Annotated in this window: 44 protein-coding genes and 1 rRNA gene; 26 read left to right on the forward strand and 19 right to left on the reverse strand. The window is 66.6% G+C overall.

Annotation, left to right across the window (positions count from 1 at the left end):
• Window positions 1-91: ribosomal RNA gene (gene rrf, locus M2299_RS17600) — 5S ribosomal RNA — on the forward strand; the annotation flags it as partial.
• Between the two features lie 214 nt (window positions 92-305).
• Here rrf and M2299_RS17605 read toward each other — a convergent pair.
• Together M2299_RS17605 and M2299_RS17610 are read right to left on the reverse strand one after the other, a co-directional pair.
• Entirely contained in the window at window positions 306-2,021 is a 1,716-nt protein-coding gene (locus M2299_RS17605) for a M28 family metallopeptidase (protein WP_033830160.1), read from the reverse strand.
• 78 nt (window positions 2,022-2,099) lie between these two features.
• On the reverse strand, window positions 2,100-2,762 hold the full coding sequence (locus tag M2299_RS17610) for a hypothetical protein (protein ID WP_032975637.1): 663 nt from the start codon (window positions 2,760-2,762) through the stop codon (window positions 2,100-2,102).
• Between the two features lie 169 nt (window positions 2,763-2,931).
• Here M2299_RS17610 and M2299_RS17615 point away from each other — a divergent pair, with 169 nt between their 5' ends.
• Both M2299_RS17615 and M2299_RS17620 read left to right on the forward strand, forming a co-directional pair.
• Window positions 2,932-4,161: a peptidoglycan DD-metalloendopeptidase family protein gene (locus M2299_RS17615; RefSeq protein ID WP_223483365.1), complete on the forward strand. Its 1,230-nt coding sequence runs from the start codon at window positions 2,932-2,934 to the stop codon at window positions 4,159-4,161.
• 107 nt (window positions 4,162-4,268) lie between these two features.
• Entirely contained in the window at window positions 4,269-5,738 is a 1,470-nt protein-coding gene (locus tag M2299_RS17620) for a S41 family peptidase (protein WP_280884753.1), read from the forward strand.
• 86 nt (window positions 5,739-5,824) lie between these two features.
• Here M2299_RS17620 and M2299_RS17625 read toward each other — a convergent pair whose 3' ends face one another.
• On the reverse strand, window positions 5,825-6,517 hold the full coding sequence (locus tag M2299_RS17625; RefSeq protein WP_025878304.1) for a rhomboid family intramembrane serine protease: 693 nt from the start codon (window positions 6,515-6,517) through the stop codon (window positions 5,825-5,827).
• A 226-nt stretch (window positions 6,518-6,743) separates the two neighbouring features.
• Between M2299_RS17625 and M2299_RS17630 the strand changes: the two genes are divergently transcribed.
• From M2299_RS17630 to M2299_RS17640, 3 genes are all read left to right on the forward strand, one after another.
• Complete coding sequence (locus M2299_RS17630) at window positions 6,744-8,171, forward strand: outer membrane protein transport protein (RefSeq protein ID WP_025878303.1); 1,428 nt, start codon at window positions 6,744-6,746, stop codon at window positions 8,169-8,171.
• Between the two features lie 136 nt (window positions 8,172-8,307).
• The gene (pnuC, locus tag M2299_RS17635) at window positions 8,308-8,916 is read left to right on the forward strand and encodes a nicotinamide riboside transporter PnuC (RefSeq protein WP_025878300.1); all 609 of its coding nucleotides are present in this window, start codon (window positions 8,308-8,310) and stop codon (window positions 8,914-8,916) included.
• The gene (locus tag M2299_RS17640; RefSeq protein ID WP_223484470.1) at window positions 8,903-9,973 is read left to right on the forward strand and encodes an AAA family ATPase; all 1,071 of its coding nucleotides are present in this window, start codon (window positions 8,903-8,905) and stop codon (window positions 9,971-9,973) included. The genes pnuC and M2299_RS17640 overlap by 14 nt, the downstream gene beginning before the upstream one ends.
• 88 nt (window positions 9,974-10,061) lie before the next feature.
• On the opposite strand, the gene putA is transcribed toward M2299_RS17640, so the two are convergent.
• Window positions 10,062-13,280 (reverse strand): bifunctional proline dehydrogenase/L-glutamate gamma-semialdehyde dehydrogenase PutA, encoded by a 3,219-nt coding sequence (gene putA / locus M2299_RS17645; protein WP_223484471.1) that lies wholly within the window; start codon window positions 13,278-13,280, stop codon window positions 10,062-10,064.
• A gap of 273 nt (window positions 13,281-13,553) precedes the next feature.
• Here putA and M2299_RS17650 point away from each other — a divergent pair, with 273 nt between their 5' ends.
• The 6 genes from M2299_RS17650 to M2299_RS17675 all read left to right on the forward strand — a co-directional run bounded on the left by M2299_RS17650 (window position 13,554) and on the right by M2299_RS17675 (window position 18,350).
• Window positions 13,554-14,030, forward strand: coding sequence for a DUF2244 domain-containing protein (locus tag M2299_RS17650; protein WP_025878297.1), 477 nt, complete (start codon window positions 13,554-13,556; stop codon window positions 14,028-14,030).
• Window positions 14,031-14,041: 11 nt separating this feature from the next.
• Window positions 14,042-14,998: a cytochrome c oxidase subunit II gene (gene coxB, locus M2299_RS17655; protein ID WP_025878296.1), complete on the forward strand. Its 957-nt coding sequence runs from the start codon at window positions 14,042-14,044 to the stop codon at window positions 14,996-14,998.
• A 61-nt stretch (window positions 14,999-15,059) separates the two neighbouring features.
• Complete coding sequence (gene ctaD / locus M2299_RS17660) at window positions 15,060-16,667, forward strand: cytochrome c oxidase subunit I (RefSeq protein ID WP_025878294.1); 1,608 nt, start codon at window positions 15,060-15,062, stop codon at window positions 16,665-16,667.
• Between the two features lie 8 nt (window positions 16,668-16,675).
• Window positions 16,676-16,873 carry a hypothetical protein gene (locus M2299_RS17665; RefSeq protein ID WP_099782535.1) on the forward strand — a complete coding sequence of 66 codons (198 nt, stop codon included), beginning with the start codon at window positions 16,676-16,678 and terminating at the stop codon, window positions 16,871-16,873.
• The gene (locus M2299_RS17670) at window positions 16,870-17,460 is read left to right on the forward strand and encodes a cytochrome c oxidase assembly protein (protein WP_025878292.1); all 591 of its coding nucleotides are present in this window, start codon (window positions 16,870-16,872) and stop codon (window positions 17,458-17,460) included. The genes M2299_RS17665 and M2299_RS17670 overlap by 4 nt, the downstream gene beginning before the upstream one ends.
• 14 nt (window positions 17,461-17,474) lie before the next feature.
• Window positions 17,475-18,350 (forward strand): cytochrome c oxidase subunit 3, encoded by an 876-nt coding sequence (locus M2299_RS17675; RefSeq protein ID WP_025878291.1) that lies wholly within the window; start codon window positions 17,475-17,477, stop codon window positions 18,348-18,350.
• A gap of 53 nt (window positions 18,351-18,403) precedes the next feature.
• Here the strand turns inward: M2299_RS17675 and M2299_RS17680 are convergent, their stop codons facing one another.
• Window positions 18,404-18,622: a twin transmembrane helix small protein gene (locus tag M2299_RS17680; RefSeq protein ID WP_010484233.1), complete on the reverse strand. Its 219-nt coding sequence runs from the start codon at window positions 18,620-18,622 to the stop codon at window positions 18,404-18,406.
• Between the two features lie 57 nt (window positions 18,623-18,679).
• On the opposite strand from M2299_RS17680, the gene M2299_RS17685 reads away from it, so the two are divergent.
• From M2299_RS17685 to cyoE, 4 genes are read left to right on the forward strand one after another with little or no spacing between them, the layout of a single operon-like run.
• Window positions 18,680-19,396 (forward strand): SURF1 family protein, encoded by a 717-nt coding sequence (locus M2299_RS17685; RefSeq protein ID WP_280884754.1) that lies wholly within the window; start codon window positions 18,680-18,682, stop codon window positions 19,394-19,396.
• 50 nt (window positions 19,397-19,446) lie between these two features.
• Window positions 19,447-20,016, forward strand: coding sequence for a hypothetical protein (locus tag M2299_RS17690; RefSeq protein ID WP_223484477.1), 570 nt, complete (start codon window positions 19,447-19,449; stop codon window positions 20,014-20,016).
• A gap of 10 nt (window positions 20,017-20,026) precedes the next feature.
• Window positions 20,027-21,190, forward strand: a complete 1,164-nt coding sequence (locus M2299_RS17695) for a COX15/CtaA family protein (RefSeq protein ID WP_025878285.1) — start codon at window positions 20,027-20,029, stop codon at window positions 21,188-21,190.
• Between the two features lie 4 nt (window positions 21,191-21,194).
• The gene (gene cyoE, locus M2299_RS17700) at window positions 21,195-22,088 is read left to right on the forward strand and encodes a heme o synthase (RefSeq protein ID WP_033830169.1); all 894 of its coding nucleotides are present in this window, start codon (window positions 21,195-21,197) and stop codon (window positions 22,086-22,088) included.
• A gap of 80 nt (window positions 22,089-22,168) precedes the next feature.
• Here the strand turns inward: cyoE and M2299_RS17705 are convergent, their stop codons facing one another.
• The 6 genes from M2299_RS17705 to rpsU all read right to left on the reverse strand — a co-directional run bounded on the left by M2299_RS17705 (window position 22,169) and on the right by rpsU (window position 27,364).
• Complete coding sequence (locus M2299_RS17705; RefSeq protein ID WP_025878282.1) at window positions 22,169-23,140, reverse strand: bile acid:sodium symporter family protein; 972 nt, start codon at window positions 23,138-23,140, stop codon at window positions 22,169-22,171.
• 40 nt (window positions 23,141-23,180) lie between these two features.
• Window positions 23,181-23,681 carry a protein tyrosine phosphatase family protein gene (locus tag M2299_RS17710; RefSeq protein ID WP_025878280.1) on the reverse strand — a complete coding sequence of 167 codons (501 nt, stop codon included), beginning with the start codon at window positions 23,679-23,681 and terminating at the stop codon, window positions 23,181-23,183.
• Between the two features lie 26 nt (window positions 23,682-23,707).
• Window positions 23,708-25,447 carry a DNA primase gene (dnaG, locus tag M2299_RS17715; RefSeq protein WP_280884755.1) on the reverse strand — a complete coding sequence of 580 codons (1,740 nt, stop codon included), beginning with the start codon at window positions 25,445-25,447 and terminating at the stop codon, window positions 23,708-23,710.
• 59 nt (window positions 25,448-25,506) lie between these two features.
• Entirely contained in the window at window positions 25,507-26,466 is a 960-nt protein-coding gene (locus tag M2299_RS17720; protein ID WP_051501539.1) for a YihY/virulence factor BrkB family protein, read from the reverse strand.
• 105 nt (window positions 26,467-26,571) lie between these two features.
• Entirely contained in the window at window positions 26,572-27,015 is a 444-nt protein-coding gene (locus tag M2299_RS17725) for a GatB/YqeY domain-containing protein (RefSeq protein WP_032975623.1), read from the reverse strand.
• 133 nt (window positions 27,016-27,148) lie between these two features.
• Window positions 27,149-27,364, reverse strand: coding sequence for a 30S ribosomal protein S21 (gene rpsU / locus M2299_RS17730; protein ID WP_002808376.1), 216 nt, complete (start codon window positions 27,362-27,364; stop codon window positions 27,149-27,151).
• A 166-nt stretch (window positions 27,365-27,530) separates the two neighbouring features.
• Between rpsU and tsaD the strand changes: the two genes are divergently transcribed.
• The gene (gene tsaD, locus M2299_RS17735; RefSeq protein ID WP_049468546.1) at window positions 27,531-28,556 is read left to right on the forward strand and encodes a tRNA (adenosine(37)-N6)-threonylcarbamoyltransferase complex transferase subunit TsaD; all 1,026 of its coding nucleotides are present in this window, start codon (window positions 27,531-27,533) and stop codon (window positions 28,554-28,556) included.
• Window positions 28,557-28,598: 42 nt separating this feature from the next.
• Here the strand turns inward: tsaD and M2299_RS17740 are convergent, their stop codons facing one another.
• Window positions 28,599-29,258, reverse strand: a complete 660-nt coding sequence (locus M2299_RS17740) for a hypothetical protein (RefSeq protein ID WP_080150741.1) — start codon at window positions 29,256-29,258, stop codon at window positions 28,599-28,601.
• A 365-nt stretch (window positions 29,259-29,623) separates the two neighbouring features.
• On the opposite strand from M2299_RS17740, the gene folB reads away from it, so the two are divergent.
• From folB to M2299_RS17760, 4 genes are all read left to right on the forward strand, one after another.
• Window positions 29,624-29,977 (forward strand): dihydroneopterin aldolase, encoded by a 354-nt coding sequence (folB, locus tag M2299_RS17745; RefSeq protein WP_025878255.1) that lies wholly within the window; start codon window positions 29,624-29,626, stop codon window positions 29,975-29,977.
• A gap of 91 nt (window positions 29,978-30,068) precedes the next feature.
• Window positions 30,069-31,340: a mechanosensitive ion channel domain-containing protein gene (locus M2299_RS17750; protein WP_280884756.1), complete on the forward strand. Its 1,272-nt coding sequence runs from the start codon at window positions 30,069-30,071 to the stop codon at window positions 31,338-31,340.
• 128 nt (window positions 31,341-31,468) lie between these two features.
• Entirely contained in the window at window positions 31,469-33,643 is a 2,175-nt protein-coding gene (locus M2299_RS17755; RefSeq protein ID WP_280884757.1) for a glycoside hydrolase family 3 N-terminal domain-containing protein, read from the forward strand.
• A 137-nt stretch (window positions 33,644-33,780) separates the two neighbouring features.
• Entirely contained in the window at window positions 33,781-34,374 is a 594-nt protein-coding gene (locus tag M2299_RS17760; protein ID WP_280884758.1) for a hypothetical protein, read from the forward strand.
• 105 nt (window positions 34,375-34,479) lie between these two features.
• On the opposite strand, the gene M2299_RS17765 is transcribed toward M2299_RS17760, so the two are convergent.
• Window positions 34,480-35,646 (reverse strand): PQQ-dependent sugar dehydrogenase, encoded by a 1,167-nt coding sequence (locus tag M2299_RS17765; protein WP_280884759.1) that lies wholly within the window; start codon window positions 35,644-35,646, stop codon window positions 34,480-34,482.
• 172 nt (window positions 35,647-35,818) lie between these two features.
• Between M2299_RS17765 and yiaA the strand changes: the two genes are divergently transcribed.
• Window positions 35,819-36,271: an inner membrane protein YiaA gene (gene yiaA / locus M2299_RS17770; RefSeq protein ID WP_025878247.1), complete on the forward strand. Its 453-nt coding sequence runs from the start codon at window positions 35,819-35,821 to the stop codon at window positions 36,269-36,271.
• A gap of 107 nt (window positions 36,272-36,378) precedes the next feature.
• On the opposite strand, the gene M2299_RS17775 is transcribed toward yiaA, so the two are convergent.
• From M2299_RS17775 to M2299_RS17800, 6 genes are all read right to left on the reverse strand, one after another.
• Window positions 36,379-36,726, reverse strand: coding sequence for a hypothetical protein (locus tag M2299_RS17775; RefSeq protein ID WP_025878246.1), 348 nt, complete (start codon window positions 36,724-36,726; stop codon window positions 36,379-36,381).
• Window positions 36,727-36,808: 82 nt separating this feature from the next.
• On the reverse strand, window positions 36,809-38,110 hold the full coding sequence (locus tag M2299_RS17780) for an amino acid permease (protein WP_033830177.1): 1,302 nt from the start codon (window positions 38,108-38,110) through the stop codon (window positions 36,809-36,811).
• A complete protein-coding gene (locus M2299_RS17785) occupies window positions 38,107-38,871 on the reverse strand; it encodes a L,D-transpeptidase family protein (RefSeq protein ID WP_280884760.1) in 765 nt (254 codons plus the stop codon). The genes M2299_RS17780 and M2299_RS17785 overlap by 4 nt, the downstream gene beginning before the upstream one ends.
• Before the next feature lie 12 nt (window positions 38,872-38,883).
• A complete protein-coding gene (locus tag M2299_RS17790; protein WP_180831641.1) occupies window positions 38,884-39,732 on the reverse strand; it encodes a MurR/RpiR family transcriptional regulator in 849 nt (282 codons plus the stop codon).
• Between the two features lie 415 nt (window positions 39,733-40,147).
• Window positions 40,148-41,242 (reverse strand): dipeptide epimerase, encoded by a 1,095-nt coding sequence (locus M2299_RS17795; protein ID WP_025878242.1) that lies wholly within the window; start codon window positions 41,240-41,242, stop codon window positions 40,148-40,150.
• Window positions 41,243-42,688, reverse strand: coding sequence for an SH3 domain-containing protein (locus tag M2299_RS17800; protein WP_280884761.1), 1,446 nt, complete (start codon window positions 42,686-42,688; stop codon window positions 41,243-41,245).
• A gap of 132 nt (window positions 42,689-42,820) precedes the next feature.
• On the opposite strand from M2299_RS17800, the gene M2299_RS17805 reads away from it, so the two are divergent.
• The 4 genes from M2299_RS17805 to M2299_RS17820 all read left to right on the forward strand — a co-directional run bounded on the left by M2299_RS17805 (window position 42,821) and on the right by M2299_RS17820 (window position 49,629).
• Complete coding sequence (locus M2299_RS17805; RefSeq protein WP_280884762.1) at window positions 42,821-44,293, forward strand: transglutaminase domain-containing protein; 1,473 nt, start codon at window positions 42,821-42,823, stop codon at window positions 44,291-44,293.
• Window positions 44,294-44,343: 50 nt separating this feature from the next.
• The gene (locus M2299_RS17810) at window positions 44,344-47,343 is read left to right on the forward strand and encodes a TonB-dependent receptor (RefSeq protein WP_280884763.1); all 3,000 of its coding nucleotides are present in this window, start codon (window positions 44,344-44,346) and stop codon (window positions 47,341-47,343) included.
• 83 nt (window positions 47,344-47,426) lie between these two features.
• Window positions 47,427-48,983, forward strand: coding sequence for a serine hydrolase domain-containing protein (locus M2299_RS17815; protein ID WP_280884764.1), 1,557 nt, complete (start codon window positions 47,427-47,429; stop codon window positions 48,981-48,983).
• Complete coding sequence (locus M2299_RS17820; protein ID WP_033830184.1) at window positions 48,916-49,629, forward strand: M15 family metallopeptidase; 714 nt, start codon at window positions 48,916-48,918, stop codon at window positions 49,627-49,629. Before M2299_RS17815 ends, M2299_RS17820 begins: the two co-directional genes overlap by 68 nt.
• The last annotated feature ends 165 nt before the right edge of the window (window positions 49,630-49,794 follow it).

The following is a 49,794-nucleotide window of genomic DNA, read 5'->3' on the forward strand; positions in this document are numbered from 1 at the left end:
CCACCCGATCCCATCCCGAACTCGGAAGTGAAACGTAGCTGCGCCGATGGTAGTGTGGCCTAAGCCATGCGAGAGTAGGTCATCGCCAGGGTTTACATCCAAAAACCCCGCTGCTCACGCAGCGGGGTTTTTCTTTGCGCGCGAGAAACCGAAGGTAGTGCCGGCCGGTGGCCGCAACCTCATGAAGGTCACCCGGCTGCACGTGCCAGCCGGCCAGCGGCCGGCACTACCCGCGCCCAGCACTCACGCACAAAAAAGCGGCGCCCAAGGGCGCCGCTTTCTTTGGAACTCAACGGCTGGGGGACTTACTTCGCCGCAGCGGCCGGTGCCTTGGCCTTCATCATCGTGTCGCGGGCAGCCTTGAACGGATTGCCTTCGTACCAGTTGGGCCAACGATCGCCGCCGGCCAGTTCCTTGCCGACGCCATACATCAGCTGCAGGTCCTCGACCGTGCCATCCAGCTTCCAAGTGGCCGGGTCATACTCGTCCTTCGGGCCGTGGTAACGGTTGGAACCGTAGTCGGCGGCCGCCTTGCGGCCAGCCTCGACACCGCCGTCGCGCAGGTCCTCACCGCCGTCGGCGTACAGCGCCGGCACACCCGCCTTGGCGAAGTTGAAGTGATCCGAACGGAAGTAGAAGCCGCTCTGCACCGAGGTCTCGCCGTGCAGGGTGCGATCCTGGGCTGCAGCCAGCGGCTTGAGGATGTCTTCCAGCTCCGAACTGCCGAAGCCGGTCACCGTCACGTCCTTGGCACGACCGGCCACCGACATCGCATCGATGTTGATGACACCAGCGATCTTGTCCAGCGGGAAGGTCGGGTGGGCGACGTAGTACTTCGAACCCAGCAGGCCGGATTCTTCCAGGGTCACCGCCAGGAACACCACCGAACGTTCCGGCTTCGGTTCCTGATGGGCCATCGCTTCGGCCACCTCAAGGATGCCGGCCACGCCGGTCGCGTTGTCGACGGCACCGTTGTAGATGTTGTCGCCCTGTTCGCCCTCGTGCTTGCCGAGGTGGTCCCAGTGCGCCATGTACAGCACGGCCTCGTCGGCGCGCTTGCTGCCAGGCAGTACACCCACCACGTTGCGCGATTGCTTCTGCGCAACCTTGCTCTTCAGGTCCACCGAAGCGGTTGCCTTCAGCGGAACCGGCTTGAAGCCTGGCTTGCTGGCGTCCTTGTAGGCCTGGTCCAGATCCAGCCCGGCGCCGGCGAACAGGGCCTTGGCCGCGTCGGCGCTCAACCAGCCCTGTACCGGCAGGCGCGGCTCTGCATCGTCCTTGGCCGGCAGGTCGTACTGCGGGCCGGCCCAGGAGTTCTTCACCACGTCCCAACCGTACGAAGCGCCCGCGGTGTCATGCACGATCAGCGCGGCAGCGGCTCCCTTGCGCGCAGCTTCCTCGAACTTGTAGGTCCAGCGGCCGTAGTAGGTCATGCGCTTGCCGTCGAACAATTTCTCGTCATCGACATGGAAGCCCGGGTCGTTGACGAACATGACCACCGTCTTGCCCTTCCAGTCCTGGCCGGCGTAATCGTTCCACTTCTGCTCCGGCGCATCCACGCCGTAGCCGACGAAGACGAGGTCGCTGGCATCGACCTTCACTTCTGTCTGGCCGGTACGGGTGCCCACCACCATGTCGGTACCGAACTTCAGTTCGCGGGTCTTGCCGCCCTGGGTGAGGGTGAGCACGGTCGATTCATCGGCCGTGGTCTCGGTCATCGGCACGTCCTGGAACCAGCTGTCGCCGTTGCCGGGCTGCAGGCCGATGCGCTGCATCTGGTCGCGGATGTAGTTGACCGTCAGTTCTTCGCCCTTGCTGCCGGGCGAGCGGCCTTCGAACTCGTCAGAGGCCAGGGTCTTCACCATCTCGGCGAAGTCGGCGGCGTTGATCGCCGCTGAGAAGGTGTGCGTGGCCGGCTTGGCGGCGCTGTCGACGCTGGGCGCCGGAGCCGGGGTGTCTTCGCCTTTGCAGGCGCTGAGCGCGGCCGCGGCGGCCAGGCACAGGAGGAGTTTGCGGGGCATCATCGGTTCCTGGAAACACAAGGGACGGCCGCGCAGCACGCGCGACCGGTAGCGGGGAGTATCGCCCAAGCCGCAGGCTCAGTCGGCCGGGGCGGTATCGGTATCGAAGGGGATCGGATCGGCGCCGGTGACCGGGCCGATGCGCGCACTGCGGTGGACGTACAGCACCACCTCGCGCTCGAACAGCAGGCTGCCGTTGACCACGGCATTCGGCCCGATGATGACCCGCGGCTTGCGACTGGCCGTCAGCGAGACGCTGAAGTTCGGCTTGCGCACATGCACGCCACCGCCGACCTGTGAGCCGATGCCGACGGTGATGTCGCCGTTGACGGTCTCCACGTCCTTGCGCACGCGGCTGCCGACCAGGCCGATGCCACCGTTGACGGTTTCCACGCCGCCTTCGATCTGGCTGCCCTGGTCGCTGAAGATGCTGCCGTTGACCGTGCTGACATCGCCGTGGGCCGTCACTTCGCGACCCAGCCGGATGCCGCCGTTGACGGTCTCGATGCTGCCCGTGCGCGCACGATCGGCGACCTTGACGCCGCCGTTGACGGTGTCGATGCTGCCGGTTTCCACGCCTTCGCCGACACGGATGCCACCATTGACGGTGTCCAGCTTGCCGTAGCGCTGGCCCGGATCGGCGCTGATGCTGCCGTTGACCTTGCTCACGTCTGCCTGGGCCCAGGCCGGGCCACTGGCCAGCGCAATGCCCAACAGCAGCGGAATGGAGAGAGCTTTCATGGGAACCTCGTTGTTGTGCGGCTGGCAGGCCGCGTGCGGAGATGTCACCATTCCCTGCACGTCTCCGCATCTGCCTGAAGTCACTGGAAAGCCCTTGCGCAACAACGTCTTCCCCTCACGCCGGCATCACATCGCCACCCTGCGCGGTGGACGTTGCCTGTTGCTGGGTATGGCGCTGGCCCTGGCGCTGCCATTGCCGGGTGCGGCGCAGACCTCTTCGGCCCGCGAGGCCGAGCGCAAGCTGCAGAAGCTGCGCACCGAACTGAAGGGCGTGGCGCAGGAGCGCCGGCAGATCGAGGGCCAGCGCGGACAGGCGTCGCAGCAGCTGCGCGAGGCCGATGAAAAGGTGGCACGCAGTGGTCGTGCGCTGGCCCAGACCGAATCGGCGCTGCGCGAGCAGACCCAGGCGCTGGCCCAGGCCGAACAGCGGCGCAATGCACTGCAGTCCAACCTGGAAAAGCAGAATCGCGAACTGGCCGGACTGCTGCGTGCGGCCTACCAGCTTGGCAACCACGCGCCGTTGAAGCTGCTGCTTTCGCAGGACACGGTGGCCGATGCCAACCGTGCGCTGGCCTATCACCGCTACCTGCAGCGCGAGCGCGCGCAGCGTATCACCACGCTGACGGCCGACCTTAAGGAACTGGAGACGCTGCAGGCACAGATCGCCCAGCGCCAACAGCAGTTGCAGGGCACTCACCGCGACCAGAAGCAGCAGGTCGCCACGCTCGCGTCGGACCGTCGCGAGCGTGCGCAGACCGTCGCTTCGCTGGAAGAGCGCTTCAAGGACAAGCGCGAGAAGGAACAGGCACTGGGCCAGGACGCCAAGGCGCTGGAAACCCTGCTGGCCAACCTGCGCGCTGCCGCGGCCCGTGCCGAGGCCGAGCGCCGTGCCGCCGCCCGCAAGGCCGCTGCGGAGAAGGCCGCTGCCGAAAAGGCCGCACGCCAGGCCAAGGCCGAAGGCCGTCCGGCACCGGCAACCAAGATCCCGCCGGCCGTGGCGTCGGCACCAGCGCCCAAGGTGGGTGGCCTGGGCTGGCCACTGTCGGGCAATCTGCTGGCCCGCTATGGCGGCAAGCTGCCGGATGGCCGTACCAGCAGTGGCGTGTTGATCGGCGCCCCCGCCGGAAGCACCGTCACCGCCGTGGCCGACGGTACGGTGGTGTTCTCCGATTGGATGACCGGCTACGGCATGATCCTGATCGTCGACCATGGCAACGGCTACATGAGCCTGTACGCGCACAACGACACCCTGCTGAAGGATGCCGGTGCGCGGGTCAGCCGTGGCGATGCAGTGGCCAAGGTCGGCAACTCCGGTGGCCAGGGCGTGACGGCGCTGTACTTCGAACTGCGCCGCGGCGGGCAACCGGTCAATCCGGACAGCTGGCTGCAGCGGCGCTGAATTCCGCCTGGCCGCAGCAGGGCGGATTCAACGGGAATTTAGCCACGCTTCGCGCATAATCGGTGCATGTGCCTTGGGCACGATGCCATCGTCGACAGGAGTGATCCATGCGCGCAGCCCGTACCGCCACCCTCTTGCTGGCTCTGTTGCCGGCCCTGTCCTGGGCACAGCAGACCGCCCCAGTCCCGTTGAAGGAAACTCCCGGGAAGGCGGCCAGCAGCGAGGAGGCGGTGACCTCGAAGGTGCCGCTGGACGACATCCGGCGCTTCGTGGCCGTCTACAACGCGGTGCGCGCGGCCTACGTCGATCCGGTCGATGACAACAAGCTGATGCAGTCGGCTGTGCGTGGCCTGCTGCTCGACCTCGATCCGCACAGCACCTACTTCAACAAGGAGGATGCCGAGGCGTTCGACGAACAGGCCAATGGCGCCTATGAAGGCATCGGCGTGGAGCTGCAGCAGCAGCCGGACAACGCCAGCATGAAGGTGATCTCGCCGATCGACGACACGCCGGCGGCCAAGGCCGGCATCCTCGCCGGCGACCTGATCATCGCCATCGATGGCAAGCCGATCAGCGCGATAGATGCCAGCGAACCACTGCGCGGCCCGGCGGGCAGCAAGGTGGTGCTGACCATCGTCCGCGACGGCAAGCCCAAGCCCTTCGACGTCGGCCTGACCCGGCAGACGATCCGCGTGACCAGCGTGCGCAGCCGCCTGCTGGAACCGGGTTATGGCTACATCCGCCTGAGCACGTTCCAGGCCGACACCGGCTCTGATTTCCAGAAGCACCTGCAGCAGCTGCAGAAGCAGTCCGGCGGCAACCTCAAGGGGCTGGTGCTGGATCTGCGCAGCAATCCGGGTGGTCTGCTGACCGCTGCGGTGCAGGTGGCCGATGATCTGCTCGACAAGGGCAACATCGTCAGCACCCGCGGCCGCATCAGCATCAGCGATGCACGCTTCGACGCAACACCGGGCGACCTGCTGAAGGGCGCGCCGGTGATGGTGCTGGTCGATGCCGGTTCGGCCAGTGCATCGGAAGTGCTGGCCGGCGCACTGCGGGACAACAAGCGCGCACGCGTGATCGGCAGCCGCACCTTCGGCAAGGGGTCGGTGCAGACCGTGCTGCCGCTGGACAACGGCGATTCGGTGAAACTGACCACGGCGCGCTACTACACACCCAGCGGTAAATCGATCCAGGCCACCGGTATCGTGCCGGAAGTGGAACTGAAGGCAGCACCGCGTCCGGAAGACGAGGCATTGCCGGCCAGCCTGAGTGACTACAGTGAAGCGACGCTGCCGGGCCACCTGCGCGGTGACGAGGAAGGTACCGAGGGCTACCACGCAGGCGCCGTGTTGCCGGGCGATGGCCCGATCAACGATGCACTGGCCGAATTGAAGAACCCGGGTTCGGTTGCGGCGCGCTTGAAGGCAGAAGCTGCGAAGGCCGAAGCGGACAGGGCAGCAAAGGCCGCCGCCAAGCCTGCACCGAAGGCGGAGGCCAAAGCTGAAGCAAAGCCGGAAGCGAAGCCCGAAGCCAAGCCCGAAGCGAAGCCTGCAGAGATCCCGGCCAAGCCTTGATTGCGTAGCGTCGAGCCATGCTCGACTGATGAGCGGACACCGCCCGAGCATGGCTCGGGCGTTTCGCAGAATGCAGCAAGCGGACGCTAGAACCCGTGCCGCTTGCGCAGACGCCGCGCGATCGCCGCGCGCACGTACATGCCGTACACCACGCCGAATACGAAGCCCCCGATGTGCGCCCACCAGGCGACCATGCCGAAGGTCGGGCCGATGTAGGCGAACACCACCTGCAGCGCCGCCCACACACCGATCAGCAGATAGGCCGGGGCGCGCACGAACTCCAGGAACAGCCCCAGCGGGATCACCACGCCCAGGCGCGCGCCGGGGAACAGTGCCAGATAGGCACCGATCAGCGCCGACACCGCACCGCTGGCGCCGATGATGATCTGGTCCGGGCTGCCCATGGTGTAGATCGCGACCAGGTTGGAGATCGCCCCGCCCACCAGGAACAGCAGCAGCAACCGCCACGGGCCCAGCACCCGCTCGGCGGGCAGGCCGAAGATCAGCAGGAACACCAGGTTGCCCAGCAGGTGCGACCAGTCGGCGTGCAGGAACAGGGCGGTGAACAGGCGCAGCACGCTGCCGTCCTGCAGCGTTGCCCACCAGTCCAGCGGGTGGGTCAGGCCGGTGGACAGGGCGCCCCAGTCCAGCCACAGGCTTCCGCGGGCATCGTCCGGGCGTGAGATCGACCACAGGAATGCCAGCCACAGTGCCGCAAACAGCACGGGTGTAGCCCAGCGCAGGGTCGCCTTCTTGCGCGAGGGGAGGGAGACAAACATGGCACTAGCCTAGCGTGCGGGCGCTTTTGGCGGGGACGGAGCCTGTTCAGCTTTTGCGACGAAGAATGCGCCAGCGCTGTTATTGTTTCATTAACGGCTCTGGGTAATACTCGCATACGGCGTCGTATGTCGGGAGGGGAATCCGGCGCGCTTCGAAAGGCCATCCGGCCTGTCGGGCGCAGGCGCACTTAGAGCACCATCACCGCTTACCGGAGAGAGAACTACGATGCAAACTGCTTCTACCATTGCCCGCCTGACCCTGCTGGCCGTCGGCGTTGCCGGTGCGCTGGCCGCCGCCGACGCCAATGCCGCCGCCTTCCAGCTGAAGGAAAACAGCGCCAAGGGCCTGGGCCGCGCCTTCGCTGGTTCCACCTCTGCCGAAGGCGATGCCTCGGTGGTCGCCACCAACCCGGCCTCGATGCGCCTGCTGGAAGGCACCCAGATCCAGGGTGACGTCAGCGCCATCAGCTTCGGCGCCAAGTTCCGCGGCGAAGGCCGCTATGCCAACGGCGCTCCGATTTCCGGCGGCAACGGCGGCGACGCCGGCATGATCGCTCCGGTTCCGGCCGCGTACTTCCACGTGCCGTTCGGCGAGAAGGACAACATGCACTTCGGCGTGTCGCTGACCGTGCCGTTCGGCTTCAAGACCGAATACGACCGTGACTGGGTCGGCCGCTACAACGGCGTCAAGACCGAACTGCAGGCCATCGACCTGGGTGCGGCCTTCTCCTACGACGTCAACCCGTACCTGTCGTTCGGTGCGTCGGTGTTCGCCGAGCGCCTGAATGTCGACCTGACCAGCGCCGTCGACGGCGGTACCGCCATCAACGCCAGCGCCCAGCAGCGCGCTGCCGCCGCTGCACTGGCCGCTGGCCGCACCCCGGCACAGGCCCAGGCCGCTGCCCAGGCCGCTGGCCGCCAGGCCGCACAGCTCGGCTTCTCGCCGGGTACCGCTGATGGTTACCTGCGCATCAAGGGCGACGAAGTGTCCGTCGGCTACACCCTGGGCATGACCGTCAGCCCGGTGGAAGGCACCAACATCGCCTTCAGCTACCGCTCGGAAGTCGAACACAAGATCACCGACGGCAAGGCCGACTTCACCATGACCCCGGCTGCTGCCGCGTTCCTGGCGCAGGCTGCCCCGGGCACTTTCGTCGACAGCAACGGCCGCGCGACCATCACCCTGCCGGCCAGCGCCACCGTCAGCTTCACGCACCGCGTGAACGACCAGTGGAAGATCATGGCCGACGTGTCGCGCACCGCATGGAGCAAGTTCGACGAAGTGCGCGTCGACTACGACTCCAACCAGCCCGACAGCGTGCTGCCGTTCCACTACCGCGACACCACCTTCGCTTCGATCGGTACCGAGTACCGTCTGAACGAGCAGCTGACCCTGCGTGGCGGTCTGGCCTATGACCAGACCCCGACCACCGACGCCCACCGTGACGTCCGCGTGCCGGATACCACCCGCAAGTGGCTGTCGCTGGGCCTGACCTGGGCGCCGTCGGAGAAGATGGAATACAGCGTGGGCTACACCCACCTGTTCACCAAGGATCCGAACATCAACTCGACCTCCGCTACCGCCAACAACGTTGTCGGCAAGTACAAGGTCACCGGCGACGTGCTGGCTGCGTCGATGCAGTACAAGTTCTGATTACGGCGATTGCCTGAAGCAGTACGAAGGAGGCCCCGCGCAAGCGGGGCTTCTTTTTTTCGGGGATCTGCATCCACGCATGGCGTGGATCTACTGGAGCCATCCACGCACGTCGTGGATCCGCGACAATAGCGCGATGAACCTGTCCGATCCGAACTTCCAGCTGGAGCTGGCTGCCAACATCGCCGTTGCCGGCTCGATACTGCTGGCCGGCCGCAACAACGTGCATACGTGGTGGCTGGGCATCGTCGGCTGCGCGTTGTTCGCCGCGGTGTTCGAGCGCTCCCACCTGTACGCGGACATGGTCCTGCAGTTCTTCTTCGTGGTCATCAGCGTGTTCGGCTGGTGGCAGTGGCTGCGTGGTGACCATGGCGCGCCGTTGCCCATCACCCGCTTGCCAGCACGCGCGTGGAGCTGGCTGCTGCCGTTGGCGGTGCTGGCGACCTTCGGTTACGGCTGGATGCTGACCCGGCTGACCAACGCGTATGCGCCCTACATCGACTCGGCGGTGCTGGTGCTGAGCGTGATCGCACAGATCCTGATGATGCGGCGCAAGCTGGAATCGTGGTGGGTGTGGCTGCTGGTCAACACCATCGCGGTGCCGCTGTACTACAGCCGCGGGCTGCACCTGACCTCGATCCTGTACGTCGGTTTCTGGATCAACGCGCTGGTGGCGCTGCGTCACTGGCGGCACCTGATGCGCGCCGAAGCGGATACGGGCAGGGCGGCCGATGGCATTGCCTGAGCGGGTACCGCGCGGGTTGGTGGTCGGCAAGTTCTGCCCGCTGCACCTCGGCCACGAGCGCCTGATCGAATTTGCTTCTGCCCGCTGCACCCAGCTGCTGGTGATCGGCTGGTCGCAGCCGGGCTTTGCCGGCTACAGCGCAGAGCGCCGCGAGCGCTGGCTGCGCGCGCGCTTCCCGCAGGCGACGGTGGCGGTGCTGGATGATGCGCGGCTGGCGGCGTTGTGCAGGCAACAGGGTGTTCCCGTGCGTGCGCTGCCGCAGGACAAGGACAGTGAGCAGGTGCAACGCGCGTTCACCGCATGGCTGTGCGTGGCGCTGTTTGGCGGACCGGTCCAGGCTGTTTTCACCGGTGAAAACTACGGCGATGGTTTCGCTGCAGCCCTGGCGCAGCATTTCAATGCGCCGGTGCAGCACCATCGGCTGGAGCGTTCGACCGACATCGGTCAGGCCAGTGGTACCGAACTGCGCGCCGATCCGCATGCGCATCGACAGGGCCTGAGCCGGTCGGTCTATGCCGACCATGTGCAACGGGTGGCCTTCATCGGCGGTGAGTCCACGGGCAAGAGCACGCTGGCGCGGGTGCTGGCCGAACGCCTGGGTACGGCATGGGTGCCGGAGTTCGGGCGTACGTTGTGGGAGCAGCAGGGCGGCGAGCTGCAGGCGCAGGATCTGCTGCGTATCGCTGCGACCCAGCCGCAGCACGAGCACCAGGCTGCGCAACATGCGCATCGCTGGGTGTTCTGCGATACCACGCCGTTGGTGACGCTGGGCTACAGCGGCTGGATGTTCGGCACTGCGCCCGAACCACTGCAGCGGGCCGCGGCGCGTGCGTACGACCTGCTGTTCCTGTGCGCCCCGGATATCCCGTTCGAGCAGGATGGGACGCGTGTGGGGGAGGAGTTCCGCATGCGCCAACACGCGTGGTATCTGCAGCAGTTGCAGGCGCGAGGAGTGGCGTACGTGCTGCTGGAAGGCGATCTGGAGATGCGTATCGCGCGGGTGCTGGAGGAATTGGCGAGGCGTGCGGACAACCGGTTCAGTGTGCTGGCGGAATGAGCTGCCAGGGGCTGGCAGGCCCGCATCCGCCCAACATGAAAAAACCCCGCTTTTGCGGGGTTTTTCGTTTACTGCATGACGCCTGGGATCAGTCGCCCAGGGTCAGCAGCGAGGCGTTGCCGCCGGCGGCGGTGGTGTTCACCGTCACCGTCTTTTCGGTGGCGAAGCGCAGCAGGTAGTGCGGGCCGCCGGCCTTGGGGCCGGTGCCGGACAGGCCCTGGCCGCCGAACGGCTGCACGCCGACCACCGCACCGATCTGGTTGCGGTTGACGTAGACGTTGCCGACGTGGACGCCGTTGCTGATGCGGTCGACGGTTTCGTCGATGCGCGAATGCACGCCCAGGGTCAGGCCATAGCCGGTGGCGTTGATCTGGTCGATCACCGCGTCGAGCTGGTCGCCCTTCCAGCGGATCACGTGCAGGACCGGCCCGAAGATTTCCTTCTGCAGCTGGCCCAGGTCCTTCAGTTCGTACGCACGCGGTGCGAAGAAGGTGCCGTTGGCCGCTTCGGCGGACAGTTCGGCCGCTGCGATCAGGCGCGCTTCGCGGTCCATGCGCACGGCGTGGTCCTGCAGGATCTTCAGTGCATCGGCGTCGATCACCGGGCCGACGTCGGTGGACAGCAGACCGGGGTTGCCGACCTTCAGTTCCTTCATCGCACCGGCCAGCATGGTCATCACCTTGTCGGCGATGTCGTCCTGCACGAACAGCACGCGCGCGGCCGAGCAGCGCTGGCCGGCCGAGGTGAAGGCCGAACCGATGGCGTCCTTGACCAGCTGTTCCGGCAGTGCCGAGGAGTCGGCGATGAAGGCGTTCTGGCCGCCGGTCTCGGCGATCAGCACGCCGATGGCGGCATCGCGTGCGGCCATCGCGCGGTTGATCGCACGGGCGGTGTCGGTGGAGCCGGTGAAGGCCACACCGGCCACGCGCGGGTCGGCGGTCAGCGTGGCGCCGACGGTAGCGCCATCGCCCGGCAGGTACTGCACCACGTCAGCCGGCACGCCGGCATCGTGCAGCAGCTTCACTGCGTAGTAGCCGATCAGGTTGGTCTGCTCGGCCGGCTTGGCGATCACGCTGTTGCCGGCGGCCAGTGCGGCAGCCACCTGGCCCAGGAAGATCGCCAGCGGGAAGTTCCACGGGCTGATGCAGACGAACACGCCGCGGCCATGCAGTTGAAGTTCGTTGGATTCGCCGGTCGGGCTGGGCAGCTTCTCGGCGTGACTGAACTGCTCGCGTGCCTGCTTGGCGTAGTAGCGCAGGAAGTCCACGGCTTCGCGGACTTCGGCGATGCCGTCGGGCAGGCTCTTGCCGGCTTCCTTCACGCACAGCGCCATGAATTCGGGCATGCGCGCTTCCAGCTGGTCGGCGGCGTGCTCGAGGATGGCGGCGCGGCTGGCGGCCGGGGTGCGGTTCCAGGCCGGCTGTGCGGCCACGGCATTGGCCAGCGCCTTCTGCACGGTGGCGGCATCGGCGGCCTGCCACTGGCCGACCACTTCACGGGTGTCGGCCGGGTTGGTCACCGGCAGCGAGGCACCAGTCGGGTTCGCGCCCGGCACCAGCGGTGCGGCCTGCCAAGGCTTCACTGCAGCGTTGAGCTGCTCGGCCAGGGCGCGCAGTTCGTTGTCGTTGGCGAGGTTGGCGCCCATGGAGTTCTTCCTGTCGTGGTTCTGGCTGCGCAGCAGGTCAACCGGCAGCGGGATCTTGGGATGCGGAATCGATTCGAACGAGGACACCATCTCGACCGGATCGCGGACCAGGTCGGCGATCGGCACGCGCTCGTCGGTGATGCGGTTGACGAAGCTGGAGTTGGCGCCGTTTTCCAGCAGGCGACGCACCAGGTACGGCAGCAGGTCTTCATGCGAGCCGACCGGCGCGTACACGCGGCAGGGCAGGCCGAGGCGGTCGGCCGGCACTACTTCGGCGTACAGGTCATCGCCCATGCCGTGCAGCTTCTGGTGCTCGTAGACGCCACCGTTGGCGATGCTGCGCACTGCGGCGATGGTGTGCGCATTGTGCGTGGCGAACATCGGGTAGATCGCGTCGGCATGGGTAAACAGACGCTTGGCACACGCCAGGTAGGACACGTCGGTGTTCTGCTTGCGGGTGAACACCGGGTAGCCGGCATAGCCTTCGATCTGCGCGCGCTTGATCTCGGCGTCCCAGTAGGCGCCCTTGACCAGGCGCACCTGCAGGCGACGACCGGCGCGACGCGCCATGTCGGCCAGGTGGTCGATCGTGTACGGCGTACGCTTCTGGTAAGCCTGCACGACCACGCCGAAGCCATCCCAGCCGGCCAGCGAGGCATCGCCGAACACCTGCTCGATGATGTCCAGCGACAGTTCCAGGCGATCGGACTCTTCGGCGTCGACGGTGCAGCCGATGCCGTAGCTCTTGGCCAGCTGCGCCAGTTCCAGCACGCCGGGCACCAGGTCCTTCAGCACGCGCGCGCGCTTGGCGTGCTCGTAGCGCGGGTACAGCGCCGACAGCTTGATCGAGATGCCCGGTGCGTTGTTGACGTCGCCATCGGCACGGCCACCGCGCGCCTTGTGGTCACCACCGATGGCGTGGATCGCACGACGGTAGTCTTCCAGGTAACGCAGGGCGTCCTTCATGGTCAGCGCGCCTTCGCCGAGCATGTCGAACGAGTAGCGATAGCTGGCGCTGTCGCCCTTGTGCGAGCGTGCCAGCGCTTCGCCGATGGTGCGGCCCATGACGAACTGGTGGCCCATGATCTTCATTGCCTGGCGCACGGCCAGGCGTACCACCGGCTCACCGACGCGGCCGACCAGGCGCTTGAACGCGCTGGGCGCATCGGCGCGGGTGGCGTCGTTCATCTGCACCAGCTTGCCGGTCAGCATCAGGCCCCAGGTGGAGGCGTTGACCAGCACCGAGTCGCTGCCGCCCAGGTGTTTTTCCCAGTCGGCATCGGCCAGCTTGTCGCGGATCAGCTTGTCGGCGGTCTCCTGGTCCGGAATGCGCAGCAGCGCCTCGGCCACGCACATCAGCAGCACGCCTTCCTCGCTGCCCAGGTCGTACTGGCGCATGAAGGCTTCGATCGCGCCCTGGTCCTTGGCGCGCACACGCACCCGGGCGACCAGGTCGGCGGCCAGCGCCTGCACCCGGGCCTGCTCGTCGGCCGGCAGGCGTGCCTGCGCCAGCAGTTCGCGCACATGGCTGGCCTCGTCCTTCAGCCAACCATCGGTGATGGCCTGGCGGAACGGGTTGGGGGACGCCGGCAGTTCCGGCGACAGCAGCGCCGAGTGACGCGGGGCGTCGCTGGCGGCAATGGGAGAGGAGGGTGCGTTCATGCCGGTCCGGCCAGTGGAAAACTTGGCGATTTTAATCATTTTTTCGACTTCAGGAAGGCCCGCGCAGCCACCTTCATGAATGCTGATAGCCCCTAGCGGTGGTGGATTCAGCGTGTTCAGCAAAGTCGGGCCGTTTTGTGCCGAATTCGTCATTCGTGCCGCTGGGCTCATGCTGTATTGCAGCATCGGAAAAAGTGTGAATGCACCCTTGCTACCGGCGAGAGGGCAGGGCTACCATCGAGACGTTTCCCGCGGCAGGAACGCGGTTGCGACATGATCGAGGTGCTTACAGCTCCGGATGGGTCAGGTACGCAGCTGCGACTGCGTCCCCCACGGGCGCTCGATGCCCGGCAGTTCGTCCTGTTGTTTGCTGTGTTGTCGGGAGTGATGTGGCTGGTGTCCGCCTTCGGGTGGGTGGCCGGCAATGCATTCGCCCCCCTGTTCGCGCTGCTGTACAGCCTGTTGCTGGCAGCTGCGTTGCGCGCGTTGTGGCGCAGTGGTGAACGGCAGGAGGAAATCCGGGTAGTGCCGGCGTGCGTGGAGGTCATCCCCGTGCCCGGTGGATCGCCGGTGTTCCGGGCTCATCCGCACTGGGTGCGCCTGCTCACCGACGACCAGAGGGTCCGGCTGGCATCCAGCGGCCGGCAGGTGGAGGTGGGGAGTTTCCTCGCGCCGGCCGAACGTCAAACGCTTGTTGAAACGCTTGAAGATTTGCTCGCCGCCAGCGATGGCGGCAACCGACGACGCTAAGGGTCTAGGCAATGAAGCAAAGCAGAGGGTGGGGCACGAAGTGCGTTGCAATGGCCGCCGCGATGGGGGCCCTGCTGTCGATGCCGGGGACGGCGCTGGCCCAGGCGGCCGATCCAAAACCGTGGCAGTTGAACATGGGCAAGGGGGTGACCCAGACCTCGCGCCTGGCCTGGGAATCGAACAACCTTTCGCTGATCGTCTGTACGGTGATCGGCGTGATCGTGTTCGGCGCGATGGCCTACGCGATGTTCAAGTTCCGCAAGTCCAAGGGCGCGGTCGCTGCCACCTTCAGCCACAACACCAAGGCCGAAGTCATCTGGACGGTGATCCCGGTGATCATCCTGGTGGTGATGGCGTGGCCGGCAACGGCCAACCTGATCAAGATGTACGACACCCGCGATGCCGAGATGACGGTCAAGGTCACCGGCTACCAGTGGATGTGGAAGTACGAGTACCTGGGCGAGAACGTGACCTTCACCAGCCGCCTGGACCGCGAGTCCGACCGCATGCGGCAGAGTGGCAAGGTACCGACCCGCGAGAGCCATCCGCACTACCTGCTGGATGTCGACAACCGGCTGGTGCTGCCGGTGGACACCAAGGTGCGCTTCGTCATCACCTCCGACGATGTGATCCACGCCTGGTGGGTGCCGGCGCTGGGCTGGAAACAGGACGCCATTCCCGGCTTCATCAACGAAGCCTGGACCAGCATCGAGCAGCCCGGTGTCTACCGCGGCCAGTGCGCGGAGCTGTGCGGCAAGGACCATGGCTTCATGCCGATCGTGGTCGAGGCGGTGTCCAAGGAAGAATTCAAGCAGTGGCTGGCGCAGCGCAAACCGGCGCCTGCACCGGCAGCCCCTGCCGCGCCCGCCGAACCCACCGCACCTGCCAGTGAAACGCCGGCGCAGCCGGCGGCACCGGCAGCCGCCGAGGCCGGCAACACGCCTGCGGCGGCGGCCAGCGGAGCCTGATGTAACTGCCCGCGGCCGTATTGCGGCTGCGGCGACAACCGATCCTGAGAGGTGTTTTGCAATGGCGCACTCGGCAGTTGGGCACGACGATCACCATCACCCGCAGAGCTTCTTCGAGCGTTGGTTCTTCTCGACCAACCACAAGGACATCGGCACGCTGTACCTGGGTTTCAGCTTCATCATGTTCGTCATCGGCGCGTTCATGAGCGTGCTGATCCGGCTGGAACTGGCCCAGCCCGGCATCCAGTACATCCGTCCGGAAATCTTCAACCAGCTGACCACCGTACACGCGCTGGTGATGATCTTCGGCGGGGTGATGCCGGCCTTCGTCGGCCTGGCCAACTGGATGATCCCACTGCAGATCGGCGCGCCGGACATGGCGCTGCCGCGCATGAACAACTGGTCGTTCTGGCTGCTGCCGGTGGCCTTCAGCCTGCTGCTGCTGACCTTCCTGCTGCCCGGTGGCGCGCCGGCCGGTGGCTGGACGCTGTACCCGCCGCTGTCGCTGCAGGGCGGCTACAACGTGGCGTTCACCGTGTTCGCCATCCACGTGGCCGGCATCAGTTCGATCATGGGCGCGATCAACATCATCGCCACGGTGCTGAACATGCGCGCGCCCGGCATCGACCTGCTGAAGATGCCGATCTTCTGCTGGGCCTGGCTGATCACCGCGTTCCTGCTGATCGCGGTGATGCCGGTGCTGGCCGGTGCGGTGACGATGCTGCTGACCGACAAGTTCTTCGGCACCAGCTTCTTCAATGCGGCCGGTGGTGGTGACCCGGTGATGTTCCAGCACATCTTCTGGTTCTTCGGCCATCCCGAGGTCTACATCATGATCCTGCCCGCCTTCGGCGTGGTCAGCGAGATCATCCCGACCTTCAGCCGCAAGCCGCTGTTCGGCTACCAGGCGATGGTCTACGCCACTGCGGCGATCGCGTTCCTGTCGTTCATCGTCTGGGCCCACCACATGTTCACCGTGGGCATGCCGCTGGGCGGTGAGATCTACTTCATGTTCGCCACCATGCTGATCTCGATCCCGACCGGGGTGAAGGTGTTCAACTGGGTCAGCACGATGTGGCGCGGCTCGCTCACGTTCGAAGCCCCCATGCTGTGGTCGGTGGCGTTCGTCATCCTGTTCACCATCGGCGGGTTCTCCGGACTGATGCTGGCGATCGTGGCCGCCGACTTCCAGTATCACGACACCTACTTCGTGGTCGCCCACTTCCACTACGTGCTGGTGACCGGCGCGGTGTTCGCGCTGATCGCGGCGGTGTACTACTGGTGGCCGAAGTGGACCGGGCGCATGTACAGCGAGAAGTGGGCCAAGGTGCACTTCTGGTGGTCGATCGTGTTCGTCAACCTGCTGTTCTTCCCGCAGCATTTCCTGGGCCTGGCCGGCATGCCGCGCCGCATCCCCGATTACTCGGTGGCGTTCGCCGACTGGAACCTGATCAGCTCGATCGGTGCGTTCGGCATGTTCGCCACGCCGTTCATGATGGCTGCGATCCTGCTGTCCTCGCTGCGCAATGGCGAGAAGGCCGAGGCCCGCTCCTGGGAAGGCGCGCGCGGTCTGGAGTGGACGCTGCCGTCGCCGGCACCGGCGCACACCTTCACCACGCCGCCGACCATCCGCCCGGGTGACCTGGCCCACGACGATATCGGTCATTGAGGTGGTGCATGCATAACGAGAGCCCGATCACCCCGGCCAGAGCCGAGCCACGCGTGGCCGCAAGCGCATCGCCAGGCCTGCGGCCGGGCACCGCGCCGCTTTATGCGGAGCAGCGCCAGCGCGCCAAGCGCACCGCGTTGTGGGTGGGCGCGATCGCCGTGCTGGTGTACGTCGGCTTCATCCTCAGCGGCGTGATCGGTCGATGAGCGAAACACCGGCCACCGCTCCGTCACGCAGCGCCGGCCTGCCGCGCCTGATCGGCGTTGCGGTGGTGGTGTTCCTGCTGACGTTCTCGCTGGTACCGCTGTATCGCATCGCCTGCGAGAAGGTATTCGGCGTGCGCCTGGAACGTGGCCCGGGCAGCGAAGCCAGTACCGGTGCTGCCACCGGCAAGCGCACCGTGCGGGTGGAATTCGATGGTGGCGTCAATTCGCGGCTGCCGTGGTCGTTCCATCCCGAGCAGCTGACCATGGATGTGGTGCCTGGCGAGCTAAACGAGGCGCTGTACTTCGCCCGCAACGACAGCCAGCAGGCCGTGGTCGGCAGCGCGGTGCCTTCGGTGGCGCCGGCACGCGCGTCCGGGTTCTTCAGCAAGACCGAGTGCTTCTGCTTCACTGCGCAGACCCTGCAGGCCGGCGAGAAGCGTGACATGCCGGTGCGCTTCATCGTCGATCCGGACCTGCCGCCGGAAATCCGCACGATCACCTTGTCCTACACCTTCTACCGCAACGATGCGTTGTCCGATCGGCTGGCGCCCGCCGCCACGTCGGAAGGCGCCCACGCTGCTCCCTGACCCGGATACCGACCATGGCCCAGACACCTACCGACGCCAACGTGTACTTCGTCCCGGCCCAGAGCAAGTGGCCGTTCGTCGGTTCCATCGCGATGATGGTGACCATGGTCGGCGTGGCCAGTTGGCTCAATGACGCCAGCTGGGGCCGCTGGACCTTCTACATCGGCGTGGCGATGCTGGTGCTGACCCTGTTCTGGTGGTTCAGCGATGTGGTGCGCGAGTCGCAGGCCGGCAACTACAACCGGCAGGTGGATGGTTCGTTCCGGATGGGGATGGTCTGGTTCATCTTCTCCGAAGTGATGTTCTTCGGTGCCTTCTTCGGTGCCCTGTTCTACACCCGCCACCTCGGCCTGTCGTGGTTGAGCGGCGAAGGGCGCGGGGTGATGACCAACGAGCTGCTGTGGCAGGGCTACTCGGCCGGCTGGCCGACCAATGGCCCGGCAGCGATCGGTGGCGCGTTCCAGACGATCCCGGCCTGGGGCCTGCCGCTGATCAATACGCTGATCCTGCTGACCTCGGGCGTGACCCTGACCATCGCCCACCATGCGCTGAAGGCGGGCAACCGCCGTCAGCTGTTGATCTGGCTGGGCCTGACCGTGCTGCTCGGCCTTGGCTTCCTGACCCTGCAGGCCGAGGAGTACATACACGCCTACAAGGAATTGAACCTGACGCTCGGCTCGGGCATCTACGGTTCGACCTTCTTCATGCTGACCGGCTTCCACGGCGCACACGTGCTGCTGGGAACGATCATGCTGATCGTGATGTGGTTGCGGTCGGCGAAGGGACACTTCACCCGCGACAACCATTTCGGCTTTGAAGCGGCCGCGTGGTACTGGCACTTCGTCGACGTGGTGTGGCTGATGCTGTTCCTGTTCGTCTACGTGCTTTGACCGCGCAGGCGTCGGCAGCGTCAGCCGCCGGCGCTGCCTGGTCTGATGGGGCGTCAGCCGCCGATGCCGTGCGGTTTGATCCAGCCCATGTAGATGCTGACGATCACCAGTACGATCAACGCCACCGACACTCCGATGCGGCGGGTCAGTGCATTGACCGTGCGCTTGGTCTGGCCGCGGTCCACCAGCAGGTAATACAGGCCGGCGCCCAGATTCCAGACGATGACGATCAGAAACGCGATTACCAGCAGGGTCTTCAGCGAATCACTCATGCGCGGCTCGAGGGCAGGGTGGATGTGCCTATCTGACCGCGTTTGCGCGGACTTGTCATGATGCGCCAGCACACGCGCCTGATCGGCTGGCTGATGGCGTTGCTGGCGATGGCCGGATTCACCGCGCTGGGGCTGTGGCAGCTGCAGCGGATGCAGGCCAAGCAGGCGTTGCTGGATGCACAGGGGCCAGCCGTGGCGCAGGCGCTGCCGTTGGTGCAGGCGCTGGCGGCGCAGGGCGCGCTGCATGGCGTGGCCGATCACGGTCGCTTCCTGCCGGGCGTGGTGCTGCTGGACAACCAGACCCGCCACGGCCGCGCCGGAGTGAAGATCTATCGTCCGTTCCGCAGCGATGCGGGCAGCGTGTTGCTGGTGGACCTTGGCTGGCGCGCGCTGCCGCCGGACCGCAGGTTGCCGGTGGTGCCGGCACCGCCGTCGCCGGTGGCCGTACGTGGCCTGTTGGCGCCGCCCCCTTCGTCCGGGCTGGCGCTGGGGCCGGCGTTCACTACCACCGATGTTGCAGGGCGCTGGCTGGCCAGTCGCCTTCCCGCCGATGGCCTGGCTGCGGCACTGGGCCTGCCATCGTTGCCCGAGCGCGTGCTGCGGCTGGACCCGGCGCTGCCGTTCGGCGATGAGCGCGATCTCGACCTGCTGCCGAACACGCTGCCGCCGCAGCGCCACCTGGGTTACGCCGTGCAGTGGTTCGGGCTGGCGCTGACCGTGCTGGTGGTGGCGCTGGTGCTGGAATGGCGCAGAAGGCGGCCCGTTGTCCGGTAGTGCCGGCCGCCGGCCGGCATCCCTTTCCCAACCGTGAGAAAATGCCCTGCATGAACACTGCTACCTCCCCGCAGGCGCGCGGCAACGGCCGCCGGACCCTGGTGCTGCTGTTCGCCGTTTTCTTCGGGGCGATGGCGCTGGCCGCCCTCCTGCGTTTCTCCGGCTGGCAGCCAACCGCGCACCGCAATGCAGGGCAATTGCTGAAGCCGCCGGTGGATCTGCGCCAGCAACCGCCGACGCTGGTCAATGGCGCGGCCTACCCCTGGAACCCCGAGGCGCGCACATGGCGCCTGCTGGTGGCCCCGGCCGGAGCCTGCGACGCGCAGTGCGTCACTTTGTCGCAGGGACTGGGCAAGGTGTGGCAGCTGTTCGGCCATAACGCCGATAATGTCGAGATCCTGTGGCTGGGAACGCCACCGGCGTCGATCGCCTCGCTGCCCGCGCTGCGGCCGCTGGCCCCGTCGCCAGCCCTGCGCGCGGCGCTGCCTGGCGTCGATGATCCGGCGGGTCTGCCGGTCTACGTGATCGATCCGAACGGCTTCGTGATCATGCGTCATGCCCCCGGGAGCGATCTCGGCGGCCTGCGCAAGGACATGGCCACGTTGCTGAAACTGAAGTGAGTCCCGTTTGATGAGCCTTTCCGCGCGTCCGGCGCTGCACCGCAATTTCCACCGCCTGGCGTGGTTCGCCATGATCATGACCGCGAGCACGATCATGTTCGGTGCCTTCGTGCGTCTGTCCGATGCCGGCCTGAGCTGCCCGGACTGGCCGACCTGCTATGGGCAGGCAACCTGGCCGCAGCACGTGGAAGAGACCATCGGCCACCCGGCAGCGGAGATCCGTCCGCTGGAAACACACAAGGCCTGGCGTGAGCAGGTGCACCGCTTCCTGGCCGGCGCGCTCGGCATCGAGATCCTGACCCTGGCCCTGCTGGCCACGCGCAAGCGGCGTTTCGGAAGCACGGCGGTGGTCACCGCCTGCGTGCTGGTGGCCGCGGGCATACCGCTGTACATGATGGGCTGGCATGGAACCGCCAGCGCACTGGCGCTGGTCGGCGAGGCCATCCTGCTGATCGCGGCGCTGCGCTGGAGCAACATCGACCTGGCGCGCGCTGCGCTGCTGACGTTGGCGGTGGTGATCTTCCAGGCGCTGCTGGGCATGTGGACGGTGACCCTGCTGCTCAAGCCGATCGTGGTGATGGGTCATCTGCTGGGCGGCATGCTGATGTTCGGCCTGCTGGTGTGGATGGCCTGGCGTGCCACGCACATGCCGATCACCCTGGCCGAGGCGCCGAAGCTGAAGTGGCTGCTGCGCATTGGCGTGGCGGTGCTGGTCACCCAGATCGCGCTGGGTGGCTGGGTCAGCGCCAACTACGCGGCGCTGGCGTGCGGCGGCGGCAGCGCCTCGCTGGACAACTTCCCGCGCTGTGCCAACCAGTGGTGGCCGCAGCACAACTTCGCCGAGGGCTTCACCCTGTGGCGCGGTATCGGCGTGGACTACGAAGGCGGCGTGCTCGACGGTGCCTCGCGCATCGCCATCCAGATGGCCCATCGCCTGTTTGCCATCGTCGTTGCCGTTTACCTGCTGTGGCTGGGCCTGCGCCTGTTCCGGCTGCCGAGCATGCGCGGCTGGGCTTCGGCCCTGGTCGCGCTGCTGGTGCTGCAGGTCACCCTCGGCATCCTCAACGTGAAGCTGGCGCTGCCGCTGGAAGTGGCAGTGGCGCACAACGGCGTTGCCGTTGCCCTGTTGTTTGTATTGGTCAGCCTGCTGGCCCGCCTGCGTGCCCCGGACTGATCCCATGTTTTCCAACTATCGCCAGTACTGGGACCTGACCAAGCCCAAGGTCGTCGCCCTTATCGTCTTCACCGCCCTGGTCGGCATGGTCCTGGCCATTCCCGGCGTGCCCAGCTGGGAGCAGGTGCGTGCCGGCCTGCTCGGCTTCCTCGGCATCTGGCTTGCCGCGTCCGCCGCTGCAGCCATCAACCAGCTGCTGGATGCGCACATCGACGCGCAGATGGCGCGCACCTCGTGGCGTCCGCTGGTGGTGGGCAAGGTCAAGCCGTGGCAGGTGCTGGTGTTCGCCGGCGTGCTGATCGTGCTGTCGATGGCGATCCTGGTGCTGTGGGTGAACTGGATCACCGCGGTGCTGACCTTCGCCTCGCTGATCGGTTATGCGGTGATCTACACCGTCTACCTGAAACGTGCGACCTCGCAGAACATCGTCATCGGTGGTCTGGCCGGTGCGATGCCGCCGATGCTGGGGTGGGCGGCGGTGACCGGCATGCAGGGGCAGTCGGACTGGGCGTACTCGTCGCTGCTGGTGCTGATCATCTTCATCTGGACGCCGCCGCACTTCTGGGCGCTGGCGATCTTCCGTCGCGAGGATTACGCCAAGGCGGAAATCCCGATGCTGCCGGTCACCCATGGCGTGGTGCACACGCGCAAGCAGATCATGGCGTACTCGGTGGTGCTGGCGCTGGTCTGCCTGCTGCCGTACCTGGTTGGCATGAGCGGAGCGTTCTACCTGGGTGGGGCGATCGTGCTCAACGCCGTGTTCCTCTGGTACGCCTGGCGCATGCTCAACCCGCCGGACGAGCTGTTCTCGATGAAGATGTTCAGTTACTCCATCGTCTACCTGATGGCGCTGTTCGCCTTCCTGCTGGTGGACCACTGGATCCTGCCCTGGTTGTGACGGGGTGACGCCGCCGGGCATGGCCCGGCGCTACCACCGCGTCAGGTAGCGCCGGGCCATGCCCGGCGATGTTCCACAGGTCAGGGCGCGCGCTTGGCATACCGTTGCGCGATCACCCCGCAGACGATCAGCTGGATCTGGTGATAGATCATCACCGGCAGCACGATCGCGCCGAGGCTGCCGCCAGCGAACAGCACCTTGGCGATCGGAACGCCGGTGGCCAGGCTCTTCTTCGAGCCGCAGAACACGATGGCGATCTCGTCTTCGCGGTTGAAGCGCAGGCGGCGGGCGATGAAGGTGATCAGCGGCATGGCGATGCCCAGCAGTACCGCCGCCACCACCGCCACCGCGAACAGCGACAGCAGCGGCGTCTTGCTCCACAACCCCTCGGTAACCGCTTCGCCGAATGCCGAGTACACCACCAGCAGGATCGTGGCCTGGTCGGTGTAGCGCAGCAGCGCGCGCTGCCTCTCAACCCAGCCGGCGATCCACGGGCGCAGCAGGTGGCCGGCCACGAACGGCACCAGCAGCTGCAGCATGATGCCGCCGATGGCATGCAGCGGGTCGTGCACGCCGCCGGAGGTGCCGGCCAGTGCGGTCAGCAGCAGGGGCGTGAGGAACACGCCGAGGATGCTCGACAGCGAGGCACTGCACACGGCTGCCGGCACGTTGCCGCGCGCCATCGAGGTGAACGCGATGGACGACTGCACGGTAGAGGGCAGGGTGCACAGGAACAGCACGCCCAGGTACAGCTCAGGTGTCAGCAGCCAGCCGGACAACGGCTTGAACAACAGCCCCAGCAGCGGGAACAGGATGAAGGTGCAGGCGAGGATCGTCAGGTGCAGGCGCCAGTGCAGCATGCCGCCGATGATCGATTCGCGCGGCAGGCGCGCGCCGTGCAGGAAGAACAGCGCGGCGATGGCGACGGTGGTGACATCGTCGAGCACCAGGGCGGCGGCGCCTTTCATCGGCAGCAGCGAGGCCAGGCCGACGGTGCACAGCAGGGCGAGGGTGAAGTTGTCCGGTCGCAGGCGCGACCACCAGCGGGTCATGGTGGATGGGCTCCTTGGTGCGGGGGGATTACCCCGGGAATCAGGGGGTGGGAGAAGGGATCGCCAGACGCTCGCGGGTGGCCGCTTCCAACGACTTCAGGCCGGCTCGCTGGCCCAGTTGCAGCGCCTGTTCCGGGCTGGCGTGTTCGTAGCGTGCGTTGACCAGGCCGAGCACGGCACCGGCGCGGTTGCCGGAAGCGCAGTGCAGCAGCACCGGCCCCTGGCTCTGCTGCAGCGCCTGGTGCACGGCGCGCAGGTTGGTGGCATCCAGGCCCTCGGCGCCGGCTACCGGGATGCGCACATAGCGCAGGCCGAGCGCTTCGGCCTCGCGTGTTTCATCGAAGCCGCGATCTTCATCGGGTTGGCGCAGGTCGATTACCGTGCGCACGCCTTGGGCAGCCAGTTCGTGCAGTTGCGCGGCCGTGGGCTGGCCACCGGCGTAGAGGCCGGGGCGGACTTCAGCAAGAACAGGGTCCGCAGCCCAGGCCGGCAGGATCGGGCAGAGCGACAACAACAGCAGGCAGGTCAGGCGCAGCAGCATGCTCTCTCCGGGAATGTGTTCTGCCGCTACAGGCGCAGATTGGCGCGCGCCTTCAGCAGCTCGCGCATCTCGTACTTGTCAGTATCGTCCAGACCCTGTTGTCGCTGCTTGGCGTTGAGGTCGTCGATCCGCTGGAACAGCAGCTGCTTCTCCAGCTGGCCGACCGCGTCATGCAGTTCCACCGTCCACATCGCTTCATCGCCCGCCAGCGTCTGCGCGGCCAAGGTGTGCAGCGAGGCCTGTTCTTCGCGGCCGTCGAAATGCTCCAGCAGGGCGCCGGTACTGATGTCCGGGCGCTGTTCGACCAGCCCCAGCAATTCCAGCAGCAGCTCAACGCCCGGCAGGCGCAGGCCCTGGAAGTGGTGCTTGCCGCCCAGGGTCAGGGCCAGCGACGGCTGCTGCAGCAGGACGGCGATCGCGCCACGCACCAGGCTGCGCTTGGCCGCCGGCTGGATCGTGCGCGGAGCGGCGCGTTGCGGCATCTGCGGCCGGCCCGCCTGCGCGTTGCCGCCCAGCCCCGTCAGCTGCGCCAACTGCTGCTTCATCAGGTCGCCGAAGGCACCATCGGGAATCTGCGCCAGCATCGGCTTGGCGCGCTCGGCCAGCCGTGCCTTGCCATCCAGCGTGCCCAGGTTGATCTCGCGGGTCAGCTCGTCGAAGAAGAACTGCGACAGCGGCGTGGCCTGCTTCAAGCGTTCGTCGAAGGCCTCGGCGCCTTCCTTGCGCACGATGCTGTCCGGGTCTTCGTCGTCGGGCAGGAACAGGAAGAAGGCCTGGCGGCCGTCCTTCATGCGTGGCAGCACCGATTCCAGCGCCTTCCAGCCGGCGCGGCGGCCGGCGGCGTCGCCATCGAAGCAGAAGAACACGTCCGGCGCGTTGCGGAACAACAGTTCGGCGTGGTCCGGCGTGGTCGCCGTGCCCAGCGTCGCCACCGCCTGGGTGACGCCGAACTGGAACAGCGAGACCACGTCCATGTAGCCCTCGACCACGATCAAGCGCTCGATCTTCTGGTTGGCCTGGCGCACCTGCCACAGGCCGTACAGCTCGCGGCCCTTGTGGAACAGCGCGGTCTCGGGCGAGTTGAGGTACTTGGGGCCGTCATCCTTCTCGAACACGCGCCCGCCGAAGGCGATCACCCGGCCACGGCGGTCGAAGATCGGGAACATCACCCGGTCGCGGAACTTGTCGTAGACGTGGCCGCGGTCGTTCTTGGAGAACAGGCCGGCGCGGTCGAGCAGCTTCATCCGCCGCTCGTCCTTGCCCAGTGCGTCGCGCAGGCCGCTGTAGCCATCAGGTGCATAGCCGATCTGGAAGCGCGCGCGGTTCTCTTCATCCACGCCGCGGCCATCGAGGTAGCTGCGGGCTTTCTCGCTGCCTTCCAGGTTCTTCTGGAAGAACTTGGTTGCCGCGTCCAGCGCCGAATACAGCTCGCGGCTGTCATCCTGCTGCTGGGCACTGCGTGGATTCTCGCTGCGCGGCACTTCCATGCCGGCACGCTTGGCCAGTTCATCCACCGCGTCGAGGAATTCGAGGCGGTCGTAGTTCATCAGGAAGCTGATGGCCGTGCCGTGCGCGCCGCAGCCGAAGCAGTGATAGAACTGCTTGGTCGGCGAGACGGTGAAGGAGGCCGAGCGTTCGTCATGGAACGGGCAGCGCGCGGCGTACTCCTTGCCCTGGCGCTTCAACGGCACGCGGCTGCCCACCACCTCGACGATGTCGGAGCGGGCCAGCAGGTCGTCGATGAAAGCGTCGGGGATACGGGCCATGGGCAACGAGGCAGGGCGCGGCGGCAGCCACGCGGAAGGGGGAAGTCAGTCCCCCTAGTTTACCCCTTGCCGGCCACGTTCCCGGGCGCGTTCGCCGCAGTGCCAGGGTCGATGCCGGCAGCCAGCAGATGATGGCGTGCGCGCAGGCGTTCATCGATCACCGCGGTCATCAGCGCGCCGACGAAGAAGACCACGGTGGCGTAGTAGATCCAGACCAGCGAGATCACCAGCGCACCCATCGAGCCGTAAGCGCTGCCCGGTGCGACGGTGGCGATGTACACGCCGATGCCATAGCGGCCGAGCGCGAACAGCGCCGAGGTGATGAGGCCGCCGATGAAGGCCTGGCGCCACGCCACGCGCCGGTCCGGCAGGTAGTGATACATGAAGGCGAAGCCGACCGCGTACAGCAGCAGGCTGGTCAGGTAGCCGATGGCCGGCAGGATCGAGGGCAGCTGCGCAAAGGCCACCTGCAGCACGGTGGTGGCGGTCATCGACAGGATCAGCAGGAAGCCCAGCGCCAGCACCACGCCGAAGGAGAACACGCGTTTGCGCAGCCACGCCTTGATGCCCTCCAGGCGTTCGCCGCTGGTGCGGAAGATCAGGTTCAGTGCGTTCTGCAACTGGGCAAACACCGCAGTGGCGCCAACGAACAGCAGCAGCGTGCTCCACAGCCCGGCCAGCGATCCGACGTCGGGCTGGTTGTCGGCATTCTTCAGCACGGTTTCGGCCACGGTCGCGGCACTGCTGCCGGCCACCGAGCTGATCTGGTCGACCAGGGCCTGCTGTGCCGGCGGATACAGCGAGGCGGTCAGCCACAGCAGCAGCACCAGCAGCGGCGCCATCGACAGCAGGGCATAGAAGGAAACCGAGGCGGCCTGGGTCAGCACGTCGATTTCGACGAAGCGCTTGACGACGGCCATCGGGAAACTGTCCTGCAGGCGCTTGATGTACTTGTGCAGGGACGCGGGGCCGCCGTGCGGCGCGCGGTCTTCGGGGGCGTGGGACGTTGGATCAACCATGCCGGAGTTGTAGCAGCACCACGTCGAAGACGCGGTGAAGCAGGTGCGCAGGAGCGCGTCCCGCAGTCCCTTCGCAGTGCGGAAGGGACCCGGGTCTGGCGTTGCTTACGACAGCGCCTGCTTGACCAGCTTGGACACCAGGCCCATGTCGGCCTGGCCGGCCAGCTTGGGCTTCAGTGCGCCCATCAGCTTGCCCATGTCGGCCGCGCTGCTGGCGCCGGTTTCGGCGATGGCCGCCTGGATGGCCGCGACGATCTCGGCTTCGCCCATCTTGGCCGGCAGGTAGGCTTCGATCACCACGATTTCGGCGCGCTCGATTGCCGCCAGGTCTTCGCGGTTGGCCGCTTCAAACTGGCTGACCGAGTCCTTGCGCTGCTTGACCATCTTGTCGAGCACCGCGATCACGGCGGTGTCGTCGAGCTCGATGCGCTCGTCGACTTCCTTCTGCTTGATGGCGGCGTTGATCAGGCGGATGACGCCCAGCTTGTGCTTCTCGCCGCCCTTCATGGCGGCCTTCATGTCTTCGGTGAGCTGCTGCTTCATGCTCATGACGAACCTCGTGGTGGTAGTGGGGCAGGGCGGATGCCCGGGCCCGGAAACGCAAAAAGCCGGCGACGCTCGCGCGTGCCGGCTTCGACTCCATCGCGGCAGGGAATGCCCACCGCAATGAAGATGCGTCCGATCAGTACAGGCGCTGACGCTTGGTAACGTCGCGCGACGAGCGGCGCAGCTGACGCTTCACAGCAGCGGCGGCCTTGCGCTTGCGCTCCTGGGTCGGCTTTTCGTAGAACTCGCGCTTGCGGGTTTCGGCCAGCACACCGGCCTTTTCGCAAGTGCGCTTGAAGCGGCGAAGAGCAAACTCAAAGGGTTCGTTCTCGCGGACTTTGACGCTGGGCATGGAATCTCCGGGACACAGTAGAACCGGGTCACGCCCGGCGAGCCGCACATTATAGTGGCGAATAAACAAACTGCAAGCCACAAATCCTGAATAGGGGCAAGTTGTTGGATTGCAGTGAGGCCTGCCAGTTCCCCGAGGGGTTGGCAGGGGCGTCATAATAGCAGGCATGCGAGTCCTTGGCATCGAATCTTCCTGTGACGAGACCGGCGTGGCGGTGTATGACACCGACCTGGCCGGCAGCGCTGCCCTGCGCGCCCATGCGGTCTACAGCCAGATCGCCCTGCACGCCGAGTACGGCGGTGTGGTGCCTGAACTGGCCAGCCGTGACCACGTGCGCAAGCTGCTGCCGTTGATCCGGCAGACGCTGGCCGAGGCCGGGCTTGGCGTGAACGACATCGACGGGGTGGCCTACACCGCCGGCCCCGGCCTGGTCGGGGCGCTGCTGGTGGGCGCCGGCGTGGCCCGGTCGCTGGCCTGGGCGCTGGAGGTCCCCGCCGTGGGCGTGCACCACATGGAAGGTCACCTGTTGGCGCCGCTGATGGAAGACGATCCGCCGCAGGCCCCGTTCGTGGCCCTGCTGGTGTCCGGTGGCCATACCCAGCTGGTGGCCGTCGATGCCATCGGCCAGTACCGGCTGCTGGGCGAAACCCTGGACGACGCCGCAGGCGAAGCCTTCGACAAGACCGCCAAGATGATGGGCCTGCCGTACCCGGGCGGGCCGCAGCTGGCCGCGCTGGCCGAGCAGGGCACGCCGGGCGTCTACCGCTTCACGCGGCCGATGACCGACCGCCCGGGCCTGGATTTCAGCTTCTCCGGCCTGAAGACCCAGGTCCTGATGGCCTGGCGCGACAGCGACCAGAGCGAGCAGACCCGCGCCGACATCGCCCGTGGCTTTGAAGACGCCGTGGTCGAGACCCTGTGCATCAAGTGCGAACGCGCGCTGGAAGCGGCCGGCACCAATGTGATCGTGGTGGCCGGCGGCGTGGGTGCCAACAAGCGCCTTCGTGCCCGCCTGCAGCAGATGGCCGAGCGCCTCGGCGGCCGCGCCTGCTTCCCGCGGCCGGCGTTGTGCACCGACAACGGCGCGATGATCGCCTTCGCCGGCGCGCTGCGCCTGCTGGCGGGCCAGCACAGCCCGCCGAAGGTGGACGTCACCCCGCGTTGGGACATGGCGACGCTGCCGGCGGTGTGAAGCCCCGCAACCGGTAGCGCCGGGCCATGCCCGGCGGACGCATTATGGACGCCCTGCCAACGGCGAGGCCGCCAGCACCGTGGTGGCCCGTTCATGGCGCTGCAGCCATGCCAGCGTGTGCGGGCACCGGGCGTGGATCAGCCGCCCGATCGCGGCCAGGTCGGCGCCGATGTCGCGCTCAAGGATCGGTTCGTGGTGGGCGATGCGGTTGCGCAGGTGGCGGATGCGTCCGATATCTGCGTGGATGGCTTTCCTGATGACACTGGGATGGGCCGAAGGCGCATGGCGTAGAACGCCGCTGAGTGCTGGTATCCACAGCGAAGCGTCGAAGCGGCAGGTGAAGAGCTGCTGCCAGAAAACCATCGGCAGGTTGGCGACGATCTCGGGCGTGTCGGTGGTACGGCCGGTGACCAGTTCCAGTGCGGTTCTCGCCGAAGCGGATGAAGATGCCGGCAGCCTGCGTCGGAAGGCATCATTCCACGGCCATCGAGGCCCATGTTGCCGGGCCAGCGCCGATGCGGCTGCGTTGCGGATGACAACTTCGCACAGATGCACCGGCATCATCAGCGCACCGCACATCCGCATGTTCCACAGGTACAGGGATTCGGCGGTGACACCCGGGCTGCAGGCCGATGCAATTCTCTCGTAGGTCGACAGGCGCTCCGCTGACAGAGCGCGCCTCAATGCATCGTATGCAGCCATCGTGATGTGCGGTGGTGAAGGAAGGGTCGATGCTGGCCAGAGACGGCGGCGATCACCATCGGGGAACGCCGTTGCCTGCGTGACCGATTCCCTGTGTTTCGGCTCGGACGAATTCCGTGAGTTGCTTTGTCGCAATTGGCCTTGACCGGCGATTGGGTCCTTGCCTAACCTCAGTGCCTGCGCCACCGGGACCCGCGGCTTGAGAAAGCTCCCCCCGGGGACAAAACGGTAGTACCAAAGGGCCCCGCTAGCAGGGCCCTTTGTCTTTTCCAGACCTTGCGAATGCCCGGCGACCCGCCTCCGTTCCGGGCAGGCTCACTGCCGTCCCGTTACCATGGCCGCCTGTTTTCCGGCTGGTAACCGCAATGGACAAGGTTTTCATCGAAGGGCTGACGATCGACGCCCTGATCGGCATCTACGATTGGGAGCGGCGGATCCGCCAGGACCTGGTGTTCGATCTGGAGATGGGGTTCGACAACCGTCGCCCGGCCGCCAGCGATGACATTGCCCATACCCTGAACTACAAGGCAGTCAGCAAGCGCCTGGAGCAGTTCGTGCGCGAATCGGAGTTCGGCCTGGTGGAGACCCTGGCCGAGCGCTGCGCGCAGATCGTGCTGGACGAGTTCGACGTGAAGTGGCTGCGCCTGAAGCTGAGCAAGCCCGGGGCGGTGCGTGGTGCACGTGCGGTCGGCGTGATCATCGAACGCTCGCGGGACTGACACGCCGGTAGTGCCGGCCATCGGCTGGCAACCCCCGGTAGTGCCGGCCGCTGGCCGGCAACCTCAACAGCAATGAAGAAGGAGACAACCGATGGTGGACGCAGTGGTGGCGGTACAGTGGCTGGAAAAGCTGCAGAACACACTGGAACCCTATCCTGGCGCCTACCTGGCGTTGATGATCTCGGCGCTGCTGGTTGCCGCCGGCCTGGCCAACTGGGTGACCAAGCGCATCCTGCTGCGCGGCCTGCGACGCCTGCTGCAGCGCCTGCCGGGCGCCGAGTCCGGGCGTGGCAGCCATCTGATGCGGGTCATTTCGCGGCTGTCCAACGTGGTGCCCAGCCAGGTGATCGCCTCGGGCATCACCCTCATTCCCGACCTGCCGCCAGGCCTGGTCAACGTCATCATCAAGCTGTGCATCGTGTGGGCGGTACTGACCGTGTCGATGGCGTTCTCGCATGCGCTGGATGCGGCCAGCGACCTGTACGAACGTCGCCCCGAGGCGCGCAACAAGCCGATCAAGGGGTACCTGCAGGTCGCCAAGATCATCATCTTCGTGATCGCCGGGCTGTCGATCGTTGCCACCCTCGCCGGTGTCGACCTGCGCTACCTGGTCACCGGCCTGGGCGCGGCCACCGCAGTACTGATGCTGATCTTCCAGGACACCATCCTGTCGCTGGTGGCCAGCGTGCAGATCAGTGGTGATGGGCGTATCCGTATCGGCGACTGGATCGAGATGCCCAGCCAGAATGCCGACGGCGATGTCATCGATATCGCCCTGCATACGGTGACGGTGCAGAACTTCGACAAGACCATCACCACCATCCCGACCAAGAAGCTGGTGACCGAGTCGTTCAAGAACTGGCGCGGCATGCAGGAGGCCGGTGGCCGCCGGATCAAGCGCGCGCTGTTCCTGGACCAGCACAGCGTGCGTTTCATGGAGGAACAGGACCTGGCCTTCCTCGGCCAGTTCGCCCTGCTGGGCGACTACCTGCGCGGCAAGCAGCAGGAACTGGGCCAGTGGAACGGGCGCCTGCGCGAGCAGGGCGTGGCCGAGGTCAACAGCCGCCGGGTGACCAACCTGGGCACCTTCCGCGCCTACGTGGAGCGCTATCTGGCCAGCCACCCGGGCATCCATACCGATATGACCCTGCTGGTGCGCCAGCTGCAGCCGACCACCGAAGGCCTGCCGCTGGAGCTGTACTGCTTCACCCGCAGCACCGCCTGGGGCGAATACGAGGCGGTGCAGTCGGACATCTTCGACCACCTGCTGGCGATCCTGCCGGCCTTTGGCCTGCGGGTGTTCCAGGCGTCCAGCGACGCGATGTTGATGGCCGGGCAGCGCCAGTTGGCCGGCTCGGAGTAAGCTGCGATGCCCCCGGCCAGACCGTACGGATCCGGCTGGTGGCTGAAACTGAATGACGAAACCTCTCGCCAAATCGTCCGGGATCGCTAGAATGCCGGGCTTGTAAACGTTTTCATCAAGGACTGCCGGTGGCCTCCGATCGCATCGAATCCCTCATTGCCCAGATGACCGTCGAGGAAAAAGTCGGCCAGCTGGGTGTCTTCGCGGACATGGTCCGCCCGTTCGCCCCGGACGTGAACCCGGAAGCCAACGTGCGCAATGCCGACCAGGTGCTGCAGCAGGTGCGCGAGGGCAAGGTCGGCTCGCTGTTCAACGGTGTCGGCGCCGAGCTCGGCCGCCGCATCCAGCAGGTCGCCACCGAGGAGAGCCGCCTGGGCATCCCGGTGATCCTGGCGGCCGACGTCATCCACGGCATGCGCACGGTGTTCCCGATTCCGCTGGGCGAGGCCGCCAGCTTCGAGCCGGACCTGGCCGAGCGCACCGCGCGCGCCACTGCGGTTGAAGCTACCGCTGCCGGCCTGCACTGGACCTACGCACCGGCAGTAGACATCGCCCGTGACCAGCGCTGGGGCCGCGGTGCCGAAGGTGCCGGTGAGGACGTGGTACTGGGCTGTGCCTTCGCCGCTGCCCGCGTGCGTGGCTTCCAGGGCAGCGACCTGCGGGCCGCCGACTCGCTGCTGGCCACGCCCAAGCACTTCGCCGCCTACGGCGCGGTGATGGCCGGCATGGAATACAACATGGTGGACATTTCGCCGCAGACCCTGCGCGATGTGCACCTGCCGCCGTTCAAGGCGGCCTTCGACGCTGGCGCGATCACCGTGATGTCCTCGTTCAACGACATCAACGGCGTGCCGGCCAGCGCCAACGCCGAGCTGCTGACCGACATCCTGCGCGGTGAATGGAAGTTCCCGGGCGTGGTGATCTCCGACTACACCGCCGACATGGAACTGGTCGCGCACGGTTATGCCGCCGACGACCGCGATGCTACCGCCAAGGCGTTCACCGCCGGCCTGGACCTGAGCATGCAGAGCGGCTTCTACGCCGAGCACCTGCCGGGCCTGGTGGAGAGCGGCGAGGTGCCGATGAGCGTGCTGGATGAAGGCGTGCGCCGCATCCTGTGGCTGAAGGAAGCCATCGGCCTGTTCGACGACCCGTACCGCTCGCTGGACCCGGCGCGCGAAGCCGATACCTCCCATATCGACGCCCATGACGAACTGTCGCGTGATGCCGCGCGTCGTTCGATCGTGCTGCTGAACAACCGCGACAACGTGCTGCCGCTGCAGAAGAACGGGCAGAAGATCGCGCTGATCGGCCCGTTCGTGCAGGACCGCGACAACATCGAAGGCTGCTGGACGCTGTTCGGCGACAAGCAGCGCTACGTGGATCTGGAAACCGGCGTGCGCGCGGCCATCGGCGATGACGCGCTGCTGGAAGTGGTGCCGGGATGCGAACTGGAGGCCGCCATTGCCGGTGGCACCGAGGCGGCCGTGGCCGCTGCGCTGCGCGCCGACGTGGTGGTGCTGGCGCTGGGCGAGCCGCAGCGTTACAGCGGCGAGGCGCAGTCGCGCGTGGAGATCACCCTGCCGCCGGCACAGCAGGCGCTGGCCGAAGCGGTGGCGATGACCGGCAAGCCGCTGGTGGTGCTGCTGCGCAATGGTCGCGCGCTGGCCCTGCAGGGCGCGGTGCGCAATGCGCATGCCGTTGCGATCACCTGGTACCTGGGCACGCAGACCGGCCATGCCGTGGCCGATGTGCTGTTCGGCGATTACAGCCCCTCCGGCCGCCTGCCGGTCAGCTTCCCGCAGGTGTCCGGCCAGCAGCCGTACTTCTACAACCACCCGCGCACCGGTCGCCCGGAACTGCCGACGATGTCGGAATTCAAGGCACGCTGGCGCGAGATTCCGAACGAGCCGTTGTACCCGTTCGGCCATGGCATCGGCTACACCACCTTCGCCTACGGCGTGCCGCAGCTGAGCACTGCGCGCGTCGGCTGGGACGACACCCTGACCGTGACCACCACGCTGACCAATGCCGGCAGCGTGGCCGGCGAGGAAGTGGTGCAGCTGTACATCCACGACCGCGTGGCCAGCCGCGTGCGGCCGGTGCGCGAGCTGAAGGACTTCCGCAAGGTGGCCCTGCAGCCGGGCGAGTCGGCCGAGGTGGTGTTCACCCTGACCCGTGAACAGCTGGCATTCACCGGCCGCGACGGCGTGCTGCGTGCCGAGCCGGGCCTGTTCGACGTGTGGGTGTGCGCCTCGTCGATGGCTGGTGACGCGGTGCAGTTCGAACTGCTGAAGGCCTGATCGGTAGAGCATCCACGCATGGCGTGGATCTACTGGCAATGAGTAGCGCCGGGCCATCCCCGGCGTCCTCACCCATGGCGAACACGCCGGGCACGGCCCGGCGCTACCATCGGAGCCTGATCCGATGGAGACCGCGCATGCGCACGATGGCCTACCTTGTTCCTGTCCTGTTGCTGGCAGCGTGCTCGCAGCCGGCACCGCCGCCCGAACCTGCCGCCGATGCGCCTCCGCCGATGACGGGCGCGACGCCGGCCGAAGCGGCCGCCAGCACCACGCCCGATGCGGTCGCCGCGCCACAGGCTGCGGCGGAGCACGCCAAGGATGCGGCTGCGACGCCGGCCGATGCTGCCAACCCCGCAGCACCTGCGGCGGCAGATGACGCCCGCGCGCGCATCGAGACGCTGCTCGGCGATGCGGCGCAGTATGAGAAAGTATTCACTGCCTTCAAGACCGCAGTGGTCGGTGGCGATCGCGCGGCGGTGGTTGAAGAAGTGCGTTTCCCGTTGAACATCAGCGGTGGCAGGAAGATCACCGGGCCCGGTGAATTCCAGCGCAACTACGAAAAGATCATCACCCCGGCGGTGATCAAGGCGGTGTCCGCGCAGGACTTCGGGACGGTGTTCGTCAACCAGCAGGGCGTGATGATCGGCGATGGCCAGGTCTGGCTGACCGGCCAGTGCCTGGACAAGGCCTGCACGCGCACCGAGGTGAAGGTCGGCACCATCCAGTAACGAAAACGGCCACGTATGCAGGGCCGTTCCAGATCGGTAGTGCCGGCCGCGGGCCGGCAACCAGGGCTCCTGCAGGTGCCGGCCAGCAGCCGGCACCACCGGCCGTCAGGCCTTCGGCGTGAGCTTCAGCAGCCGTGCCTTGCTGCCGTCTTCCAGCAGCCACAGCGCGCCGTCCGGGCCCTGTTCCACTTCGCGGATGCGCTCGCCCATGTTGAAGCGTTCGGCCTCGCGCGCGCTGTCGCCGTCGAAGGCAATCCGCACCAGCGAGGTGGACGACAGCCCGCCGATGAAGGCGCTGCCCTTCCACTGCGGGAACAGGCTGCCGCTGTAGAACATCAGGCCGGCCGGGGAAATCACCGGATTCCAGGTCACCTTCGGTGCGGCGAACTCCGGGCGGGTGTCATGGTCGGGAATCGGACGGCCGTCGTAGTGGTCGCCGTTGGACACGATCGGATAGCCGTAGTTGGCACCGCGCACGATCAGGTTCAGCTCATCGCCGCCGGCCGGGCCCATCTCCTGCGCCCACAGCTTGCCGTTGGCATCGAAGGCGATGCCCAGCACGTTGCGGTGGCCGAGCGACCACACCTGCGCGGCCACACCGCCCTGCGAGGCGAACGGATTGTCGGCCGGCAGGCTGCCGTCGTCGTTGAGGCGGATGATCTTGCCCAGGTTGCCGCTCATGTCCTGCGCAGGATCGAACTTCTGCCGTTCGCTCGAACTGATCCACAGCTTGCCGTCCGGGCCGAAGGCCAGGCGGTGGCCGTAGTGGCCTTCGCCACTGACCTTCGGCGTCTGCCGCCAGATCACCTTCAGGTCCTTCAGCTGGCCGCCACCGTTGGCATCGAGGGCGAGGGTGGCACGGGCCACGGCAGCGCCGCGCGTGTCCAGCGTGCCTTCCTCGGCGTAGCTGACGTACACCACATGGTTGCGGGCGAAATCCGGATGCAGGATGACGTCACCGAACCCACCCTGGCCGCCGTAGGCGACCTTCGGCACACCGGTGATCTCATGTTTCTGGCCGCTGGCCAGGTCCAGGTGCTGCAGCTTGCCGCGCTTTTCGGTGACCAGCAGGCTGCCATCGGGCAGGAAGGTCATCGCCCACGGCTGGTCGAACCGGCTGACCTCGGTGGCGGTGAAGGGACGTTGGTCTGCGCTGGCCGCGGCGGTCGCCGGGGCCTTCTGGCCAGACGCATCAGGGCCGGCCGCGTTGCAGGCGGTGGTGGCGAGGATCGGCAGCAGGCCGAGGGCGAGCAGCAGGGGCGTGCGGGTCATGGGTATCTCCAGCGGAAGGGGATGCGGATGGCCAGGCTCTCCCTTGTATACCACCGGGGCGGTGACGGTCGTGGCCCGAAGGTCCTGCTCCCCTCTGTGCGGCATGGCGCGGATCGTCTAGGGTGTTGTCGCCCGGGCAAAGCATTGCCCGCCTGTCTGCCAAGGACCTGCAATGAACGCACCCCTCATCCATCGACCCTCGCCCGCCTTCATCGCCGCCTCGTGGGTGGCCCTGCTGCTGGGCGCGGTGGCCTACCTGGTCGGCCTGTTCAATGCCGAGATGCCGCTGAACGAGAAGGGCTATTACCTGACCCTGCTGCTGTTCGGCCTGTTTGCGGCGGTATCGCTGCAGAAGAGCGTGCGCGACCGCGTCGAGGCCATTCCGGTGAGCGGCCTGTACTACGCGCTGTGCTGGTTCGCACTGCTGTCGGCGCTGTTGCTGCTGCTGGTCGGCCTGTGGAACGCCACCCTGGTGCTGAGCGAAAAGGGCTTCTACGGCATGGCGTTCGCGCTGTCGCTGTTTGGCGCGGTGGCGGTGCAGAAGAACACCCGCGACCTGATTGCCGCCAACGCGGCCGAGCCCAAGCGTGCTTCGTCGATCCCGCCGCTGCCGGAACAGGAATGACCGGCTGAGGTAGCGCCGAGCGCCTGCCCGGCCCAGGCCTGCAACGCAGAAGGCGCCGAGCAGGGGCTCGGCGCTACTGGGGCTGCATCAGTCAACTGCTGGAGGGGTCAACCGTGGCGCGTCAGCCGCGGATCGGCTACATGGGCTTCATCCCAACCGCGGCGGACAGCGGCGCGGGCCTGATCCCATTCCAGGCGGCTCTTGCCGCGCTCGGTCGCCCAGCGGGACTGCAACTCCGCTTCGACCTGTTCGTAGGCGCGGATCACCTGATCGGCGCGGGTTTCGTTGAAGCGTGCTGCGTGGCCGATCTGATAGGCCGGCTCGTAGTCATCGAACAGCAGGCTGGCGTCGTAATACGGTTCGGCGCTGTAGCGGTCGCGCCAGTAGTCGGAAATGGCCTCGCGCGGGGTGCTGTCTTCCGGCACGCGACCGGGGATCTGGTAATCGGGGCTCATGGACAGAAGGCTCCGTAGTGGACGAAGCCTGATCGTGCCCATCGGCCGGTTAACGCGCCGGACCGGCAGCGTGATCGGCAGGTCAATCAGCAGCGGCATCCTTGCGCGGCAGCTTGTAGATCACCGCGCCAACGGCGAAGGCGACCAGCGCTGCGACGATGTTCTGCCAGCTGGCACTGGCAAACAGGGCCACGCACAGCAGCAGGGCCAGCACCGGAATCAACGGGCCGCCGGGCAGCTTCAGCGCGCCGGGACGGTCGGCATAGCGCTTGGCCAGTACCAGCACTGCGGCGGCCGTGCCGATGTAGGCGAACAGGCGTGTGGTCATCGACAGCAGTGCCAGCTGCACGAACGACCCGGACAGCGCCAGGCCGAGGGCGATCAGGCCCTGGCAGAAGATCGCCGCGGCCGGGGTACGGAAGCGCGGGTGCACCTGCGCCAGTACCTTCGGGCCGTAGCCATCGCGGGCTAGGGCGAACAGGAAGCGCGGGCCCATCATCATCGTGTTGCTGTTGGTGCCGAGGATGGAGATGGTCGCGCCCACGGTGAGGATCAGCGCCAGCGCCTCGCCGCCGAAGCTGGAGGCCGCATCGGCCAGTGGCGTGGCCGAGTTGGCCAGGCCGGGCAGCGTGCCCTGCGCCACGATCTGCACCGCCGCGTAGATCACGGTGACGGTGACGATCATGGTGATCAGCGCGAACGGGATGTCGCGGCGTGGGTTGCGGTATTCACCGGCTGCGGCCGGAATGTTCTCGAACCCGGCGTAGGCATACAGCAACAGCAGCGCCGCCTCGCCCATGCGCTGCAGGTCGTGCGGGTCCGGGCGCTGGCCGGAGAAGGCCAGCTGTGGGTCGATGTAGAACGCGCCGATGGCCACGAACAACAGCAGCGGCAGCATCTTGCCGATCACCAGCACGATGCCGGTGCGGGCGGCCGAACGCACGCCGATGATGTTCACCCCGGTGAGGAAACCGAGCGAGACAACGATGATCGCGATACGGCCCATGCCTGCGCCTGCCCACGGCCAGAACCGCGCCACAGCGTCGGCCAGCGCATTGCTGAGCGCTGCGGCCGAGCTGATGCGGGTCAGCCAGATCATCCAGCCGATCTCGAAGCCGGCGAAGCGGCCGAAGGCTTCGCGCGCGTACAGATAGCTGCCACCGGGTTCATCGAAATAGCTGGCCGCCTGCGCGTAGCACAGCACCAGCAGGGCGACGACGATGCCGGCGGCGACCACGCCCCACAGGCTGAAGGGGCCGAGCAGGGCGACCGTGGCCGCCGGCAGCAGGTAGATGCCGCTGCCGACCACATCGTTGATGGACAGGCCGACGATCTGCCAGCGGCTGACCGCGCGCTGCAGTTGGGGTTCGTCGGCGGCGCTCAACGTACGGCCCCTTCAAGCGCGGGCAGTTTCCACTGTGCCTGCAGGCGCCGGTATTCGACCCTTGGCAACAGGACGAAGCGTGGCGTGTCCTGCGGGCGCAGCCAGTCCAGCAACGCCTGCATGCGCACCTCTGGCATCGCAGTGCAGCCAGCGGTGGCCTCGCCGGGCTGGCGCCACAGATGGGCGAAGATGCAGCTGCCCTTGCCGGGTTGGTTGTCCGGGTTGTGCGCGATCACGAAGCCTTCCCGGTAACGCACGTCGCCCTGGTTGTGCAGGTCCAGCCGCATCGGTTCGGTGGAACCGGCTATGGCGGCGCTGCCCACCTTCTTCGCATCGACGATGCGGTTGTAGAACGGCGATGCTGGCACGTCCATGCAGTAGCTGCTCTCGAGCATCGGCTGATAGGTCATCGCCGTGCCGGGCCGGGTGATGGCATAGCCGAACGCGCTGCCCAGCGCGAACACACCGGCCGGACTGCGGCCATCGCCTTCCTGTTTCTGCGGACCGTCGGTCTGGGCAGGATGCAGGCCCAGGCCCCAGGCACTGCCGGTGCGACCCAGCGCCACCGGGAAGGCCTGGCCGTGCCTGCGCCAGTGCTTGCCGTCGCGCACGAAGGCCTGCAGCTGGCCCTGCGTGCTGTCCCAGGTCTCGCTGGTGACCACGATCAGTTGGCGAGCGTTGTCCAGTGGGGCAGCGTGGAGAGCAGCTGCGGCAACGAGCAGCAGCGCGGCAGATGCAAGGCGGGCCAGCAGCAGGTTCATCGGGCGCTCCGGTCAGGAATCCAGCAGGTGGTCGATCCGTTCCAGGTTCACCGCCAGCTGCTGCTGGCGATCCGGATTGGCGTGGCAGAGCAGCACGAACAGGAAATCGAGCAGGGCATGCATGGCGCTACGGTACAGCAGCTGCGCCACCTGCGGCGCGCGGTCGTGCGCGCACACCACCAGTGCCGCATCGGCATGCGCACGCAGCGGGTTGGCGGTGTGGCGGGTGATCGACACCACCTTGCCGCCCATGTCCTGGAACTGGCGCGACAGCTGCGAAAGCTGTGGCAACTTGCCGAACTCGGAGAACATCAGCAGCACATCGCCCGGGCGCGCGGCGGACAGGTTGGCCAGCATCAGGATCGGATCGGTATGCGGCACCACCAGCAGGCCGAGCAGCGACAGCCGCATGGCGAATTCGCGCGCGTACAGGCCGTCGTCACCCAAGCCGTACACAAACAGCTTGGGCGCGCCGTCGAGCAGCTGCACGATGCGCTCGATCTCCTCGCGTGGGTTGGCCTGGCGGGTTTCTTCCTCGGCCTGGGCCTTGCTGCGGCGCAGGGCGTCGCCCAGGCGCAGGTAGTCATCGCTGATGTCCGGTTCGGCGGGCACCTGCTGTGGGTCGGCACCGGCGCGGGCGACGTCCTCGCCGATGGAATATTTCAGGTCCGGGTAGCCCTTGAAGCCGAGCTTCTGGCTGAACTTGACCACGCTGGACTGGCTGATGCCCAGCGCGCTGGCCAGCTGCTGCGAGGAGTAGTCGCGCAGCAGGTGCGCGTTGTCGAGGATGAAGTCGGCGATGCGGCGTTCGATGGCCGACATCTGCCCGCGCTCGGTGCGGATTTTCAGCAGGGGCGGCATGCGGGGCGTCCGATGGTCGTGCGCTGGAGCATAGAGGACCGCGTTGCGGTTGGCGGCGTAGAGCAGAGTATGTGGTGGCTCGGGCGGGTGCCAGCTGCGAAGGGGGTACGGAGTGGGGAAAAAGCAGGAGCAAGGGCATCCACGCATGGCGTGGATCTACCCGGAGCTGCAGTTGAGTCCGCCTTCAAGCGAGCCGAGCACCGCAGGTCCGGCGAGGGCGAAGAGGCGCGGGTGTCTGAGCGCAGCGAGTTCCGCGCCGTCCCTCGGCGGACCGAGGAGCGCAGGGCACCGGCGTGCGCAGCACGTCGGCTCGCGGCCGGCGGAGCGTTTCTTTTGGTTACTTTTCTTTTCGCGAAAAGAAAAGTAACGCCCGACCCAACGTCAGTTGTACGCCAAGCCAGCCGCAAGGCAGAAATCAACCCAGCATCTCCAACCCCCGCACTTCGGTAATGCCCAACCCCGGCACATCGCTGATGCTGATCTCCGACTCGTTGAAGCGCACCCCGCCGCTGACCGGATCGAACTGCCCCAGCGAGGGGCCATCCAGGTCGACCTTGGTGATCACATCGCTCTTGGCTACCGCCAGGTGCACCGCTGCGGCCACGCTGATGCTGGATTCGATCATGCAGCCGATCATGCACGGCACGCCGTAGATGCCGGCGATGTCGGCAATGCGGATTGCGTTGGACAGGCCACCGGTTTTCATCAGCTTGATGTTGATGATGTCGGCGGCACGCTGCTGGATCAGGTCCATCACCTGGCTCGGGCTGAACACGCTCTCGTCGGCCATCACCGGGGTGTTGACCCGGTCGGTCACGTACTTCAGGCCGCTGATGTCGGCGGCCTTGACCGGCTGCTCCAGCAGTTCCAGCACCACACCTGCATCTTCCAGCGTGCGCATCGCATGCACCGCCTGCTTGGCGGTCCAGCCCTGGTTGGCATCCAGGCGCAGCAGCGCGCGGCCTTCGACGGCGGCATGGATCGCCTTGACCCGCTCGATGTCCACGCCGATGTCCTTGCCGACCTTGATCTTCAGCGACTCGAAGCCGCGTTCGATCGCCGACAGCGAATCGGCCACCATCTTGTCGATGTAGTCCACGCTGATGGTGATGTCGGTGGTGATCACCGGGTCGCCACCACCGAGCATCTGGTACAGCGGCGCGCCATGCAGCTGCGCCCACAGGTCGTACAGGGCGATCTCCACCGCCGCCTTGGCGCTGGTGTTGCGCTCCATCGCGGTCTGCACCAGCGTGCACAGGCGGTTGAGGTTGACCACCTCCTGGCCGATCAGGCGCGGGGCGATGAAGTGCCGGATCGCTTCGATGATCGAGCCGTGGGTGTCACCGGTGATCACCGCGGTGGCAGGCGCCTCGCCGTAGCCGGTGTGGCCGCTGTCGGTGCGGATCAGCACCACCACGTCCTCCACGGTTTCCACCGTGCGCAGCGCGGTCTTGAAAGGGGTCTTCAGCGGCACGCGCAGCATGCCCAGTTCGATGGCGGTGATCTTCATTCAGGGGTTCTTGGCACGCAGGCGTTGGATGTTGGTGATGCGATCGATGTAGCGGACGCTGTCGCTGGCCATCATCGGCTCCAGCGGGGTGACCGATACGCCATTGAGGTGGGCCTGCACACGCTTGCCGTCGGCGCCGAACCAGCTGCCGCCCGCGGTATCGTGGATCACCCAGGTGCGGCCATCGACGTGGCCGATGGCCATCATCACGTGGCCGGGGATGTAGACCAGGTCACCCACCTGCAGATCGGTGACAGCGCGGTCGCGCACGGCCTTGCCGTCCTTGGCGGTGAACGGCAAGCGGTCCAGCGCGGGACTGACCGCCTGTGCGCTGGTATTGCGTGGCAGCAGCACGCCGAAGCTGCGGTAGATCTCCGATACGAATCCACTGCAGTCGCGGGTGTCGTAGTCGTGGCCCCAGCCGTAGCGCTCGCCGAGGAACTTGAACGCTTGCTGCAGCAGCAGGCGCGGAGTCAGCGGCAGGTAGTCGGCGGCGGTGTCCTGCGAGCGCGGCAGCAGCGCCGGCACCAGCTTCAGGCGGCCATCGGCCTCGCGCACCGGCAGCTGCACCACCCAAGAGGCGTGCGCCTGTTGCCCGTTCACCGGCTCAGCGGCGGGCCAGTCGGCCAACACCGGCAGGCGCATGCCCATGTCCAGCTGCAGGCGCGATACGCGCGGTTCTTCGGGTGTGTAGGCGGTGTGCGCTGTGGCGGCGGTGACGATGCGGTACGGGCCCTTCGCGCCGTAGCCGAGCACCGTGGCCTTGTCACCGCTAGCCACCGCGTCGGCTTCGATCCATGCGCTGTAGCGCTCGCTGTGCACGAACAGCCAGCGGCCGTCGGTGCTGCGGTGGACGACGGCAACCTTGTCGCCGGGGAACAGTGCCGACTCCTGGAAGCGGTCGATGTCGGTATCGCCGACGGTGCTGAAGACACGCTGGCGGGTGGGGAAGGTGCGCAGCGCGGCGCGCTTCACCACCAGGGCGTAGTCCGGCGACACCTGCGACGGAACTGCATCGAGACCGAGGTTGGCTTCGATCGCGCTGCGCACGTCCGGTGCGATGGCGCGGCCCTTGTCGTCATACAGCGCCCGCGTGGGCCAGCTCGACAGCGTGGTGATGCTGTCACGCACCTGTGCCGCGCTGAGCTGCGCAGGGAGGGTGGCGATGTCCTGGATGTGCTTGTCCTGCGCGCGCATCCGTGCGTTCTGCGCCTCGATCTGCGCGCGGTCCAGGATAGGTACGTCGGCATTGTCCAGCCGTGCCGCCCAGTAGTCCGCGGTGAGGTAGGCCTCGTGCAGGCCGATCACGTAAGGCAGCGGGGCGCCGGGGTCGGGTACAGGCGTGGCCGCCTGGGTGAATGCGGGTGCGCCCAGCAGGCCCAGGGCCAGTGCCAAGGTCAACCGGTGCGGCCAGTGCCGACGCGGTTCGCGGGAAGCCAGGATCATGCGCTGCACACCCTCCTCGAATGCCTGTTGGAATATTTATTCCTTTCGGCCCCGAAAGCAAGAATAAATTATTGACCGGTCTTCCGGCCCGTGTTACACAGCCGTTACCACCCGCGCTTGGGAAGTGTCGCTGTGGATCCTGCCGTTCGCAAACCGTCTCTGCCTGCCGCTGCCGGCCTGTGTGCCGCGCTGCTGCTGTGGGCGTCGGCGGCACCGGCCGCGGATCCGCGCAGCGCCACTGATCGCGAACGGGAAACGCAGCTGATCGATCTGGTCGACAGCGGTCGTTTCAGCGATGCCGATGCGTTGCTGGCGACCGCTGGCGATGCTGCCGAAAGCGCGTTCCAGCGCGAGCGCATGCGCCGCATCAAACTGGATTTCTCCTTTGACCAAGCCGCTGCCAAAGCAGCGGTACGCCGCTGGATTCCCGACCTGACCGACGAGGAATTCGCGCGCTGGGACCAGCTTGGCCTGATCGAGCATCTCGACATCGATGGCACGCGCTGGTACTTCAAGCGCGCACCATCGAACCTGTTCCTGCTCAGCGATGAAGCGCGTGCACGCCGCCGCGCGGATGCGCCGATGCCGGCGCCGGGCCCCAACGAGGTGCTCAACGCGCATCACGCGCGCGTGGTTGCTGCCGCCGAACAGAGCGGCATGGCATCCGTGCTGCCGCAGCGCATCGAATTCACCCAATCGTTGACGGTCAAGGCGGATGCCGTACCGGCCGGCGAAACCGTGCGTGCCTGGATTCCGTACCCGCGCGAGATTCCCGGCCAGCAGGAGCGCGTGCAGTGGATCGGCAGTGCACCAGGCAAGGCTCGAGTCGCCCCGGCCAGCACCCAGCAGCGCACCGCCTACCTGGAAGCCAAGGCGGTGGCCGGGCAGCCGACGCACTTTGAAATCCGCTATGCGGTGACAATCTTCGCGCGCCACACGGCAATCGATGCGACGAAGGTGCAGGCCACGCCGGATGATCCAGCATTGAAGCCCTATCTGGCCGAGCAGCTGCCGCACGTGCGCTTCACGCCGGCGCTGAAGCTGTTCTCCGACCAGGTGCTGCAGGGCGAGACACGCCCGTATGAAGTGGTACGCAAGCTGTTCGCCGCAGTCGACCGCATTCCATGGGCCGGTGCGCGCGAGTACTCGACCCTCAGCAACATCAGCGACTACGCGTTGCGCGCCGGTCATGCCGATTGCGGGCAGCAGACACTGCTGTTGATCGCCCTGCTGCGCATGAACGGCATTCCCGCGCGCTGGCAGTCGGGCATGGTGTTCTCCGACGATGGCAGCGGCTACAACAACCTGCACGACTGGGGCCAGGTCTACCTGGCGCCCTATGGCTGGCTGCCGATGGATGTGACCACCGGTGCGCTGGCCAGCGACACGCCCGCGCTGCGTGACTTCTACCTCGGTGGCCTCGATGGCTACCGCATCGCCTTCAACGACGATTTCGGCCAGGCGCTCGTGCCGGCCAAACAGCACTACCGCTCGGAAACGGTCGACTCGCAGCGCGGCGAGGCCGAGTGGTCAGGCGGCAACCTGTACTTCGACCAATGGAACTACGACTTCCAGTGGCGGGTACTGCCAGCCGGGCAACGCTAGCGCGACACACCACCCCACCACCATTCAATTCTTGCAGGAGAGAGCAGGGGATGAAGGCTTACAACATCAAGCGGGCGGCCTTGTGCGTCGCCCTCGGCGCGTGCATGGCCACGCTGGCGCCCAGCGCATTCGCGCAGGACGGTGCCGTGGTCGGCCGCCTGACCAGCGATGCCGGGCAGGTACCTGCCGGTGCCACCGTTACCGTGCGCAACCCCGCCACCGGCTTTGTGCGTTCGGTGCAGGCCGACAGCAAGGGCAGCTACCGCATTCCGTTGTTGCCGGTCGGCACCTATGACATGGAGGTCAGCCTGCCGGGCGGTGCTGCCAGCCGCGTCGGCCAGGTCACCGTTAGCCTGGGCAGTGCAACCACGGTGAATGTGCCGCTGGGCGCGGTCAGCACGTTGGGCACCGTGGAAGTGCGCGCGCCGCAGGTGGTGTCGATGGTGGACGTGAAGTCCACCGAGTCGGCCACGAACATCACCCGCGAGGAACTGTCGCGGCTGCCGGTGGACCGTGACATCACCGCGGTGGCGCTGCTGGCGCCCGGCGCGGTGAAGGGCAAGGGCTCGCTGGGTGGACAGGGCATCTCCTTCGGTGGTTCGTCGGTGGCGGAGAACACCGTCTACATCAACGGTCTGAACGTGACCGATTTCTACAACCGGGTCGGGTTCTCGTCGGTACCGTTCTCGTTCTACCAGGAGTTCCAGGTGAAGACCGGCGGCTACTCGGTGGAGTTCGGTCGCAGCACCGGCGGCGTCATCAACGCCGTCACCCGCTCGGGCAGCAACGACTTCAAGGCCGGTGCCGAACTGGTTTTCGAGCCGCGCGCCTGGCAGTCGCAGGCGCGCGACCGCTATGACGGCGACGGCAGCCGTTACATCACCGCCAGCCGTGACGACTACTCGCGCAGTGCGCTGAATGTGTTCGCCTCCGGTGCGCTGGTGCAGGACCGGCTGTTCTTCTTCGGCATGTACGAAGCGCGCGACTACACGCCCAATTCGACCAATGATGCCGGTACCGTGTTCAACCGGGGTACCGCCGATGATCCGTTCTGGGGCGGCAAGCTGGATTGGCAGATCACCGACAACCAGATGCTGTCGCTGTTCGGATTCTCCGACAAGAGCGATACCGTCACCGACGTCTATCGCTACGACCATGACACCGGCACTGTCGCAGCCGAGCGCAACAACCAGATCTACAACACGGTGGGCGGCAGGAACTGGTCGGGCACCTACAGTTGGCAGGTCAACAACGATCTGACCATGAAGCTGATGTATGGCGAGAACAAGCGCAATCGCACGCAGAGCTCGTTGATGGACGAGAACTGCAACCGCGTGTTCGACAACCGCACGGCCAGCCAGGGCGTGCCTTCCAACCTGCAGGGTGACCGCAGCTGCACCAGCAGCTCGCAGCTGGAGTCGGCGCTGGATACGCGCAAGGCCGCGCGCGCCGACTTTGAATGGTCCATCGGCAACCATCTGCTGCGTTTTGGCCTGGACCGCGAAGAAAACACCTCCGACTACGAGCGCGCCTATCCCGGTCCCGGTGGCCTGCGCTACGACATCTACTACCGCACGCCGGGCAGTCCACTCAACGGCGGCACCGTGCCCGCCAGCGGCCTGGTCGCGCGTACCCGCCGCTACGAAGTGGCCGGTTCGTTCGAGACCATCAACTCAGCCTACTACCTGGAAGACAACTGGCAGGTCACCCCGAACTTCCTGCTCAACATCGGCGCGCGCGTGGAAGGGTTCGACAACAAGGGTGGCGACGGCGACAGCTACATCAAGATCGACAACATGATCGCGCCGCGCCTGGGCTTCGCCTGGGACGTTCGTGGTGATGGCACCACCAAGGTGTTCGGCAACCTGGGTCGTTACTACCTGCCGGTGGCCAACGTCATCAACATCAAGCAGGCCGGTGGCTTCCTCGATGAGCGCACCTGGTATGAGTTCCTGGGCTACACCGGCGCCGCCAACAACGTGCCGAACCTGGGCGGCCAGATCGGTCCGGTCGACAATTCGCAAGGCGATGGCAGCGTCCCGGACCTGCGCGCCGAAGTGAACCGGGACATGGATCCGGTCTACCAGGATGAGGCGATTCTAGGCTTCCAGCACATGCTGAGTGAATCGTGGTCGGTTGCCGCAAGCGTCACCTACCGGCGCCTGAGCAACGCCATCGATGACATGAACATCACCGCCACCGGCCAGTGTGGTGCGATCGACGGCGTTTGGATCATGGGAAACCCCGGGCGCACGAACACAGTCTGGGGGGACACCAATTGCGATGGCAGCAACGATGGCTGGATCGACATCGACACCTCCAAGGAAGGCTGGGCGCTGTATGACGACGACGGCAATTACGTGGGCCAACGCGGCTGGGTGAAGCCCAAGCGTGACTACAAGGCGCTGGAACTGCAGGTCGATCGCGCGTGGGATGGCAAGTGGGGCTTCAATGCCTCCTATACGCTGGCCTACGGCCGCGGCAACGCCGAAGGCCCGGTCAACTCCGATACCGACTTCGCCGACGCTGGCCGCACCGAGAACTTCGACAACCCATGGGTGAACTACCGCGGTTATGGCTATCTGGCCAATGACCGCCGCCATCAGTTCAAGTTCCGCGGCAGCTACGCGTTGACCGAGAATCTCAGCGTGGCCGCCACCCTGGGCGTGCAGTCGGGCAGCCCGATCACCCGCTTCGGTGCGGGCAATCCCTTCGACGACACCGACTTCCACAGCTATTACGTGTGTGTGTCCAACTGCCAGTCGACGGTGCCCTCCGAACGCGTGTTCGTGCATTCGCCGCGCGGTGGCGATGGCCGTACCCCGTGGACCTACGATCTGGACGTCAGCGTTTCCTACAAGGTGCCGATCCCCACTGACCTGCGCCTGAAGCTGGCGGTGTACAACGTGCTCAACCAGCAGCGCGTGGTCACCGTGGACCAGGACTACGAGCCGCAGGACAGCATCGGCACGCCGAACCCGATGTATGGTTATGGCACGGGATTCCAGTCGCCGCGCTATGCGCAGTTGACGGTGACCTGGAATTACTGAGGATGCATCTGCGCGCCGCCCTGCGGGGCGGCGTGGTTTGATGAACGCCGTACCTGCCTGCGCGCTGCCTGACGGAGACTGACTTGCATCGTCTGTTGCTACTGGCTGCAGCACTGGCCAGCCCCACCGCCCCAGCAGGGGCGGTGGACACCGCACGCCTGGACGCCGACATCGCCTTCGTGGGCCAGCACGAGCACCTGCCGGGGCTGGCGATGGCGGTGGTCGAGGATGGCCAGGTGGTCTATCGCCACGCCGAAGGCGCGCGCGGTGACGGCGGCCGCATCGATGAAGACACGCTGTTCAAGATCGCCTCCAACAGCAAGGCGATGACCGCCGCGCTGCTGGCCACGTTGGTGGAGCAGGGCAAGCTGCGCTGGGACGACCCGGTACGCCGCCACCTGCCGGCGTTCCGCATGCATGACCCTTGGGTGGGCGAACACCTGCAGGTGCGCGATCTGCTGATTCACAACAGCGGCCTCGGCCTGGGGGCCGGTGACCTGATGCTGTGGCCCGAGCCCAATGCCTTCACCCGCAGCGATGTCATCGCCGGGCTGGCACACCTGAAGCCAGTCACCAGTTTCCGCAGCGGCTACGCCTACGACAACCTGATGTACGTCGTTGCTGGTGAGGTGGCTGCGGCCGCCGGTGGCAAGCCCTATGACCAGCTGATGCGCGAGCGGGTATTTGAACCGTTGGGGATGACCCGTTGCCAGGTGGGCGCATGGTCGGTGAAGCAGGTCGGCAATGTCGCGCAACCGCATGTGCGTCGCGATGGCCGCAATGTGGTGGCCGGTGCCGATGGAACGCTCAGCCCCGATCTGACGTCGATGGCGGCCGGTGGCATCCGCTGTTCGCTGCGCGACATGACGCGCTGGATGCAGGTGCTGCTGGACCCGGCGCTGGCACCGGCGTGGTTGGGCGCCGAGCAACGCCGCATGCTGTGGACGCTGCACATGCCGATGCCATTGGGCGAACGCCAACGCAAGTGGGACAACGCCCACTTCTATGGCTATGGGCTGGGCTGGCGGGTGTCGGACATGGACGGGCACTGGAAGGTCGCGCACACCGGTACGCTGTCGGGCATGTATTCCTCGCTGGCGCTGCTGCCGGATCGCAAGGTCGGCGTGGTGATGCTGATCAACGGCGAGGCCGAAGAAGCCCGCACCGCGTTGATGCAGTCGACGCTGAAACAGTTCACCGCGCCGGATGACGCGCAACCTGTGGGGTACTACCTGGCCGAGCTGAAGGCCGATCGGGCCGCGCGTGCCGCCACGGGAAGACGTGCGCCCTCCACCCGGGCGGCGCAACCGGCCGCCGCCACCGATCTGGCGCAATGGCAGGGGCGTTACCGCGATCCCTGGCTTGGCCCCGCCTCGCTGTGTCCCACCGCCAACGGTCTGCGCTTCAGCGTCGACAAATCGCCCACGCTGCAGGCAACGGTGCAGCAGCTGCAGGGTCGCTGGCTGTTGCAGTGGGATACGCTGGAACCCTCGGCGCAGGCGTGGCTGAATCCCGATGCAGGCACGCCGACGCTGGAACTGCGCGCCATCGATCCGGAGATCGACTTCAGCTATGACTTCCAGGACCTGCATTTCACTCGTACTGGCGATTGCCCTGGCAGCGGCGGCCCACGCCGCTGAGCCACCACGCATCTCGCCCGCCACCGACGTCACTGCGGCGGGACTGGTGGAGATCCGCACGCTGTCACCGCGCATCGAGATGGACATCCGCTACGCCGGTGCCAACAACTTCACCGCTGCGCGCGTGCCCGGCTATGAGGCGCCCGCGTGTTATCTGCTGGCGCCAGTGGCAAAGGCGTTGGCTGCTGTGGAAGCCGACCTGCGCGCGCAGGGTTTTGGCTTGCGTCTCTACGATTGCTATCGCCCGGTGCGCGCGGTGCAGGCGTTCATGGCCTGGGTAAGTGATCCGCAGGAACAGTCGCGCAAGGCGCTGCAGTATCCGGATCTGGACAAGCCGCAGCTGCTGAGCGACGGCTACATCGCCGAGCGCTCCGGCCACAGCCGTGGTGCCACCGTGGATCTGGGCCTGCTGGATTGCCGCAGCGGGCGCTGTACGCCGATGGACATGGGCACCGATTTCGATTTCTTCGGCCCGCGCGCGCATACGCAGACGCCCGGCCTGAATGACGCACAGAAGGCCAACCGCCAGCAGCTGGTACAGGCGATGGCACGGCGTGGTTTCGCCAACTATGCGCAGGAGTGGTGGCACTACACGCTGCAGCCCGAGCCGGACTCCGGTACCGCCTACGACGTGCCAGTGCGGTAAGGGGGTGTCGGCAGGGCTGCGCCCTGCACCCGCCGAATTGACGGCAACAGCAACAGCAACAGCAACAGCGGGCATTCCGTGGGATGGCGGGGTGGGTCCGGTTGCGGGGGCCGCTGCAAGTACGTCCATGTAAGCTCGGTCGCCGCATCCATGCGGCTCACGCCC

It is taken from the genome of Stenotrophomonas sp. 1278 (assembly GCF_029892765.1).
Classification (GTDB): domain Bacteria; phylum Pseudomonadota; class Gammaproteobacteria; order Xanthomonadales; family Xanthomonadaceae; genus Stenotrophomonas; species Stenotrophomonas indicatrix.

Coding starts and splice junctions, on each gene's coding strand:
- M2299_RS17605 (WP_033830160.1), bottom strand. CDS start 2,021: ATGCCCCGCAAACTCCTCCTGTGCCTGGCCGCCGCGGCCGCGCTCAGC.
- M2299_RS17610 (WP_032975637.1), bottom strand. CDS start 2,762: ATGAAAGCTCTCTCCATTCCGCTGCTGTTGGGCATTGCGCTGGCCAGT.
- M2299_RS17615 (WP_223483365.1), top strand. CDS start 2,932: ATGGCGCTGGCCCTGGCGCTGCCATTGCCGGGTGCGGCGCAGACCTCT.
- M2299_RS17620 (WP_280884753.1), top strand. CDS start 4,269: ATGCGCGCAGCCCGTACCGCCACCCTCTTGCTGGCTCTGTTGCCGGCC.
- M2299_RS17625 (WP_025878304.1), bottom strand. CDS start 6,517: ATGTTTGTCTCCCTCCCCTCGCGCAAGAAGGCGACCCTGCGCTGGGCT.
- M2299_RS17630 (WP_025878303.1), top strand. CDS start 6,744: ATGCAAACTGCTTCTACCATTGCCCGCCTGACCCTGCTGGCCGTCGGC.
- pnuC (WP_025878300.1), top strand. CDS start 8,308: ATGAACCTGTCCGATCCGAACTTCCAGCTGGAGCTGGCTGCCAACATC.
- M2299_RS17640 (WP_223484470.1), top strand. CDS start 8,903: ATGGCATTGCCTGAGCGGGTACCGCGCGGGTTGGTGGTCGGCAAGTTC.
- putA (WP_223484471.1), bottom strand. CDS start 13,280: ATGAACGCACCCTCCTCTCCCATTGCCGCCAGCGACGCCCCGCGTCAC.
- M2299_RS17650 (WP_025878297.1), top strand. CDS start 13,554: ATGATCGAGGTGCTTACAGCTCCGGATGGGTCAGGTACGCAGCTGCGA.
- coxB (WP_025878296.1), top strand. CDS start 14,042: ATGAAGCAAAGCAGAGGGTGGGGCACGAAGTGCGTTGCAATGGCCGCC.
- ctaD (WP_025878294.1), top strand. CDS start 15,060: ATGGCGCACTCGGCAGTTGGGCACGACGATCACCATCACCCGCAGAGC.
- M2299_RS17665 (WP_099782535.1), top strand. CDS start 16,676: ATGCATAACGAGAGCCCGATCACCCCGGCCAGAGCCGAGCCACGCGTG.
- M2299_RS17670 (WP_025878292.1), top strand. CDS start 16,870: ATGAGCGAAACACCGGCCACCGCTCCGTCACGCAGCGCCGGCCTGCCG.
- M2299_RS17675 (WP_025878291.1), top strand. CDS start 17,475: ATGGCCCAGACACCTACCGACGCCAACGTGTACTTCGTCCCGGCCCAG.
- M2299_RS17680 (WP_010484233.1), bottom strand. CDS start 18,622: ATGAGTGATTCGCTGAAGACCCTGCTGGTAATCGCGTTTCTGATCGTC.
- M2299_RS17685 (WP_280884754.1), top strand. CDS start 18,680: ATGATGCGCCAGCACACGCGCCTGATCGGCTGGCTGATGGCGTTGCTG.
- M2299_RS17690 (WP_223484477.1), top strand. CDS start 19,447: ATGAACACTGCTACCTCCCCGCAGGCGCGCGGCAACGGCCGCCGGACC.
- M2299_RS17695 (WP_025878285.1), top strand. CDS start 20,027: ATGAGCCTTTCCGCGCGTCCGGCGCTGCACCGCAATTTCCACCGCCTG.
- cyoE (WP_033830169.1), top strand. CDS start 21,195: ATGTTTTCCAACTATCGCCAGTACTGGGACCTGACCAAGCCCAAGGTC.
- M2299_RS17705 (WP_025878282.1), bottom strand. CDS start 23,140: ATGACCCGCTGGTGGTCGCGCCTGCGACCGGACAACTTCACCCTCGCC.
- M2299_RS17710 (WP_025878280.1), bottom strand. CDS start 23,681: ATGCTGCTGCGCCTGACCTGCCTGCTGTTGTTGTCGCTCTGCCCGATC.
- dnaG (WP_280884755.1), bottom strand. CDS start 25,447: ATGGCCCGTATCCCCGACGCTTTCATCGACGACCTGCTGGCCCGCTCC.
- M2299_RS17720 (WP_051501539.1), bottom strand. CDS start 26,466: ATGGTTGATCCAACGTCCCACGCCCCCGAAGACCGCGCGCCGCACGGC.
- M2299_RS17725 (WP_032975623.1), bottom strand. CDS start 27,015: ATGAGCATGAAGCAGCAGCTCACCGAAGACATGAAGGCCGCCATGAAG.
- rpsU (WP_002808376.1), bottom strand. CDS start 27,364: ATGCCCAGCGTCAAAGTCCGCGAGAACGAACCCTTTGAGTTTGCTCTT.
- tsaD (WP_049468546.1), top strand. CDS start 27,531: ATGCGAGTCCTTGGCATCGAATCTTCCTGTGACGAGACCGGCGTGGCG.
- M2299_RS17740 (WP_080150741.1), bottom strand. CDS start 29,258: ATGGCTGCATACGATGCATTGAGGCGCGCTCTGTCAGCGGAGCGCCTG.
- folB (WP_025878255.1), top strand. CDS start 29,624: ATGGACAAGGTTTTCATCGAAGGGCTGACGATCGACGCCCTGATCGGC.
- M2299_RS17750 (WP_280884756.1), top strand. CDS start 30,069: ATGGTGGACGCAGTGGTGGCGGTACAGTGGCTGGAAAAGCTGCAGAAC.
- M2299_RS17760 (WP_280884758.1), top strand. CDS start 33,781: ATGCGCACGATGGCCTACCTTGTTCCTGTCCTGTTGCTGGCAGCGTGC.
- M2299_RS17765 (WP_280884759.1), bottom strand. CDS start 35,646: ATGACCCGCACGCCCCTGCTGCTCGCCCTCGGCCTGCTGCCGATCCTC.
- yiaA (WP_025878247.1), top strand. CDS start 35,819: ATGAACGCACCCCTCATCCATCGACCCTCGCCCGCCTTCATCGCCGCC.
- M2299_RS17775 (WP_025878246.1), bottom strand. CDS start 36,726: ATGAGCCCCGATTACCAGATCCCCGGTCGCGTGCCGGAAGACAGCACC.
- M2299_RS17785 (WP_280884760.1), bottom strand. CDS start 38,871: ATGAACCTGCTGCTGGCCCGCCTTGCATCTGCCGCGCTGCTGCTCGTT.
- M2299_RS17790 (WP_180831641.1), bottom strand. CDS start 39,732: ATGCCGCCCCTGCTGAAAATCCGCACCGAGCGCGGGCAGATGTCGGCC.
- M2299_RS17795 (WP_025878242.1), bottom strand. CDS start 41,242: ATGAAGATCACCGCCATCGAACTGGGCATGCTGCGCGTGCCGCTGAAG.
- M2299_RS17800 (WP_280884761.1), bottom strand. CDS start 42,688: ATGATCCTGGCTTCCCGCGAACCGCGTCGGCACTGGCCGCACCGGTTG.
- M2299_RS17810 (WP_280884763.1), top strand. CDS start 44,344: ATGAAGGCTTACAACATCAAGCGGGCGGCCTTGTGCGTCGCCCTCGGC.
- M2299_RS17820 (WP_033830184.1), top strand. CDS start 48,916: ATGACTTCCAGGACCTGCATTTCACTCGTACTGGCGATTGCCCTGGCA.